A 54,634-nucleotide genomic window follows, 5' to 3' on the forward strand; every position below is an offset into this window, starting at 1 on the left:
TCGGCCACTACATCCACAACATCTACGGGCTGACCGAGACGACGTCCCCCTCGCACGGGGTGCCCTTCCACGCCGAGGCCCCGGTCGATCCGGCGTCCGGGGCGCTGTCGGTGGGCGTGCCCACCTACAACACGATGGTCCGGGTCGTCGACGAGGACGGCCGGGAGCTGCCGGCCGGCGAGATCGGCGAGCTGGTCACCGAGGGGCCCCAGGTCGTCGCCGGCTACTGGAACAAGCCGGACGAGACCGCGACCGCGCTGCCCGGGGGCGTGCTGCACACCGGCGACGTCGGGTACATGGACGCCGACGGCTGGTTCTACATCGTCGACCGCAAGAAGGACCAGATCAACGCGGGCGGCTACAAGATCTGGCCGCGCGAGGTCGAGGACGTCCTCTACGAGCACCCCGGGGTGCGGGAGGCCGCCGTCGTCGGGGTGCCCGACGAGTACCGCGGGGAGACGGTCAAGGCGTTCGTCTCGCTGCGGGGCGGCGCCACGGTCACGCCCGACGAGCTCGTCGCCTTCACCCGGGAGCGGATGGCCGCCTACAAGTACCCGCGGCAGGTGGAGATCCTCGACGAGATCCCGAAGACGGTCAGCGGGAAGGTCCTGCGCCGCGAGCTGCGGACCCGGTAGGCACCCGCGCAGCGCGCGGCGGGGCGGCGGCCGGTCCCGCTAGCATCGGGGAACGTGACGATGCAGCGGCCGGCCCCGCTCCACCCTCCGTCGTGAGCCGGTCCGTCCGGCGCCCGCGGTCCCGCACACCGCTCGCCGTCGGCGCCGCCGTCCTGCTCGGAGCGCTGGCCGTCGCGCTGGCGAACCTGGTCGTCCTCGGGCGCACCGCCGACGACGTGCTCCGCGACCCGGCGCAGCTGCGCCCGGCGCAGGTGGTGATCGTGCCCGGATCGCTGGTGGAGGACGACGGCACCCTCGGCACCATCGTGGGGGAGCGGGTCGGCGCGGCGGTCGAGCTGTACCGCAGCGGCACGGTGGACGCGCTGCTGATGTCCGGCGACAACAGCCGGATCTCCTACGACGAGCCGGGTGCGATGCGCGACGCGGCGCTCGCGCTCGGGGTGCCGCCGGAGGATGTCTTCACCGACTACGCGGGCTTCAGCACCTGGCAGACGATGCGCCGCGCGCACGAGATCTTCGGGGTCGGGACGGCCGTCGTGGTCTCCCAGGAGCTGTACGCGCCGCGGGCGGTCGATCTCGCGCACGCCGCGGGCCTCGACGCCCAGGGCCTCGTGGTGGGCGACGGCGGGCGGGCCGGGCGCGAGGTGGCGGCCCGGGTCCGGGGCCTGGTGGAGACCGTCGTGCGGCCCGGGGTGACCGGCGGGCCGCCGATCCCGATCGACGGTGACGGGCGTGCCTCGTGGGCGCCGCCGCGTTCCTGAGCCGGGCGCGGGGGACGGCGCGCCCGCTGGTGCTCCGGCCGGCGCCGGTGGTTCGATACCGGACGTGCTGCGCGCCGAGAAGACCAGTCCGTGGCGCAGCGCCTATGCGTTCACCGTGGACGGCACGCCGGTCACCACGTTCAGCTCGCACTGGTGGCGATCCGGCGGCCGGATGACGGTCGACGGGCGCGAGTACCGGATCGGGACGCGGGCCTTCCGCAGCACCTACACCCTGACCGACGAGACCGGCGGCGCGGCCGGGCCGGGCGCGGTGGTCGCCACGGCCGAGCGGGTCGCCCGCAAGCGCTGGACGGTCACCGCCGACGGCCGGTCCTACGAGTTCCGGCGGGCCTCGATCTGGCGCTCCGAGCAGCTGCTCGTCGAGGGCGAGCGGACCCTCGGCTCGGTCCGCAGGCTGAGCTGGTGGCGCGGCGGCGCCGAGGCCGAGCTGCCCGGCCTGAGCCTGCCGGTGCAGCTGTTCGTGGTCGCCGTCGTGCTGTCCCTGTGGGAGCAGCAGAGCGCGGCCGCCGGATCGGGCGGCAGCTGATGCGCACGCCCGTCCCCGACTACCTGGCCGAGGTCCTCGACGGCGTCGCGGGCGACCGCTCCGGCGCGGTCGCCGACTACATCCCGGACCTGGCGCAGGCCGATCCGGAGGTGCTCGGCGTCGCCGTCACGACGGTCGCCGGGCGCACCTACGCGGCCGGCGACGCCGACGTCGAGTTCTCCATCCAGTCGATCTCCAAGCCGTTCGCCTACGCCGCCGCGCTCGCCGACCGCGGCACCGAGGTGGTGGACGCGACGGTCGGCGTCGAACCGTCCGGCGAGGCGTTCGACGAGCTGTCGCTGGAGGGCGGGACGCACCGCCCGAAGAACCCGATGATCAACGCCGGGGCGATCGCCGTGCACCACCTGCTGGTGGGGCCGGACGCCACCGGCGCCGCCCGCGTCGAGCGGATCCTGGACTTCTTCTCCGAGCTGGCCGGGCGGCGGCTGTCCGTCGACGAGTCGGTGTACCGGTCCGAGATGGACACCGCCGACCGCAACCTCGCGATCGCGCACATGCTGCGCAACTACCGGGTGCTCGGCGAGCCGGCCGCCGAGGTCGTCGACGGCTACACCCGCCAGTGCGCGGTGAACGTGACCGTCCGCGACCTGGCGGTGATGGGCGCGACGCTGGCCAACGCCGGCGTCCATCCGGTCACCGGACGACGGGTGGTGCCCGCCGACGTGGCCCGTCGCACGCTGTCGGTGATGGCCGGTTCCGGTATGTACGACGGCGCCGGGGACTGGCTGGTCCGGGTCGGCATCCCGGCCAAGAGCGGCGTCGCCGGCGGGCTGATCGGCGCGCTGCCCGGCCAGCTCGGGCTCGCCACCGTCTCCCCGCGGCTGGACGGGCACGGCAACAGCGTGCGCGGCGTCGCGATCTGCGAGCGGCTCTCCCGCGACATGGGCATGCACCTGATGCAGGCCGAGCCGTACGGCTCGACCGTGCTGCGCGGGATCCGGCCGGACGGCGACACGACGGTCGTCGCGCTCCAGGGCGTCGTGCAGTTCTCCGGGGCGGAGGCGGTGCTGCACCGGCTCGCCGAGATGCCGGTCGACGACTCCGAGATCGTGCTCGACCTGTCCCGGGTCGACCGGTTCTCCGACGTCGGGCGGCGGATGACGCTGGAGGGCCTGCGCCGGCTCGCGCTGGACGGGCACACCGTCGCCGTCGTCGACCCGGACGGCGTCCTCCCGGATCCGGACCTCGGCGACGGGACCCGGCCGCAGGTCCGGTCCCGGCCGGCCGCCGGCGGCTGATCCCGCGATGCGGGTCGTCGATCACGAGCCGCACCACTGGTTCCTGCTCGACGACGACGGCCGGCTGCTGCTCGACGTGCACTGCAACCACGGCCCGGTCGGCTACTCGGTGCTGCTGGCGCTGGACGGGACCGAGATCGGCGGCCTGCGCGGGCAGGGGCGCGAGTACCTGCACCGGCTCGCCGACGCGGTGCAGGACAGCGCGCCGATCGCCCGCGGCAGCCGGTCGCCGTACCGGGAGCGCGACCTGTCGGCGACGCACGGACGCCGGGTGAGCGACGCGGTCGTCGCATGGCGGGCCGGCGGCTGAGCCGCGCCGTCCCTCACAGATCGGGTAAGAGGGTGTGCGATGAGCTGGGAGCTGCAGGCCGGCATCACGGTGCCGGTCCGGCTGACCGCTCACCTGCTGAGCGACCTCCCGCCGTCCGCCGCGGCCCGAGCCCGCGCCGGTGTGCCCCTCGCGGCTACGGGGCGGCGGGCCTCGGCCGCCACCCCGCAGCAGGCCGCCGAGCGGGACATCGGCGTGCTGGCGGTGGACCGGCCCAACGTGCAGAAGGCGCTGTCGGCGATCCGAGTTGGGCCGATCACGTCCTCGTCGATGCCACCAACCGCTTCACCGGCACCGCGCCGCTCGCGCTGGGCGACATCTCCGGGCGCACCCCAGCGAGATCGTCGCCGATCTCGCACCGGGTGCCAGGGTGGTCAAGGCGTTCAACTCGGCGCCGACGGCCTGGCTCGCCGATCCGCCCGCCGGGAAGGCCCGCACCGTGCTGTTCGTCTCCGGTGACCACGCCGGGCCGAAGGCCGTGGTCGCCGGACCGATCGAGGAGATCGGCTTCGCGGCGGTCGATCTCGGGACGTTGGCCGTCGGCGGGCGGCTCCAGCAGGTCGGCGGTCCGCTGGCCGGGATCCGGCTGCAGCTCACCGACCGGTTCACGCTGTGACGGGCCGGGCGGAACGACCGGCGCGACAGCGTCGGGCGCCGACCGTCGGTCACCGCAGCTCCGCGACGACCCCCGCCACCAGCGGGTCCAGGTCCGCGCCCCGGTCCGCCTCCTCGACCAGGTTGGCGATCATCGCCGGCGCCCAGAACTTGCGCAGGTGACCGGCGATCGTCCCGACCGCCTCGTCGTGCGGGCGGCCGGCGAACTGGCGGGCGATCTCGTGCGCCATCCGCAGTTCCGGGGTGGTGGTGCCGGACATCGTCAGTCACCCGCCACGGCGACGGCGGCGGTGTGCCCGGCGTCCTCGGTCCCGGCCTCGGCCGCCACCCGCAGCGCCACCTGCACCGCGGTGACCTTGTACTCCGGGCAGTTCGTCGCCCAGTCGGAGTTCTCCGTGGTCACCACGTTCGCCCCGGAGACCGGATGGTGGAACGTGGTGTACACGACGCCGACCGGCATCCGGTCCGACAGCCGGGCGCGCAGCCGCGTCGAACCGACCCGGGAGCTGATCTCGACGAACTCGCCGCCGATGATCCCGCGGTCCTCCGCGTCGTGCGGGTGGATCTCCAGCACGTCCTCGGCGTGCCAGGACGAGTTCGCGGTGCGCCGGGTCTGCGCGCCCACGTTGTACTGGCTGAGGATCCGGCCGGTGGTCAGGATCAGCGGGTAGCGCCGGGTGCTGCGCTCCAGCGTCGGCACGTAGGTGGTCGGCATGAGCTTGCCCTTGCCGCGGGCGAAGCCGTCGACGTGCATGATCGGCGTGCCCAGCGGGGCGGCGTCGTTGCACGGCCACTGCACCGAGCCGACCTCGTCGAGGTGGCGGTGGCTGACCCCGGCGAACGTCGGGGTGGTCGCGGCGATCTCGTCCATGATGTCCGACGAGCTCGCCCAGCCCATGTCGAAGCCCATCAGGCCTGCGATCTCGCTGACCACCTGCCACTCGTGCTTGCCGGTGCGCGGCGCCGTCGTCGGCCGCACCCGGTTGATCCGCCGCTCGGCGTTGGTGAAGGTGCCGTCCTTCTCCAGGAAGGACGTCCCGGGCAGGAAGACGTGCGCGAACCGGGCCGTCTCGTTGAGGAACAGGTCCTGCACGACCAGGCAGTCCAGCGCGGTGAGCGCCTCCTCCACGTGCCGGGTGTTCGGGTCGGACTGGGCGATGTCCTCGCCCTGCACGAACAGCCCGCGGAAGGTGCCGCGCACGGCGGCGTCGAACATGTTCGGGATCCGCAGCCCGGGGTGCGGGTCCAGGGTGGTGCCCCACAGCTGCTCGTAGATGTCGCGCACCGACTCGGTGCCGATGTGCCGGTAGCCGGGCAGCTCGTGCGGGAACGAGCCCATGTCGCAGGAGCCCTGCACGTTGTTCTGGCCGCGCAGCGGGTTCACCCCGACGCCCTCGCGGCCGATGTTGCCGGTCAGCATCGCCAGGTTGGCCATACCCATCACCATCGTCGAGCCCTGCGAGTGCTCGGTGACGCCGAGGCCGTAGTAGATCGCGCCGTTGCCGCCGGTGGCGAACAGCCGGGCCGCCGCCCGGACCTCCTCGGCGGGGACGCCGATCACCTCCTCCAGGATCTCCGGCGAGTTCTCCGGCGAGGAGATGAACTCCAGGTACTCGTCGAGGCCCTCGCAGCGGGCGTCGAGGAACTCCCGGTCCGTCAGGTCCTCGGTCACCACCACGTGCGCCATCGCGTTGACCAGCGCCACGTTGGTGCCCGGCTGCAGCTGCAGGTGGTGCGCGGCCTCGATGTGCGGCGAGCGGACCAGGTCGATCCGGCGCGGATCGGCGACGATCAGCTGCGCGCCGGCCCGCAGCCTGCGCTTCATCCGGGACGCGAACACCGGGTGCGCGTCGGTCGGGTTGGCGCCGATCACCAGCAGCACGTCGCTGTGCTCGACCGAGGCGAACGTCTGGGTGCCGGCCGAGGTGCCGAAGGTCTGGTTCAGGCCGTAGCCGGTGGGGGAGTGGCAGACCCGGGCGCAGGTGTCGACGTTGTTGTTGCCGAACGCCCCGCGGACCATCTTCTGGACCGCGTAGACCTCCTCGTTCGTCGTCCGGGACGAGGTGATGCCGCCGATCGCGCCCTGGCCGACCTCGTCGCGGATCGCGGAGAACCGGCGGGCGACCTCGCCGAGCGCGGTGTCCCAGTCGACCACCCGCCACTCGTCGTCGATCGAGTCGCGGATCATCGGCGACAGCTGCCGGTCCGGATGGTCGGCGTAGCCGAACGCGAACCGCCCCTTGACGCAGCTGTGCCCCTCGTTGGCGCCGCCGTCCTTGTACGGCACCATCCGGACCAGCTGGTCGCCGCGCAGCTCGGCCTTGAACGAGCAGCCGACGCCGCAGTAGGCGCAGGTGGTGAGCACCGTCCGGTTCGGCATGCCGAGATCGACGACCGACTTCTCCTGCAGCGTCGACGTCGGGCAGGCCTGCACGCAGGCACCGCAGGAGACGCACTCCGAGGACAGGAAGTCCGGTGCGCCGCCGGGCACGATCCGGCTGTCGAAGCCGCGGCCCTCCATGGTGAGCGCCAGGGTCCCCTGCACCTCGTCGCAGGCGCGGACGCAGCGCGAGCAGGCGATGCACTTGCTGGGGTCGTAGTCGAAGTACGGGTTCGACGTGTCCTTGCCCTCGTCGAGGTGGTTCGCGCCCTCGTAGCCGTAGCGGACGTCGCGCAGCCCGACGACACCCGCCATGTCCTGCAGCTCGCAGTCGCCGTTGGCCGGGCAGGTCAGGCAGTCCAGCGGATGGTCGGAGATGTAGAGCTCCATCACGCCGCGGCGCAGCTCGGCCAGCTCCGGGGTCTGGGTGGACACCGTCATGCCGTCCGCGCACGGGGTGGTGCAGCTGGCCGGGGTGCCCTTGCCGCCCTCGATGTCGACCAGGCACAGCCGGCAGGAGCCGAACGGTTCGAGCGAGTCGGTCGCGCACAGCTTCGGGATGGTGATGCCGGCCTCGGCGGCCGCGCGCATCACCGAGGTGCCCGCCGGGACCTCGACGGTGTGGCCGTCGATCTCGACGGTGACCGTGGTGTCCGAGGTGCGGGCCGGGGTGCCGTGGTCGGTCTCCTTGAGCAGGGCCATCGCTACTCCTCCGTGCCCATCAGTGCCGCGTTGCGGGCGGCGGTGTCGGCGGCGAACTTGTCGGGAACCGGCAGTCCGGTGTGCACCGGCGGCCGGTCGAAGTCCTCGGCGAAGTCGGTGACGGCGCTGCGCACCGGCATCGGGGTGAGGCCGCCCATCGCACACAGCGAGCCCTTGGTCATGGTGTCGCAGAGGCTGTCCAGCAGGAGCAGGTTCCGCTCCCGGTCGACCCCGCCGATGATCTTGTCGATGGTCTCGACGCCGCGCACCGCGCCGACCCGGCACGGCGTGCACTTGCCGCAGGACTCGATCGCGCAGAACTCCATCGCGAACCGGGCCTGGCGGGCCATGTCGACGGTGTCGTCGAACACCACCACGCCGCCGTGCCCGATCATCGCGTTCGCCGCGGCGAACCCCTCGTAGTCCATCGGCAGGTCGAACCGGGTGGTCGGCAGGTAGGCGCCCAGCGGGCCGCCGACCTGCACGGCGCGCACCGGCCGGCCGGACGCGCTGCCGCCGCCGTAGCCCTCGACCAGCTCGCCGAGCGTGATGCCGAACGCGGTCTCCACGATCCCGCCCCGGCGGATGTTGCCGGCCAGCTGGAACACCTGGGTGCCGCGGGACCGGTCGACGCCCAGCTCCTGGTAGGCGGCCGGGCCGTCGGCCATGATCATCGGGACGGAGCCCAGGGTCAGCACGTTGTTGACGACCGTCGGCCTGCCGAACAGCCCCTCCAGCGCGGGGATCGGCGGCTTCGCCCGGACCGTGCCGCGCCTGCCCTCGAGGCTCTCCAGCATCGAGGTCTCCTCGCCGCAGATGTAGGCACCGGCGCCGACCCGGACGAACAGGTCGAACGACAGGTCGCTGCCGGCGATCCGCTCGCCCAGCCGGCCGCGGGAGTAGGCGATCTCGATGGCCTGGCGCATCACGCGGACCGCGTCCGGGTACTCCGAGCGCAGGTAGATGTAGCCCTCGGTGGCGCCCACCGCGTACGCGGCGATGGTCATGCCCTCGATCAGGGTGAACGGGTCACCCTCCATCAGCATCCGGTCGGCGAACGTGCCGGAGTCGCCCTCGTCGGCGTTCGCGCAGACGAACTTCAGCCCGGCCGGGGCGTCGTGCACGGTCTTCCACTTGATCCCGGCCGGGAAGCCCGCGCCGCCGCGGCCGCGCAGGCCGGACTCGGTGACGGTCTCGACGACCTCGGCCGGCGACATCTGCAGGGCCCGGTCGAGTCCGGCGAACCCGCCGTGCCGGAGGTAGTCCTCGATGTTCAGCGGATCGATCACGCCGACCCGGCGGAAGGTGACCCGCTGCTGGGAGGACAGCCAGTCGATGTCGTCGGTGCGGCCGTGGCAGAGCCGGGTGGCCGCGCCGTCGAGCATCCCGTCGTCGACCAGCCCGGCGACGTCGGCGGCGGTCACCGGCCCGTAGGCGATCCGGCCGTCGTCGGTGTCGATCTCGACCAGCGGCTCCAGCCAGAGCATGCCGCGGGAGCCGTTGCGGACGATCCGGATCTCCCGCCCGGTGCCGGCGGCGGCCGCGGTGAGCGCGTCGGCGACCTCGTCGGCGCCGACCGAGCGGGCCGCGGAGTCGGCCGGGACGTACACCGTGACCGGGGCGCTCATCGGGCCCGCTCCTGCAGGAGCGCGTCGAACCGGCCGGGGGTGACCCGGCCGTGCAGCCGGCCGTCGACGGTGACGGCCGGGCCGAGCGCGCAGTTGCCGAGGCAGAAGATCTGCTCCAGCTCGTAGGTGCCGTCGTCGGTGCGGGCGTCCATCCCGATGCCGAGCGTGCCGGTGGCGTGCTCGACGAGCTCGTTCGCGCCGACCGCCTGGCAGGCCTCGGCGCGGCAGATCTGCACGACGCACTCCGCGGCGGGGGTGCGCCGGAAGTCCTTGTAGAACGTGGCGACGCCGTGCACCTCGGCCTCGGAGAGGTTGAGCACCTCGGCGATCACCGCCGTGTCGGCGTGCGTGATGTGGCCGATCTCCTCGACCACCCGGTGCAGGATCGGCATCAGGGCGCCGCGCTCGCCGGACAGGCCCGCGGCGATCTCCCGGACGGCGGCTGCCCGTCCGGTGTCCAGTGCCACGTCAGACATGTGCCTCCCCATCGCCAGTGATGCTCCTCACACGTTGTCAAGAGGGAGACGCATCGACAAGAGTCCTGTGAGTCGACCTGTCGATCCGTTGATAAGTAGCGTCGATCACAGCTGGTTAGACTCGTGTGATGCCGCCCGACATCCTGATCCGCCAGCTGGAGTATGTGGTGGCGCTGGCCCGCGAGCAGCACTTCGGCCGGGCCGCGGCGGCCAGCCACGCCAGCCAGCCCGCGCTGTCCGCGGCGATCCGGAAGCTGGAACGCGAGCTGGGCGTGACGATCGTGCAGCGCGGCCGCCGGTTCGCCGGGTTCACCGACGAGGGCCGCCGGGTCGTCGCGTGGGCGCACCGGATCCTCGCCGAACGCGACGGGCTCCGGAACGACCTGGACCGGATGCGCGACGAGCTGACCAGCACCCTGCGGATCGGCGCGATCCCGACCGCGGTGCCGCCGAGCCCGCTGGTGACCACGCCGTTCCGGGAGCGCCATCCGCAGGCCGGCGTGCGGATCGAGGCGCTGTCGTCGACCGAGATCCTCCGCAAGCTGGAGGAGTTCGAGATCGACGTCGGACTGACCTACCTCGACCCGCACACCCCGGAGGCCACCGCGGCCCTCCCGCTCTACCGCGAGCACTACCTGCTGCTCACCCCGGCCGACGGGCCGGCTGCCGGGCGGCCGACGGTGCGCTGGAGCGACATCGCGGCGCTGCCGCTGTGCATGCTCGACACCAGCATGCAGAACCGCCGGATCCTGGAGCACGCGGCCGCCGCGGCGGGCACCCGGCTGACCCCGGCCGTCGAGACCAACACCGTCGACGGCCTCTACGCGCACGCCGCGGGCGGCGCGTGCTCCAGCATCATCGCGCACACCTGGCTGCACGCGTTCGGCATCCCGGAGGGGATGACGACGATCCCGCTGGCCGAGCCGAGCCCGCAGCCCGCGGTGGGCATCGTGATCCCGGGCCGGCAGCCGAACTCGATCGCGGCGAACGCGCTGCTGGAGGTGGTCGGTGGGCTCGACGTCGCCGGCGAGCTGGACCGCTCGGTCGCGGCGGTGTCCGGCTCGGTCGGGCCGTGGGACACCGTCCCGCCGGCGGCGGACCTCCGGTAATCCCACCCCAGCCGCACCGTCCCCGCCCGCGCCGCGCCCCGCCGGCCGGGTCCGCACGGGACCGGTGTGTCCGCACGGGATCCGATGCCGTGCGAACGGCGGGAACCCGTGCGGACCGATCAGGTGGTGGCGGGGGCCGGTGCGGGGGGACCGTAGGTCAGGCGCCGGAGCAGCGCCTCGGCCGGGCCGGGAGCGCCGCGCCGTTCCAGGGCGACCGCACAGAGCACCGTGAGCAGCCAGACCGCGATCGCGAACGCGGCCGTCGCCGCGCTGCCGAGGCTCCCGCCGAGGCCCAGGCCCCAGGCCGCGAGCAGCGGGGCGCACAGCACCGACTGGGCCAGGTAGCAGCTCAGCGACCGCTTCCCGACCGCGGTCAGCGCGCCGCCGACCGGCCCGAGCGGCCGGTCCGCCAACCGGCCGCCGACCAGCCCGAACACCGCGACGTAACCGAGGCCGCAGACCAGACCGGTGAGCATCTGCGGCATCGCGAACGACGACATCGCCGGCGACAGCGCGTCGAGCACCCCGATGTGGGCCAGCGCGAGCGGTAGCCCGCCGAGCCAGCCGATCGCGATCCCGCCGACCGCGGTGATCCACAGCAGCCGCCGGTGCTCCTGCGGGCGCTCCAGCACGCCGCGGCGGGCGGCCCAGAACCCGAGCAGGATCGACACCGGGACGACCATCCCGACGAGCCCCTGGATCACCAGCACCTGCAGCGGCCACATCGTCATCCGCGCCAGCGCGGCGCCGAGGACGTCCGGGTCGGACACGCTCGCCCGCGCCAGCACGGTGACCACGGAACCGAGGTCGTTCGGCGGCTGCTCCCCGGCCAGCACGGCGAGCCCCTCCAGCGCCGACAGTGCCGCGAGCAGCACGAGCAGCCCGGTTCCGATGCCGGCCCAGACCAGCAGCGTCCGGTCCGACCGGCGCAGGAACAACCACACCAGCACCAGCCCGCACAGGCCGTAGGCACCCAGCACGTCGCCGCCCCACAGCAGTAGGGCGTGCACCGCGCCGAACGTGACCAGCAGCAGGTTGCGGCGACGCAGCAGCCGTCGTGCCTCGTCGTCGGAGAGCCCGGCGCGGCGCTGCCGTCGCACGATCATCACCAGGCCGTAGCCGAACAGGAACGCGAACATCGGATAGACCCGCAGGTCCACCGTGGTGATCAGGACGGCCTGGACGACCCGGTCGGCGACCGATCCGTCCACCGGGTGCGCGCCCATCCCGCTGGACGGTCGCCCGTACAGGTAGTACGGGGTGTTCGCCAGGACGATCAGCAACAGCATGATCCCCCGGGCGAGGTCCGGCCCCGGTATCCGGCCGGTGGACCCGGCCGCGCCGGGCGGTGCGGGCGACCGTGCGTGGTCGGTGGTCATGGTTCCCCCCTGTGCTGGTGCGGTGTGGCGCTGACGGCGTGCTCGAACAGGTCGGCCAGCTCCATGGCGTGGCCGTCGACGTCGTGACCGGGATAGCTGTCGGCGTAGGCGACCATCGAGTCGATGGCGGCCTGGACGGTCACGGCCATCACGCGGGTGTCGAACCGCCGCAGCTCGCCGGACTCCTGGCCGCCCCGGAACATCTCCTCCAGGCCGCGGTAGAGCGGCTCGTTGAACTCGTCGCCGTAGCGCAGGCGCCCGTCGGCATCCCGGAGGTTGTCGAGGATCTCGCTCAGGGCGACCATCTCGGCCCGGTGATCGCGGACGTACGCGCCGACGGCGACGATGCGGGCACGCAGCCGGCCCACCGCCGTCGACTCGCGCTCGATGTGCGGCACCACGAACTCGGTGATCTCCCGGTACAGGTGCTCGACGAGCTGGTCGATCAGGTTGTCCCGGCCGGCGAAGTGATAGGCGATCACGCCCTTGCTGATGCCGGCGTGCTCGGCGATCCGGGCCAGCGAGGCGTTCGCGTAGCCGAGCTCGGCGATGGTCGCGACGGCGCTGTCGATGATCTGCGCGCGCCGGACGTCCTCGATGACCGAACGCCGCTTCTGACCGGTCGGGCTATTTTCTGACCGCATGGATTAGAATTAGCACGCTCGGTCAGGCCTGTGCAACGATCGGGGTCGGGAGCGGTCGTCGTACCGAGGGGGTGACCGATGGGAGAGGGTCCGCCGACGATCGAGCGGGTGCGCGATCCTGATCTGCTCGTCGCGAACGCGTCCCTGTTCGACCGGCCGGTGACAGCGCACGGCGCGGTCGACTTCCTGCGCCGCGAGGGGCACCTGCTGCTGCTCGCCCGGGCCGTCGACGGCACCGGCATCGGCTTCGTGTCCGGGATCGAGATGCGCCATCCGGACGGTGATCCCGAGATGTTCGTCTACGAGCTGGGCGTCGAGGAGCCCTGGCGCCGCCGCGGGGTGGCAGCGGCGCTGCTGCGTGCGCTGGGGGAGGAGGCCGGTCGCCGGGGCTGCACGGGCATGTGGACCGGGACCGGGCGGGACAACGTCGCGGCGCTCGCCACCTACCGGTCGCTCGGGGCGGAGGTCGACGACCGCTCGGTCTTCGTGACCTGGGAGACCGGCCCCGGTCCGGACGACGCGCGGACGCGCTGACCCACGCGACCGGCCCGGGGCAGCGGGGCGCCGGCCGCGGTTCGCACGGGTTCGCTGCGTTCGCACGGGATCCGATCCCGTGCGGATGGGCCGATCCCGTGCGGACGTGACGGCGTGCTGGATCGCGCCGGGTGAGCCGGGTGAGCCCGTGAACCGGGTGGGCCGGGTGGGCCGGGTGCGTCTGTCGGTGCGGTGCCGGTCAGGCGGGCAGTGCCAGCAGGTCCGCGTGGCCGACGGTCACCCGCAGCGTCCCCGCCGCCCGCTCGCGGTCCCGGCGGTCCCGGTAGGCCCCGGCCGGCCCGTTCAGCTCCGGGCGCTGCTCGCAGGCCGCGTCCAGCCAGCCGGCCAGCCACTCGCGCAGCAGGCCGGGGCGGTCCGGTCCGAGCTGCCACGGTGTCTCCGCGGTCCGGACCCGGGCGCCGCGGCGGGTGAACGCGTCGGTGGCGGCGGCGGCCGCGTCCGGGCCGAGCAGGCGCCGCCCGCCGGTCACACGTCGCTGGTGGTCGTCGAACGCGGCGGCGAGCTCGCGGTCCAGCGGATCGGCCGGATCGAACCGGACCCGGCCGGTGACCGACAGCGTCAGCAGGGCCGGGACCCCGGCGCCGGTGCACGCATCGGCCAGCGCCTCGATCTCGTCGGCGGTCAGCATGTCGAGCAGCGCCGACGCGGTGACCAGGGAGGTGCCGGCCAGCGCGGTGGCGTCCAGCGCGGTCAGGTCGCCGGGTGCGGCCTCGCCGGTGACCCCGGCGGGCAGATCGGCGACCGCGTGGCGGAGCAGCTCGGCGTCGCGGTCGTGCAGCATCCAGTGCTGGTCCGGCTGCGCGGGCTGGTCCGGCAGCGCGGGCAGGTCCGGCGGCGCGGGCCGGGTGGACCGGTGCGGGTGCGCGGGGTGGTCCGGCGGAGCCGGCCGGTCCGCCTGCGCGGGACGGTCGTCGCGGCGCCGGTGCAGCAGCGGCGCGAGCCAGCGGGACATCGAGCCGGTGCCGCAGCCGAGATCGCGCACCAGCAGCGGCCCGGGTGGCAGCGCGTCCCGCAGGGCGGCGGCGAGCGTCGCGGAGCGGGCGTCGGCGTCGGCGGGTTCGCGCAGCGCCAGCCAGTCCGGCGGGCAGCTCTGCGATCCGGCCGCACCCTGCAGCGGGGCGGTCACGCCAGGCCGCGCTCTCGGCCGACACCGGGGGCCCCGGCACTGGGGGCCGTGGCGATGCCGGCGCCGGTGCGGGTCCCGCTGGTACGAGTTCCGGCGGTGCGGGCCCCGGTGCGTCCCCCGCCGCTACGGGTCCCGGTGCTGCTGGTCCGGGTGCTGCTGGTCCGGGTGCTGCTGGTCCGGGTGCTGCTGGTCCGGGTGCTGCCGATCACTGTGTCTCCTCCGGGTCGTCGCGCCGTCGTGGGGGCCGCTACCGGTGTGAACGTGCGGGAGGCGCCGCACGTTCACCCTCCGGCCGGGGTCGGCTGCCCGTAGGCGTCGAGGAACCGGTCGCGGAAGACGTCCATCGGCCAGACCGGCGCGGCGGGCGGCGGGCGCAGTCCGGCCGACCAGTCCCAGTCCTCGATCCGGTCGAGCACCTCCGGGTCCCTGGTGATGATCGAGACCGGGACGTCCCGGCTCGCCGCGGCGCCGGTCACCACCGAGGCGGGCTGGTGGTCCCCGAGCATGACGACGACGAGATCGTCGTCGCCGAACCGCTCGATCCAGCCGAGGGTGGCCTCCAGCGCGTACTCAGTGGAGCGGAGGTAGTCCTCGCGGATCGAGTCCGGGTCCCCGGCGAAGATCGACTCGAAGGTGCGCTGGTCATCGGCGTACGGGGCGTAGACCGAGCCGTCGCCGACCTCGTCCCACTCGAGCATCGGCGGCACCGGCGTCCACGGCGCGTGGCTGGAGGTGAGCGCGATCTCGGCCATCAGCGGCCCGCGGTCGGTGCGGTCGTGCTCGAGTCGGGAAAACGCCGACAGGGCGTACTGGTCCGGCATCGGGGACCAGCTGAAGGGCGGCCCCCGGTAGTCCAGCCCGTCGAAGGCGTGCACCCGCTGGTGGCCGTAGAAGTCGGCCTCCGGCCAGGCTCGCGTCGTGCCGGGCATGATGGCGGTGGTCTCCCAGCCGGCGTCGCGGAACGCCCGGACCAGGGTCAGCCGGTCCGAGGTGACGAGCGCGTCGTGCCGGCGCTGGTCGTCGATCCGGAGCCCGGCGAACAGCGTCGCGTGCGCCAGCCAGCTGCCGCCGCCGCTGATCGGGGCGGTCAGGAAGCCGCTGCGGGAGTCGAACCCGGCGGTGTCGAGGCGGCGATCGGAATCGTCGAGCAGTGCGGTGGTGCGCGGGGCCATCTCCGGATCCTCCAGCGCGGTCCGCCCGTAGCTCTCGACGACGGCGAACACGACGTCCTTGCCGCGCAGCGCGCCGAGCAGCTGGTCGCCGGGGACGTCGGCGTAGGCGTCGTCGGCGAGCTCGGAGGCGAAGGCCCGCTGGTCGGCGACTGCGGCCGGGATGCCGACGGCCCGGTCGCGCAGCTGGGTGACACCGTCGGCCGCGGCGACCGGGACGCCGGGCACCAGCTGTGCCCCGACGACCGCCCACACGATCAGCCAGATCGTGCCGAGCGCGGCCGCGCCGGGCAGCGCGACCCAGCGGTGCCGGGCGGCCAGACCGGCGAGCCGGACGACCGCCAGCGCCGTCGCCACCAGCAGCCCGACGGCCAGCACCCCGGCCAGGAGGGCGACCAGCACCGCGCCGGCCGGGCCGAGGGTCCCGCGCAGGAACTCCTGCGCGTTGCCGATCAGCACCCAGTCCGCGACCGGGTCGAACGGGCGGTCCAGGAAGATCACGAAGCCGAGGTCGAACAGCTTCAGCAGCCCGACGACGGCGAGCAGCAGCCCGGCCACCGCACCGGTGATCCGGCGGGCCCGGCCGGGCAGCAGCGCCAGGACGGCGACGCCGAGCACGATCTCGATCGGCAGCCGCAGGAACGCCGCCGGAACGATGTTCACCGGGTCGCCGGGCAGCACCAGGATGAGCGCGACCAGCGCCGCACAGACCGTGGTGAGCAGTGCGGCACCGGCCGCCCGCCAGCGGACCGGGTGCTCGTCGGCGGCCCGCCAGAGCCAGACCACCGACGTCCCGAACGACCAGAGCAGCGCCGCCAGCGCGACCGCGAGCACGGCGTGCCCGATCGTGCCGGGCAGCAGCCCGGCGGCGGCGGCGATCAGCACGACGCCCTGCAGCGCCGCGACCACCTTCGCCGAGCGGCGCACCGGCAGCGACCCCTGCAGCCACGGCAGCACCCGGGCCGCGCCGACGAAGGCGTAGCGCAGCAGGCCCAGCGCCGGCGCCCACCACAGGTGCGAGGCGATCGCGACGTGCACCGACAGCACCAGCAGCAGCAGCGCGTCGGTCTCCATGTCGAACCGGGCGCCCAGCTCGCTCGCGGTGCCGGTGCGGCGGGCGACGATCCCGTCCACCGCGTCGAGCCCGAACGCGACGAGTGCCAGCGCCACCAGCGCGACCTGCCCGGGGCCGTCCAGCCCGATCAGCGTCGCGACCGCGACCACCAGCACGCCACGGGCCAGCGTGACGACGCCCGCGGGACCGAGCGTCACCGCGCCGCCGGACACCGGTGCCGCGGCGGGGCCGGGCCCGGGTGCGGCTGCGGCTGCGGCTGCGGGGTCCGCATCCGTGGCGCCGGCGGGGTCAGCGCCGGAGTCAGTGCCGGTGGACTCCGTGCCGGCGGGATCCGGGGTCCGCCGGGCGGCCCGGGCGAGCACCGCCGCGGCCGCGGCACCGAGGGCCGCGCCGAGCAGCGCGCGCACCAGTCCCACGTCGGTGAAGGCCGCGAGCAGCGCCAGCACGACGGCCAGCAGCGCGGCGCCGGCGATGAGCTGCCGGGCGACCGGCGCGGTCGCGAGGGCCCGGGCGAGACGGGGAATCACGACCGTCAAGGATGCCCGAGCCCGGACGATCACGCCGGGGCGGCCCGGGCGTAGACGTCGCCGGAGCGGCCGAGCGGCCGCCGGCGGTCCAGCAGCGCGACGAGCTCGCGGGCGTCCAGCCAGTGCCCGCCGGCGCTGTCGTCCCACTGCATCGTCTCGACCGGGGAGTAGCGGTAGACGTAGCGCCCGAGGGCCTCGACCCGGGCCAGCGCGGCCAGCGCGGCGTCGTGCGCGGCGGGCAGGTACTCGAACGACAGGGCGGGCAGCGGCCGGGACAGCCCGGCGAGGACGTCCGCCTCGAAGCCCTCGACGTCGATCTTGCAGAAGGCGGGCGTCCCGTGCGTGGCGACGAGCTCGTCGAGGGTGGTGACCGGCACCGCGACCTGGTCCTCCCAGCGCACCCGGGCGAAGCCGGAGTCGTCGGCGACGGTGCTGCGCCAGTCCTCCGACATCGACGACACGGTCGGCGTGGCCCGGGAGATCCCGAGCCGGGCGGTGCCCGGGCGGGCGCCGAGCGCGGTGGGCAGCACGGTCACGCCGTCGTCGCGGCCGAAGAACAGCCGCAGCAACCGGACGAAGTCGGGCTGGGGCTCGACGGCGACCACCCGCGCGCCGAGCGCCCGCCAGGCGCGGACCCGGTTGCCGGCGTGCGCGCCGACGTCGAACGCGAGATCGCCCGGTCCGAGGAACGGCGCGTAGAACTCGCGCATCCGGCGCTGCCGCCCGGGGATCCCGTGGTACATCGCGAGGGAGCGGGCGATTCCGAAGGCACGGGTCAGCACGCGGGCCGAGGGTAGTCGGGGCGGCCCGGCGGGCGCGGGGCCGGGCGGTCACGTTCGGCGGATTGTCGGGCATCGACGGGGTCGTTATGGTGCTGTAACTCACAAAACAAGTATCTGAAACACCGATTCTGGATGCTCTCCTCGCTGCTCGTGGAGCGGGGACCGGTCACCGGTCCGTGGGCGCATCCCGTCCCTGTCGTGCTCGTCCCGGAGAGGTCTTGATGATCAACTTCACGATGTCCGACCAGCAGAAGAAGCTGCAGTACGACGTCCGAGCATTCGCCGAGAACGTGCTGAAGCCGGTGGTCGCGGCCGCGGACGCGGAACCGGACCCGCTGAAGGGCTTCCAGCTGACCAAGCCCGCCTACGTCGAGGCGTACCGCGCCGGGATCGCCATGTGCATGCTCCCCGCGGAGTACGGCGGGGGTGGGGTCTCCTGCGTCGATCTGGTCGTCGCGGCCGAGGAAATCTGCGTCGTGGATCCCGGTTTCGCCTGCACCGTCCTGTGCAACGGGCTCGGCCTGATGCCGGTGGCCTGGTACGGCTCCGAGGAGCAGAAGGAGCGGTTCCTCCGCGCGGCGACGTCCGACCCGAGCGGCGAGTACCTGGGCGGCTGGACCGCCAGCGAGCCCCCCGGCAACCCGTCCGGCACGGCGAACTTCGACATCCCGCTGCCGCGCCCGGCCGGCGTCGGGCTGACCGCGGTGCGCGACGGCGACCACTTCGTCGTCAACGGGCGGAAGTACTGGCCGTCGTCGGCCGGGTGGGACGAGCGCGGCGTGAACGCGGGCACCCTGATCGTCCGCACCGACCCGGAGAAGGGCGGCACCGAGGGCCTGTCCGCGCTCGTCCTGGAGCGGGACACCCCCGGCGTCACCTACCGGCATCTCGACAAGATCGGGCACCGGCTGGCGTCCAACGCCGAGATCGTCTTCACCGACGCCCGGATCCCGGTGGCGAACCTGCTGCCCGGCGCCGAGGGCAACGGCGACCTGGTCATCAACCGGAACTTCGCCTGGTCCGGGCCGGTCGCAGCGATCGCGGCGGTCGGGATGGCCCGGGCCGCCTACGAGATGGCGCTGGACTTCGCCAAGGGCAACACCGCGGGCGCGCTGCGGCCGATCATCGGCTTCCAGAACGTCGGCTACGTGCTCGGCGACGTCGCGTCGAAGATCGAGATGGCCCGCGCCTTCTCCTGGCGGGCCGCGGACTACCTGGACAAGCACGACCAGCACGCGGAGCTGGTCGGCGCGATGAACAAGATCCAGGTCACCGAGCTGATGTTCGACTGCGTCTACAAGTGCATGCAGATCGTCGGCGTGAACAGCCTGGAGCTGCAGAACGGCTTCGGGAAGATCCTGCGGGAGGCGGCCGTCCTGCCGATCTACGACGGCGGCAACATGGGGATGCAGCGCCGTCGCGTGCACGGCATCCTCGCCGATCCGCTGTTCAACCCGCGGGCGATCATGGAGGACGAGTACGTGCGCTTCGGCAAGGAGCACGAGGGCATCGGGACGCTCGTCCCCTGATCCGCGCCCGGTCCGCGCCGGCACCGGTCCCGCAGGGCCGGTGGCGGTGTCGGCCGGGCTCCGCGGCGGGCAACAGGTACCGTTCGAGGCGCCAGTGCAGCGACGGGAGCGGCGCCACGATGAGGCACACCAGCCATGCGGACTACGCGCTCCGCGTCCTGCTCTACCTGCGGGTGGCGCCGGGACGGCGCGGCTCGGTCGGCGAGATCTCGGCCGCGCACCGGGTGTCGCGCAACCACCTGGACAAGGTCGTCCAGCGGCTCGCCGGCGCCGGGCTGGTGGAGACCAGCCGCGGCCGCGGCGGCGGGGTGCGCCTGGTGCGCGATCCGGCCACCATCACCGTCGGCGAGGTGATGCGCACGATGGAGAACGACTTCGCGGTCGTCGAGTGCCTGGGGCCGGCCCGCTACTGTCGGATCGCCGGTGTCTGCGGCGCGCGCAGCGTGTTCGCCCAGGCGCTGGACGCCTACTTCGAGGTGCTCGACGCCTCGACCATCGAGGACGTCGCCGTCAACGACCAGGGACTGCGCGGTGCCCTCGGCATGATCCAGGGCGCCACCGGCAGCTGAGCGCCACCCGCCGGCGTCCGGCCCGGCCCTGTTCGGCTCTGTTCGGCTCGGCAGGAGGGCACACGGATGGCTGTCGACTTCGAGCTGACGCCCGAGCAGCGGACGCTCAAGTACGCGGCGCGCGAGTTCGCCCGCGAGGTGCTGCGCCCGGCGGCCGAGCAGGCCGACGCCCACCCGGACCCGCAGGAGGCGTTCCGCCTCATCAAACCGGTCTATGAGCAGGCCGTCGCGTCCGGGCTGAGCACGATGTTCCTGCCCCGCGAGTACGGCGGCGGGGGCGCGTCCACGGTGGACTTCCTGCTCGTCGTCGAGGAGCTGTGCGCGGTCGATCCCGGCTTCCCGACCGTGCTGCTGGTCAACGGCCTCGCGCTGATGCCGATCCTGTGGTCGGGGACCGAGACCCAGCGCGACCGCTGGCTGCGCCGGGCGACCGACCGCGACAACGTCGACTTCCTCGCCGGGTTCGCGGTGAGCGAGCGTGGCGGGACGGCCAACTTCGACCATCCCAGCCCGCGCGGCGGCATCCAGGTGGTCGCCGACCACGACCGGGCCAACGGTGAGTACGTGCTGTACGGCGAGAAGCACTGGCCGTGCAACGCCGGCGGCTGGGACCTGCGCGGCGCCGACGTCACCCTGTGCGTCGTCCGGACCGACCGCGACGCGGGCGGCACCGGGGCGCTCAGCGCGATCCTGGTCGAGCGCGGCACCGACGGCGTCGAGCACGAGGTGATCGACACGATGGCGCACCGCACCTGCCAGAACGTCACGATGACCTTCCGCGGCGCCCGGGTCCCGGAGGAGAACGTGCTCGCCGTCGGCGAGGGAGATCTGCTCGTCAACCGGAACTTCACCTGGTCCGGCCCGATCGCGGCGATCGCCGCCGTCGGCGTGGCCCGCGGGGCGTACGAGTTCGCCCTGGACTGGGCCCGGACCTACACCGGCGGCGGCACCGTCCCGATCATCCGGCACCAGGCCGTCGGTCACCTGCTGGCCGACATCGCCGCCAGGATCGAGGCCGCCCGCTACTTCGCCTGGAAGGCCGCGCACTACCTGGACCGGCACCCCGGGCAGGGCCAGGCGCTCGGCGGGATGAACAAGACCTACTGCACCGAGTCCATGCAGGGCGTCGTCACCGACTGCATGCGGCTGGTCGGGGTGAACGCGCTCGACCGGAGGTTCCCGCTGGCCCGGTACTACCGGGAGGCAGCCGTGTTCTCCCTCTACGACGCCGGGAACCTGGGCATGCAGCGCCGGCGGGCGTGGGGGGTGATGACCGACCGGGGGTTCGGGCCGGACACCTTCGTCGACGACGAGGACCTCGCCTTCAGCCGGTCGATGCAGGGATGGGGGACGGGAGATGGGGCGGGGTGAGCGGTTCCGTCAGTCCCGGTCGCCCGCCGGCTCCTCCCGCAGCAGCGTCCCGAGCCGCCCCATGACGTCGAGCTGGGCCGGGTTGTAGAGGTCGCGCATCGCGGCCCCCATGGTCCGCTGGGCGAAGCCCTTCCCGCGCGGCGAGTCCTCGCGCATCGTCGCCAGCGACGGGTGCGCCGCGTGCATCTCGCGGACGTAGGGCAGCATCCGCTCGGCGAGCTCCTGGCGGGTCCGGTCGTCGGCGTCCTCTGGCAGGTTCTCGAAGGCGCCCGCGTTCGGGTCCGGCGGCAGGTCGCGCAGCAGCTCCGCGTACGCCTGCAGGCTCTGCGGGCCCAGCACCCGGGTCATCACGACGATCAGCGACCGGTCGGTGTCGGACAGCTCCGCCTGCGCGGTCGCCGGGGCGAAGTCGGACGGCAGGTCGGTCGGGGTGCCGTCGCGCATGATCACGCCGAGCTCGGCCCGGATCCGCTGCAGCCGCTCGATCGTCTCGGACAGCTCCGCGTCGAGGGTGCGCAGCGCCTCCTCGGGATGGTCGTCGGCGTCGCCCATCGCGGCGATCTGGGCGAGTGAGAAGCCGAGATCGGTGAGCCGCTTGATCCGCAGCACCCGCACCAGGTGGGCGACCCCGTACTGCTTGTAGCCGTTGGAGCGGCGCTCGGGCTCCGCCAGCAGGCCCACCTCGTGGTAGTGCCGCACCGCCCGCAGGCTGGTGCCGGCGAGCTCGGCGATCTCACGCGTGCTCCAGGCCATGACCCCCACCTCTCCCGGGCTTCCGCGCCCTGCGGTTCCGCCCCGGGATGGTGCCGTTGCGGTACGGACCGGACAACCCCGGCCCGTCACCAGGTGTGAAGCCGTGCTGACCGGGGCTGATTCCGTTGTGTGGTGCAGGTCGCGCCGGCCCGGCGTTGACCGTGCCGCGACGGCCGGGTGTGCGCTGGCCGGAGGTCGGGCGCACCTGCCCGGCCACGACGAGGGGGGAGCGCATGCGCGCGTTGCTGTTCGACCGCTCCGCCGGGACCGGTCTGCGGGTCGGTGCCGCCGACCACCTCGTCGCCGGCGGCCTGCTGCTGCTCGTGCACGGCGGGGCCTGCGGCGCGGGCCGTACGCTGGAGCGGCTCGCCGGGAACGGGCCGACCGCCCGGGTCGTCGAGCGGGTCCGGATCCCGCTCGGCCCGGTGATGCGGGTCCGGCCGCGCTGCACGAGGCGCGCGGGCCGGCCGAGCCGGGCGCCGTCGACGAGGAGCTGGTCGTGATCGAGGCGAGCCGTGCCTGCTGAGCCCACCCGGATGACCCTGACCGACGACGGCCCTGTCCTGGTGCACGGCCCGGTCGAGATCGAGACCGCCGACGGGCGCCGGATCCGGTCCGACCGCCCGGTGACGGCGGTCTGCACCTGCCGCCGCACCCGGCGACCCCCGTTCTGCGACACCAGCCACCGCACCCGGACCCGGGTGGGGGAGCGGACATGACGGTCCGGCATCCGGCCCCGCGCACCGGTCTCGCGCCGCTGCCGGCCGCCCGCGGCCCGCTGTCCGCGACGGTGCTGGAGCTGCTGCGCGGCGGGGCCCCGGCGCCCGGCGGGGACCCGGCGACCGCCGACCCGTACGGCGACGACCTGCAGCTCGCCCTGCACTGCTGCTACGAGCTGCACTATCGCGGCTTCGCCGGCGTCGACGACGACCGGGAGTGGGACCCGCGGCTGCTGACCCTGCGGGTCGCGCTGGAGGACCGGTTCCTGGCCGCGCTGCGCGCCGACGTCCCGCCCGGCGACGACGTCGCCGGCACCGTCGAGGCGCTGCTCGTCGAGCCGGTCGGCCCGGCCGCGGAGACCGGGGTCTCGCACCACCTGCACCGCACCGGGGAGCTGTGGCAGCTGCGCGAGTACGTCGCGCACCGCTCGGTGTACCACCTCAAGGAGGCCGATCCGCAGGCCTGGGTGATCCCGCGGCTGCCGGACGCCGCCAAGGCCGGGCTGGTCACCGTCGAGCACGACGAGTACGGCGCGGGCGATCCGGCCCGCATGCACGCGGTCCTGTTCGCCGACATGATGCGCGAGCTCGGTCTGTCCGCCGAGTACGGCCACTACGTCGACGCGGTACCCGCGGAGACCCTCGCCGAGGTCAACTTCATGACGCTGTGCGGCCTGCGGCGCAGCCTGCGCGGCGCGCTCGTCGGCCAGTTCGCGCTGGTGGAGCTGACCTCGTCGCCCGGGTCCGAACGGCTGGTCCGCGGGATGCGCCGGCTCGGCTGCGGCGCGGCGGCGATCCGGTTCTACGACGAGCACGTGGAGGCCGACGCGGTGCACGAGCAGGTCGTCCGACGCGGCGTCCTCGCCCCGCTGCTGGCCGCCGAGCCCGCGCTCGCCGCGGACGTGGTGTTCGGGATCCGGGCGGCCGGGTTCCTCGGCGACCGGCTCGGCGAGCTGCTGCTGCGGCACTGGTCGGCGGGCCGGACCAGCCTGCGCGCGGCGCTGCCGGACGGGGCGGCCCGGTGAGCGTCGTCGAGCTGGAGTCCGGCCCCGCGTTCTGGGACGACGTCGCCGGGCTGCGGGCCTGCCTCACCGAGCCGGTCCCGCGGATCCCGCCCTGCCGCGCAGCGGCCGACCCACTACCTGCCCGTCGACGTCAGCCGGGAGATGCTCGAGCACAGCGCCGGACGGCTGCGCGACGTGCCCGGCCTGACGGTGACCGGCCTGTGGGGCCGCTACGAGGCGGGCCTCGACCGGCTCCGCGACGACCCGGACGGCCCGCTGGCGGTGCTGTTCCTCGGCGCCAACATCGGCAACACCACCCCGGACGAGCGGTCGGCGCTGCTCGCCCGGATCGCCGCCGCGCTGCGCCCCGGCGATGCGTTCGCCGTCTCGGCCGACCTGCTCAAGCCCGGCCCGGTGTTCGCGACCTGCTACAACGACCCGCCCGGGCACACCGCGTTCGCCGAGTTCCGGCTCAACCATCTCGCGCATCTCGCCCGGCGCTTCGGCGGCCGGGTCGACCTGGCCGACTTCCACGCGCTCGCCCACTACGACCCGCACGACGAGGTCGTCGAGGGCCGGCTGTGGGCGCGCCGGGACCGGCGCGTCGCGCTGCCCGACCTGGGCCTGTCGCTGGACCTGCGCCGCGGCGAGGGGATCAACGTCGGGTTGTCCGCCACGTTCGACCGCGACCGCTTCCGCCGGGACGTCGAGCGGCACGGCCTGCGCGCCGAGGCCGAGTGGACCGACGACGAGCAGGGCTACGGCATCTTCCTGTTCCGGCGCTGATCCCGGCCCCGCCGGTCAGACCGGCCGCTCGTCGTCCGGCTCGGTGCGCACCAGCCGCAGCCCGCGCCGCGGCGGCGCGTCGCGGCGGCCTGCCGCGGCCGGCTCGTCACCGGCGCCGGGACCGGCGTCGGGGTCGGGACCGGTGACGGTGCCGGTGTCGTCACCGGGGTCGGTGCCGGGGTCCGGGAAGCGGGCGGTGAGCGCCTCCAGGGTGTCCCGGATCGAGTTGCCGATCCGGGCGTGCGACCCGGCCTCGTCGACCAGGACGGCGGCGAACTCCGGCACCGTCATCCCGTCCTGCCCGGCGGCGCGGCGCAGCCACCGGGCGGCATCGTCCGCGTCGAGCGTGTAGCGCTCCATCACGATCCCGGTGGCCCGCTCGACGCCCGCGGCGCCGGGCGGCCGGCCGCCCCCGGCGCGCGGCCCGGGAGCCGGTCCGGGCTCGTGCAGCAGCATCGCCGCCCGGAGCCCGAACAGCCCGGCGGCCAGCCGGGCCCCGGCCCCGAACACCCCGGGCGCCGGCGAGCAGAGGGCGAGCACCCCGCGCCGCCCGCGGTCCAGCGAGAGCCGGACCGACATCATCGAGCGGTACCCCGACCGCACCGCGGCCGGTGCGAAGCGCGGCCACCGGCGGGCGTCCCGGCCGCCGAGGTCGTCGGCGAGGACGATCCCGGTGGGCGGCGGATCGTCGGCGACGGTGAGCGAGGGCCCCTCCGCCAGGTCGGCCTGCAGCCGGTCGAGGCGGCGCACGTCGTCGCTGGTGGCGTGCGTGGTGCGCAGCACGCCGTCCGGTTCGATCCGGGCGATCCCGCCCGCGGTGGCCCCGGCGATCGCGCCGACCGCCGAGTCGAGGAGGCAGGCGAGCGAGGCGCGGCCGGTGCGGGTCCCGTCGGCGCCGGCGACGAAGCGGCTCGCGGTCCGCAGGGCCGCCACGATCTGGTCGTGGTCCGGCTGACGCATCCGACTCACCTCGGGCTGCGGACGGCGGTGCGTCCGGGGCGCGGACTCGAGGTATCACCGACCTTGTCGTTCACCGTACAACCCGTGCGCTGCCTGTCCATCCGGAGCGCGATCGGCCCGGTTCGGTGTGTGGCGAAATCCATCGTTGACGCGTGCCCGTCGCGCCCCCATCCTACGGTTGCGTAATACATAGCGAGTTCCGCGATGCGCAACGTGGAGGTAACAATGATCTTCGTGGGCGAGCTGTCCGACATCCCGGTCGGGGAGTCCGTTCGGATCCACGGCGAGGTCCCGATCGCCGTGTTCAACGTCGACGGGGAGCTGTTCGCGATCGACGACACCTGCACCCACCAGGACGCGTCGCTCTCCGACGGCTGGCTGGAGGGGTGCGCGGTCGAGTGCCCGCTGCACGCCGCCTGCTTCGACCTGCGGACCGGCCGGCCCAGCGGTCCGCCGGCCAAGACCCCGGTGCGCACGCACACGGTGCTGGTCGACGACGGCCGGGTCTACGTCCGCGAGTCCGCGCCGGTCGTGACCGCCCAGTCCGTCCGGCCCGCCGAGGCCGGCCACTACGCCGAGGCCGGCCACTACATCGACGAGGTCGCGAGCTGATGCCGGGCCCGGTCGGGCCGATCCGCTCGGTCACCGTGGTCGGCGCCTCGCTCGCCGGCCTGGCCGCGGTGCGGGCCCTGCGCGCGCAGGGCTTCGCGGGCCCGGTCACCGTCGTCGGGGCGGAGCGGCACGCCCCCTACGACCGCCCGCCGCTGTCCAAGGGCTACCTCGCGGGCACCGTGCCCGACGAGGACCTGGAGCTCACCGGCCCGGACGACGCCGCGCTCGGCGTGCAGTGGCGGCTCGGCTGCACCGCGGTCGGGTTCGACGGCCCGGGCCGGGTCGTCGCCCTCGACGACGGCACCGAGCTGGCCGCCGACGCGGTGGTGCTGGCCACCGGCGCCCGGGCCCGCCCGCTGCCCGGGCCGGTCCCGGGCGGTGTGCACACGCTGCGCACGCTCGACGACGCCCGCGCGCTGCGGGCCGATCTGGCGACCGCCCGGCGGCTGGTGGTGATCGGCGCCGGGTTCGTCGGCGCCGAGGTCGCCTCGACCGCGGCCGGGCTCGGGATCGGGGTCGACGTCGTCGAGCTGGCCGCGGTGCCGTTGCAGCGCGCGCTCGGCGCCGAGATGGGCGAGGTCTGCGGGCGCCTGCACGAGGCGAACGGGGTGCGCCTGCACCGGGGGGTGGGCGTCGAGCGGCTGCTCGGCTCGCCCCGGGTGACCGGCGTCCGGCTGGCCGACGGCCGCGAGCTGCCCGCGGACGTCGTGCTCGCCGGGATCGGCGCGGTGCCGAACACCGAGTGGCTGGCCGGTTCCGGGCTCACCCTCGACGACGGCGTCGTCACCGACGCGCGGGGGATGACCGGCCTACCGGGGGTGGTCGCGGTCGGCGACTGCGCCAACTCGCACCGGGACTACACCGGCGGCCTGCTCCGGCTCGAGCACTGGACCAACGCGCTGCAGCAGCCCGCGGTCGCGGTGGCCGCGCTGCTCGGCACCGAGCACGCGCTGCCCGCGCACCACGTCGTGCCGTACTTCTGGTCCGACCAGTACGGCAGCCGGATCCAGTTCGCCGGGCACCGCGCGCCGGACGGCCGGGTCCGGCTGGTCGAGGGCGAGCCGGACGGCCCCGGCGGGTTCGTCGCCGTGTTCGACGACGCCGCGGGGGAGCCGGTCGGGGTGCTCGGGATCGACCGGCCGCGCCCGTTCGGCGGCTGGCGCAGGCGGCTGGCCGCGCGCGGGTAGCCCGTTGACCCCGGAACCCACGCCTGCCACGCTGCCGACAATTGATATATCAGTCTGCAAGATCAGATATCTGAGGTGACCGCATGAGCAGTCCCGAGCCGGTGGGGCTCCCCGAGCACCCCGACGTCCTCTGGCGCAACCCGGAACCGAAGCGGCACTACGACGTCGTGATCGTCGGCGGCGGCGGGCACGGCCTGGCCACCGCCCACTACCTGGTGCGCAACCACGGCATCACCAGCGTCGCCGTCCTGGAGCGGGGCTGGCTGGCGGGCGGGAACATGGCCCGCAACACCACGCTCATCCGGTCCAACTACCTCTGGGACGCCTCCGCCGCGATCTACGAGCACGCGCTGCAGCTCTGGGAGGGGCTGGAGGACGATCTCGGCTACCCGATCCTGTTCTCCCAGCGCGGCGTGCTGAACCTCGCGCACACCGAGCAGGACGTGCGCGACTCGGTGCGCCGGGTGGAGGCCAACCGGCTCAACGGGATCGACGCCGAGTGGCTCGAACCGGACGACGTCGCCAAGCTCTGCCCGATCCTCAACGTCTCCGGCGACATCCGGTACCCGGTGCTCGGCGCGACCCACCAGCCGCGCGCCGGCATCGCCAAGCACGACTACGTCGCGTGGGGGTTCGCCCGGCGGATCGACGAGGCGGGCGTCGACCTGATCCAGGACTGCGAGGTCACCGGCTTCGACACCGACGGCGACACCGTCACCGGGATCCGCACCACCCGCGGCGACATCGGCTGCGGCCGGGTCGCGCTGTGCGCCGCCGGGCACACCTCGACGCTGCTCGACCGGCTCGGGATCCGCGCCCCGCTGCAGTCGCACCCGCTGCAGGCGCTGGTCTCGGAGCTGCTGGAGCCGGTGCACCCGACGGTCGTCATGTCCAACGCGGTGCACGTCTACGTGTCCCAGGCGCACAAGGGCGAGCTGGTGATGGGCGCCGGGATCGACTCCTACACCGGGTACGGGCAGCGCGGCGCGTTCCACGTCATCGAACGCCAGATGGCCGCCGCGGTCGAGCTGTTCCCGGTGTTCGCGCGGGCGCACCTGCTGCGCACCTGGGCCGGGATCGTCGACACCACGCCGGACGCGTCGCCGATCGTCGGCCGCACCCCGTTCACGAACCTCTACCTCAACTGCGGCTGGGGGACCGGCGGGTTCAAGGCGACCCCCGGCCTGGGCTGGTGCCTGGCGCACCTGATCGCGCACGACGAGCCGCACCCCTACATCGCCCCGTTCGGCCTGGACCGGTTCGTGACCGGCGCGCTGGTCGACGAGCACGGCGCCGCCGCCGTGGCGCACTGAGCACCGCACCGGAGACAAGGAGCCCGATCGTGCAACTCATCGACTGCCCCTGGTGCGGCCCCCGCGAGGAGGTCGAGTTCCAGCACGGCGGCCCGGCGCACGTCACCTACCCGGCCGACCCGGCCGCGCTCACCGACGAGCAGTGGGCGCACTTCGTGTTCTTCCGGGACAACCCGAAGGGCCCGGTCGCCGAGCGCTGGAACCACACCGCGGGCTGCCGCCGCTGGTTCAACGCGGTCCGCGACACCGTCACCTACCGCTTCCTCGCCGTGTACCCGGCGGGCGCACCGCGCCCCGAGCTGCCCGGGGCCCGGACATGACCCGGGTGCCCGGCCACGGCCGGATCGACCGCAGCCGCACGCTCAGCTTCACCGTCGACGGCGTCACCCGCACCGGGCACCCCGGCGACACCCTCGCCTCGGCGCTGCTCGCCCACGGCGTCCGGGTGCTCGGTTCCAGCGTGAACCTGGGCCGGCCGCGCGGCATCGTCACCGCCTGGACCGACGACCCGGCCGGGCTCGTCCAGATCGAGGAGCCGTTCCCGGAGCCGATGCTGCAGGCCGCCGCCGTCGAGCTCTACGACGGGCTGGTCGCCCGCAGCCTGCGCGGCCGCGGCCGGCTCGCCGCCGTCCCTGACACCCACCGCTACGACCACCGGCACGCGCACTGCGACACGCTCGTCGTCGGCGCCGGCCCGGCCGGGCTGCTCGCCGCGCGGACCGCCGCCCGCCGCGGCGACCGGGTGGTGCTGGTCGACGACCGCCCCGCCGCGGGCGGCTCGCTGACCCCGGCCGACCGGATCGACGGGCGGCCCGCGCCGGAGTTCGTCGACGCGGTGCTCGCCGAGCTCGCCGCGAACCCCGAGGTGCTGCACCTGCAGCGGACCACCGCCTTCGGCCACTACGACGACGGCTTCGTGCTGGCCTGCGAGCGCCGGACCGACCATCTCGGCCCGGACGCCCCGCGGCACCGGTCACGGCAGCGGGTGCACCGCATCCGGGCCGGCCGGGTGGTGATCGCGACCGGTGCGCACGAGCGCCCCGTGGTGTTCGCGAACAACGACCGGCCGGGCGTCATGCTGGCCGCCGCCGCCCGGGAGTACCTGCACCGCTACGGCGTGCTCGCCGGCCGGGAGGTCGTCGTGTTCACCACCGACGACGCCGCCTACGCCGCGGCCGCCGATCTCGCCGCGGCCGGGGCCCGGGTCACCCTGCTCGACGCCCGGCCGGAGGGCCCGCCGCAACGGAACGCGGACTGCCGGGCCGCCGGGGTGACGGTGCGCACCGGGACGGTCGTCGTCGACACCGCGGCCGGCCCGGACGGCTCGGTCGCCGCCGCCCGGGTGCGGCCGGCCGGGGAGGCGGACGGCCCTGGCAGCTCCGGCTCCGGGACCGAGGACCTGCCGTGCGACCTGCTGCTGGTCTCCGGCGGCTGGACACCGGCGACCCAGCTGGTCGGCCAGGTGCGCACCCCGCCCGCCTTCGATCCGGCGCTCGGCGCGTTCCGGCCCGCGCAGCCGCCCGCCGGGACCGAGGTGATCGGCGCCGCGAACGGCGTCCCGGACCTGGCCGGCTGCCTGGCCGACGGCGCCGCGGCGGCCGGGGGAGACCCGGCGACCGGGGGAGACCCGGCGGCCGCGCCCCGCGCCGATCCCGGACCGCCCCGCACCCCGCCACTGCTGCTCTGGCGGACCCCGGGCGACCCGGCCCGGCAGTTCGCCGATCTCGCCCGGGACGCGACGGTCGCCGACATCGCACGCGCGGTCGGTGCCGGGCTGCGCTCGATCGAGCACGTCAAGCGGTACACGACCATCGGCACCGGGCACGACCAGGGCCGCACCTCCGGCACGGTCGCCGCCGGGATCACCGCGGAGCTGCTCGGCCGTCCGGTCGCGGAGCTCGGCGTCACCGGCTCCCGGCCGCCGTACACACCGGTCGCGTTCGCCGCGCTCGCCGGCCGGGAACGCGGCGAGCTCTACGACCCGGTCCGCACCACCCCGGTGCACCCCTGGCACGTCGCGCACGGCGCGGTGTTCGAGGACGTCGGGCAGTGGCGGCGGCCCCGCCACTATCCGCGGCCCGGCGAGGACATGGAGGCGGCCGTGCTGCGCGAGTGCGCCGCCGTCCGCTCCGGCGTCGGCATCATGGACGGCTCCACGCTGGGCACGATCGACGTGCAGGGCCCGGACGCCGGGGTGCTGCTGGACCGCGTCTACACGAACATGATGTCCACGCTGCGGATGGGCCGGGTGCGCTACGGCGTGATGTGCGGCGACGACGGCATGGTGGTCGACGACGGCACGGTCGCCCGGCTCGACGAGCACCGGTTCCTGCTCACCACCACCACCGGCAACGCCGCGCCGGTGCTGGCCGACCTGGAGGACCGGCTGCAGACCGACTGGCCGGAGCTGCGGGTGTGGCTGACCTCGGTCACCGACCACTGGGCGGTGTTCCCGGTCGCCGGGCCGCGCTCGGCGGACCTGATGGCGGACGTGTTCCCCTGCTGCGACGTCGCGCCGGCCGCGTTCGGGTTCATGACCTGGCGGGACACCGCGCTCGACGGGGTGCCGGTCCGGCTGGCCCGGATCTCGTTCTCCGGCGAGCTGGCCTACGAGGTGAACGTCGACGCCCGGCACGCGCTCGCGGTGTGGGAGCGCCTGGTCGCCGCCGGCGCCCGGTACGGGATCACCCCGTACGGCACCGAGACGATGCACGTGCTGCGCGCCGAGAAGGGCTACCCGATCATCGGCCAGGACACCGACGGCACCGTCTCGCCGCACGATCTCGGGCTCGGCTGGGCGGTGTCGGCGACGAAGGCCGACTTCGTCGGGAAGCGCTCCTTCAGCCGGGCCGCCAACCTCGATCCGCTGCGCAGGCAGCTGGTCGGGCTGCTGCCGACCGACGCGGCGACCCGGCTGCCGGAGGGCTCGCAGATCGTCGAGTTCCGGGCCGACGGTGTGCCGCCCCCGCCGCCGGTGCCGATGCTCGGGCACGTCACCTCCAGCTACCGCAGCGCCGAGCTGGGCCGGCCGTTCGCGCTGGCGCTGCTCGCCGGCGGGCGGGACCGGATCGGCGACGTCGTGCACGTGCCGTGCGGCGGCTCGCTCGTCCCGGCCCGGATCACCGCTCCCGTCCTCGTCGATCCCGAAGGAGCCCGCCGTGACGGCTGACCCGGCAACCGGCCACCCGGTTCTGACCGCGGGAGGAGACGGTGCGCTCACCGTCACCGCCGCACCCCCCGGGCGCCTCACGAACCTGCGCCTGGACCCGCTCGGCCCGGCCGCGGACGCCGTCGCCGCGCTGCTCGGCGCCGCCCCACCGGCCCGGCCGAACACCTGGACCGCGACCGCCGACGGCCGGATCGTCTGGCTCGGCCCGGACGAGTGGCTGATCAGCGGCGGCCCCGCGGAGGCAGCGCTGCGCGCGGCGCTCGGCCCGCACGGCGCCGCGACCGACGTGTCCGGGCAGTGGACCGCGCTGCGGGTGCGCGGCCCGCTCACCCGCGAGCTGCTGGCGCTGGGCTGCGCACTGGACACCCATCCCTCGGTGTTCGGCGCCGGGCGGTGCGCGCAGACCACGATCGCGCACGCCCCGGTGCTGCTCGTCGTGCTCCGGCCCGGCCACGACCTGCTCGTGCACGTCCGCCCGTCGTTCGCCGGGCACCTCACCGCCTGGCTGCTCGACGCGGCCCAGGAGTTCCGGACCGACCAGGAGAGCACCCCATGAACCCTCGTGTCGTCATCATCGGAGCCGGGATCGTCGGAGCGAACCTGGCCGACGAGCTGACCCTGCGCGGCTGGACCGACGTCACCGTCGTCGACCGCGGCCCGCTGCCGCTGACCGGCGGCTCCACCTCGCACGCGCCCGGGCTGGTCTTCCAGACCAACGCCTCGCGCACCATGACCGCGTTCGCCACCTACACCGTCGAGAAGCTCGCCGGGCTGGACGTACCGGAGGGCCGGTGCTTCAACCAGGTCGGCGGCCTGGAGGTCGCCACCACCCCGCAGCGGCTCGCCGACCTGCACCGCAGGCACGGCTGGGCGACCGCGCGCGGTGTGCCCGCCGCCGTCGTCGATCCGGCGGAGTGCGCCCGGCTGCACCCGCTGCTCGATCCCGGGCAACTGCTCGGCGGCCTGCACACCCCCACCGACGGGCTGGCGAGCGCCACCCGCGCCGTCGTCGCGCTGACCGCCCGGGCCCGGGCCCGCGGCGCGGTGTTCCACGGCTCCACCCGGGTCACCGGGATCGCGCAGGCCGGCGGCCGGGTCACCGGCGTGCGGACCGACCGGGGCGACATCCCGGCCGACGTCGTCGTCTGCTGCGCCGGGTTCTGGGGCCGCGAGCTCGGGCGGCTCGCCGGGATGCGGGTGCCGCTGCTGCCGCTGGCCCACCAGTACGCCCGCACCGGCCGGGTCGAGGAGCTGGTGGGGCGCAACGGCCCGGACACCGAGGCCCGGCTGCCGATCCTGCGCCACCAGGACGCCGATCTCTACTTCCGCGAGCACGACGACCGGATCGGGATCGGCTCCTACGCGCACCGCCCGATGCCGGTGTCGCTGTCCGAGCTGCCGGAGACCGGCGGCACCACCTCGGAGAGCGTGCAGCCCTCGATGCTGCCCTTCACCGAGGAGGACTTCGCCGGGCCGTGGGAGGACAGCCGCGAGCTGCTGCCCGCGCTGCGCTCGACGAAGGTCGAGTCCGGGTTCAACGGCGTCTTCTCCTTCACCCCCGACGGCGGCCCGCTGATCGGCGAGTCGGCCGACGTCGCCGGGTTCTGGATCGCCGAGGCGGTGTGGGTGACGCACTCGGCAGGCGTCGCCAGGGCGGTCGCGCAGCTGCTCGTCGACGGGCGCAGCGAGCTGGACCTGCACGGCTGCGACGTGCACCGGTTCGACGAGGTGGAGACGACCGACCCGTTCGTCGAGGAGACCGCGCAGCGCAACTTCGTCGAGATCTACGACGTGCTGCACCCGCTGGAGCCCCGGACGTCGCCGCGGGACCTGCGGACCAGCCCGTTCCACGACCGGCAGCGCGAGCTGGGCGCGTTCTTCCTGCCGGCGCGCGGCTGGGAGCGCCCGCACTGGTACGAGGCGAACGCCGCGCTGCTGCCGGAGCTGCCGCCCGACTGGCGGGCCCCGGAGCGGGACGCCTGGTCGGGCATGTTCCACTCGCCGGTCGTCGCGGTGGAGGCGTGGCGCACCCGCACCGCGGCCGGGCTGTACGACATGACGCCGCTGACCCGGATCGAGGTCGCCGGGCCGGTTGCCTGCGCGTTCCTGGATCGGCTCACCACCGGCCCGATGGACCGCTCCGTCGGCTCGGTCACCTACACCCTGATGCTCGACGACGCCGGCGGCATCCGCAGCGACCTCACCGTCGCCCGGCTCGGCGACGAACTCTTCCAGGTCGGCGCGAACGGCAATCTCGACGTCGACCGGCTGCGCCGGGCCGCGGCCGGGGAGCCCGGGGTGAGCGTCCGCGACATCACCGGCGGCACCTGCTGCATCGGGGTCTGGGGGCCGCTGGCCCGCGACCTGGTGCAGCCGCTGACCGGCGACGACCTCTCGCACGACGGCCTGAAGTTCTTCCGGGCGCGGTCCGCGCACATCGCCGGGATCCCGGTGACCGTGATGCGGCTGTCGTACGTCGGCGAGCTCGGCTGGGAGATCTACACCGGCGCCGAGTACGGGCGGAAGCTGTGGGACGTGCTGTTCGACGCCGGCCGCCCGCTCGGCGCCGTCGCCGCCGGGCGGGCCGCGTTCAACTCGCTGCGGCTGGAGAAGGGCTACCGGTCCTGGGGCACCGACATGACCAGCGAGCACGACCCGTACCAGGCCGGGCTCGGGTTCGCCGTGCGCAGCAAGGAGACCGCCTTCGTCGGCCGGGACGCGCTGGCCGGCGTCGGCGACGACACCGTCACCCGCCGGCTGACCTGCCTGACCGTCGACGACGGGTGCAGCGTCGTGCTCGGCCAGGAGCCGGTGCTCGTCGACGGCGAACCGGCCGGGTACGTCACCTCGGCGGCGTTCGCGCACACCCTCGGCTTCCCGGTCGCCTACGCCTGGCTGCCCGCCGGGCTGCCGGTCGGGAGCCCGGTCGGGATCCGCTGGTTCGACCGGACGATTCCGGCGACGGTGGCGGCGGAGCCGCTGCTCGACCCGGGGATGACCCGGATCCGGCGGTGAGGACGCTGCTCACACGGGGACTCACACCGGGGCTCACACCGGGGCTCACACCGGGGCTCACACGACGGCCCGCACCGCCTGCTCGAAGCCCACGACGTGCTCGCGCGCCAGCCGCTCCGCCTCGTCGGCGTGGCCCCCGGCGACCGCCCGCAGCAGCGCCACGTGCTCGCCGACGTGCCGGTCGAAGTGCGTCATCCGGTCCAGGAACAGGCAGAAGATCCGGGTCGCCAGGCTGTCGTACCGGATCAGGGTGTCCTCCAGGTGCGGGTTCCCCGCGGCCCGGTACACCAGCCGGTGCACGTGCAGGTCCCAGCGCATCAGCGCGTCCCGGTCCAGCGACCGGACGTCGATCCGCTCCAGCCGGTCGGCGGTCTCCCGCAGCCCGTCGAGCACCGCGGGCCCGGCGTACCCGGCGGCCCGCCGCGCGGCCAGCGGCTCGAGCTGCACCCGGATCTCGGAGATGTAGGCGAGATCGGTGATGTCGACGCCGGTCGCGAACGTCCCGCGGCGCGGGTAGGAGTGCACCAGGCGGTCGGTCTCCAGCCGCTTGAGCGCCTCCCGCACCGGGGTGCGCCCGACCTCCAGGGAGCGGGCGAGCGCGCTGTCGTCGATCGGGGCCAGCGGCGGGATGTCCAGCATGATCAGCCGGTCGCGGATCACGGCGTAGGCGCGGTCGGCCAGCGAGGCGTACTCCGGCTCGTCGACGTCGGGCAGCACGGTCACGCACCGGATCGTAGACCCCCCACCCCCATGGCACATCACTCGTACATCAGCTGTATATCCAGGCGGGAGCCCACCGTGACCAGCTCGTTCGTCCTCACCCTCAGCTGCCCGAACCGGACCGGGATCGTGCGCGCGGTCAGCGCGTTCCTCTACGAGCACGGCGGCGACATCGGCGAGTACCAGCAGTTCGACGATCCGGTCTCGGGCCGGCTGTTCCTGCGCACCCGGGTGGCCGCCCCGGCCGGCGTGGACCTGGCCGCGGTGTCGGCCGCGTTCGAGCCGGTCGCCACCGGCTTCGGGATGGACTTCGCGTTCTCCGACGCCGCTCCGGCCCGGATCCTGGTCATGGTGTCCCGGCTCGGGCACTGCCTCAACGACCTGGTGTACCGCTGGCGGGCCGGGGCGCTGGGCGCCGAGATCGTCGCCGTGGTGTCCAACCACCAGGACCTGCGGCCGATGGCCGAGTCGGCCGGGCTGCCGTTCCTGCACGTCCCGGTCACGCCGGAGACGAAGCCGGAGGCCGAGGCGCGGCTGCTGCGCGCCGTCGAGTCCTACGACGCCGAGCTGGTCGTGCTCGCCCGGTACATGCAGGTGCTCTCGGACGGGACGTGCAAGGCGCTGCACGGGCGGGCGATCAACATCCACCACTCGTTCCTGCCCGGGTTCACGGGCGCGCGGCCCTACCACCAGGCGTACCGGCGCGGGGTGAAGCTGGTCGGCGCGACCGCGCACTACGTCACGCCGGACCTCGACGAGGGCCCGATCATCGAGCAGGAGGTGATCCGGATCGACCACACGCACGATCCGGCCGCGCTGCAGACGATCGGCCGGGACGCCGAGGCGCTCGCGCTGTCCCGCGCGGTGCGCTGGCACTGCGACCGCCGGGTGCTGCTCTCCGGCGGCAGCACGGTGGTCTTCCGCTGAGCGGGCCGGGCACGGCCGGGCGGCCCGCGGGCCGCCCGGCCACCGGATCAGCCGACGTGGCCGCGGACCCAGTCGTGGAACTCGCCGATGTGGTGCTCGCCGGGCACCAGCACCCCGCCCTTCTGGTACGCCCACGAGTCCATCGCGACCTGGCAGCGCTCGCAGGCGTCGAAGTCCTGCAGGTTGACCCGGTGGAACAGCTCGACCGAGCGCTCGATGTCGGCGCCGGAGGCGACGACGCCGGGCAGGTAGAGCCAGTCGCAGACGACCAGCGTCCGGGCCGGGGCGAGCGGGAACATCCGGTGGAACACGACGTGATCGGGCACCAGGTTGAGGAACACCTGCGGCCGGATCGTGACGGCGTAGTAGCGGCGGTCCTGCTCGGGGGTGACGCCCGGGATGCGCTCCAGACCGGCCGAGCCATCCACGGTGAACCCCTCGACGCCCTCGCCGAACTCGGCGCCGTGCCCGACGAAGTACTGGGCGGCGAGTCCGTCGGCGAACTCGGGGAGCACCTCGGTCAGCTCGGGATGGATCGTCGCGCAGTGGTAGCACTCCATGAAGTTCTCGACGATCTGCTTCCAGTTCGCCGCCACGTCGTAGGAGACCCGGCGGCCCAGCCGCAGGTTCGCCACGTCGTAACCGACGATCGCGTCCGGCGAGCCGAGCCGGGCGGTGACGTCGCCGATCACCGTCTCGTCGAACGACGGCGGGGTCTCGGCCAGGCACAGCCACACGTAGCCCAGCCACTCGCGCACGTGCACCCCGTGCAGGCCCCAGTCGGACTTGTCGACGTCGGGCATCGAGGACAGGTTCGGGGCGGCGACCAGCTTCCCGTCCAGGCCGTAGGTCCAGGCGTGGTACGGGCACTGGAACGAGCGCCGCACCTCGCCGCGCTCCTCGGTGCACAGCCGGGCGCCGCGGTGCCGGCACACGTTGAGGTGGGCGGCGATCCGGCCGTCCCGGCGCCGGGTGACGAGCACGCTCTCCCGTCCGATCTGGACGGTCTCGTACTGCCCGGGCCGTTCCAGGTCGGCGGCGAGCACCGCGCAGAACCATCCGGTGTGGAAGATCCGGTCCTGCTCGGCGCGGAAGATCTGCGGATCGATGTAGTAGTGGCCGGCCAGGGTCTCCCGCAGGCTCGGCGGGAGAGCGCGCTCCTGCTCGACGGGGGTCGGCAGCTCACCGGTCGTCATGGCGGTGCTCCTCGGACGGGAGGGGGATGCCGGCTCCGGGCCTCGCCGCCCGTCCCGGGGGATGTTGCGAAGTGCGCAACTCGATGTGCACTGCGCACCAAAATGGGACCGCGGCGGGCCCGGCGCTGTCAAGAGATGCGTTGCGTGACGTCATCGCCGCCCGCCCGGCGCGCCCCCGGTCAGCCGCGCAGGATCCGGGGGAGCGCGCCGCGCAGCTCGTCGAGCGAGTCGAACACGTCCTGCGCGCCGGCCCCGCGCAGCTCGTCGTCGCCGTAGCCGCCGGTCCGCACGGCGTAGGCCGGGCAGCGGGCGCCGACCGCGGCACGCACGTCCCACACCGAGTCCCCGACGACGAACCCGGCCGATCCGGTGACCCGGCGCAGCGCGACCCGGACCAGCTCCGGATCGGGCTTGGTCCGGGTCACGTCGTCCCGGGTCAGGCACTCGCGGGCGAGCGAGCGGCCGTCGAACAGCTCCAGGTAGGCGTGCACGTGCTCGGGTGCGCCCGAGCTCGCCAGCACCACGCTCAGGCCGTACCCGCCGGACAGGTCGGCGAGCAGCTCGCGGGCCCCCGGCAGGGCCGTCACCTCGGGCAGCAGCGGCTCGAACTCCTCCTTCCAGGCGCCGCGGGCCTCGTCGCCGTGCTCGGCCTCGAAGCGGTCCCCGGCGACGGCCGGGACGAGCTGGTCGCCGCCCATCCCGACGGCGCGGTGCAGCTGCCACAGCGGCACCGTGCGGCCGAACCGGCGCAACGCCCGGGACCAGGCGATCGCGTGCTGGTAGTTGGTGTCGACGAGGGTCCCGTCGACGTCGATCACCGCGGTGTCCGGCGTGGTCATCCGCCCCGCATACCCGGTCCGGGCCGGTCCACTCCGCCGGTTCTCAGCCCGCGCCGCTCCCGATCGACTCGTCGATCACCGTCCGGGCCACCTGCCACAGCTTGTTGTTCGTCACCTGGGAGAGCTCGCGCAGCAGCGCGAACGCCTCGTCCGGGCCGCAGCCACGGGTGGCCATCAGCACGCCCTTCGCCTGCTCGATCACGACGTGCCGGTCGAACCGGTGCCGCAGCCTGCGGTTCTCCGCGGCGACCTCGCTGGCCAGCGCGGTCGCGCTGATCGGGTCCGCGGCGGGCCCGTCCGCCGGACCGTCCGCGGGCCCGGGCTCCGGGAGCGGCCCGCCGCGCCGCCGGGCCCACAGCTCGGTGACGTCCTCGACGTGCACCAGGACCCCGATCGTCCGGTCCGCCGCGTCGCGCACCGGCGAGTTCACCGCCACCCACAGCTTCCGCAGGTGCCCCGATCCGGCCCGGGGCGCCGGGATGTCGTAGCGCTGCAGGCCCATGTGGTCCCGCTCGCCGCTGCGCAGCACCCGCAGCAGCGACGCGGTCAGCCGGGCGACGCCGTCCGAGCCGGGCCGCTGCGGATCGTCGGGCAGCACGTCGAACAGCAGCCGGCCGTCGAGCTCGCCGGGCTCGCGCTGGGTCACCGCGTGGTAGGCCGGGTTCACCGCGTGCACCCGCAGCTCCCGGTCCAGGATCAGGTACGGGGACCGGGTCGCGTGGAACAGCGGGCCGTCGTGGACGGCGCGCAACGCCCGTGCCTCGGCTCCGGATCGCATCTGACCTCCGCGGGGCCGCCGGCGGCGCCACGGCGGTCCCGGCGGACGACGCGTCGTCGGGACCCGGGACCGGGCGCGTGACCGGCAGCGCCCTGGTGCGCTGTCGGACTCCCCGGCCCGGCCGTCGCGGGCGGGCCCGGGAAGCGGGCCGGTCGGTCCGGCCTCGGGGCGACGCCCCCGGGGCCGCTGGGCCCCGGGTGCTCGGGGCGAATCTAGGACAGTCGACGGCCCCCCGGCAACGCGGTGCCCCGGCCGGACCACGGCCGGGCGACTCCGCTGCGGACGGTCACCGGCCGTCCGGCCGTCCGGTCGACGTCGCCCCGCGCCGGACGAGTTCGGTGCCCCGCTCGTGGTCGCCGTCGGCGAGATGGGTGGCCACCCCGCAGACGACGCCGCCGGACCGGTACCAGGCGGTGAACCCGCCGCCGTCGTGCGACTCGAGCGCGACCTCGTCGAACCCGTCGCCCCAGGCCGTGTACTTGAGCGTGCGGTCGCCGATCACGGTCCAGAACCCGGGCGGGGAGTCCCAGCGGGCGTCGCCGCCTGCGGCGGTCGTCCCGGCGACGGTGCCCATCGCCTCGGCCTCCCCCCAGTGCTCGACGGCCAGGTGCCTGCCGGCGGCGGCGTTGTACGCCAGCGCGACGTCCCCGGCGGCGAACACGCCGGGGGCGGAGCTGCGCATCCGCTCGTCGACGACCACCCGGCCGGACCGCACCGCGATCCCGGCGTCCTCGGCGAGCCCGGCCCGCGGGGTCGCCCCGGCCGCGACCAGCACCACGTCGGCGAGCTCGGGCTCGGCGTCGCGCAGCTGCACCACCCGGCCGGACGCGGTCGTCCCGATCCCGGTGACCTCGGCGCCGCCGCGCAGCGTGACGCCCTCCTCGGCCAGCCAGCCGGCGAGCCGGTCGCCGACCGCGTCGCCGAGCCGGGCCGCCTGCGGCACCCGCTCGTCGCTGCACACGGTGACCCGCAGCCCGCGCCGGGCCAGCGAGGCGGCCGCCTCGCAGCCGATGAACCCGGAGCCGACGACGATCGCCGATCCGGCGTACCCGATCCGCTCGTCCAGGGTCCGGGCGTCGGCGAGGGTGCGCAGGTACAGCGCGGTGTCCGCGCCGGGGACCGGCAGCGCGGCGGCCGCCGATCCGGTGGCGAGCAGGCACTGCCGGAAGGCGACGGTGCCGCCGTCGTCGAGCCGGGCCAGCCGGTCCGTGACGGACAGCGACTCGACCCGCCGCCCGGTGCGGACCTCGGCCCCGGTCCGGCCGGGGAGCAGCAGGTCCGGCCCGTCGGTCCCGCCGCGCAGCAGCTCCTTGGACAGCGGGGGCCGGAAGTAGGGCGGGGTGTCGTCGTCGGAGACCAGCAGGACCGGGCCGGGGCCGCCGTGCTCGCGGTAGGCGATCGCCGCGTGGTGCGCGGCGGGGCCGCCGCCGACGATCAGCAGCCCGGCCGTCGTGACGGGCGCGTTCATGCCACCGGGCTACCCGCGGCCCGGGGTTCGACACCTGCGTGCCGGGCCAGCAGGTCGGCGAGCCCGCCGCGGGCCCGCCCGGTGGTCCGGGCGCTGGTCCGGACGTCGTCGACCGGGCCGGGGAGCACCCGGTACCCGCCGGCCCGCAACCGGGCGACGATCCCGTGGTCCTCCCCGCAGTCGATCTCGGGGAAGCCGCCCACGCCGGTGTACGCGGTCGCCCGCACCCCGAGGTTCGCCGCGTACACCGGTCGGTCCGGTGGCGGCGGCTCGCCGGGCGGCACCGGGTAACCGGGCAGGTCGAGCACCACCCCGCCGATCACCGCGTCCGCGCCGGCGTCGGCGCGCAGCAGGTGGCCGCGCACCCAGCCGGGCCGCACGGTGCAGTCGGCGTCGGTGCTGAGCAGCCAGGTCCGGCCGGGCCCGGTGCCGGACGGCCCGAGCAGCCCGAGCACCGCGTCCGCGGCCCGGCCCCGGGTCGCGCCCATCGGGGCGGCCGGCTCGCCCGGCCGGGTCTCCAGCACGGCGTGCCGCACCCGGGCGCCGGCCGGGTGCCGGGCGATCGCGTCCCGGGCCCGGTCCGCGGTGCCGTCCGAGCACCGGTCGGCGAGCACGCACAGCGCGCGCACCCGCAGCCCGGGGACGGCGTCCAGCGCGGTGAGCACGGACCGGACGCAGGTGCCGACGGTCGCCGCCTCGTCGTGCGCGGGAACCAGCACGCCGACGGCCTCGACCGGCCTCACCGGCGGCGCACCACGTGCAGCAGGAAGTCCTCGTCGAGGTGCTCGACGAGCGGCGTGAACCGGTCGTCGCCGACGATCCGCCGGTGCACGGCGGCACCGTCGGCCGGGGCCTCGGCGGGCCACTGCCGCCAGTGCGCCACCACCAGGTCGCCGTCCCGGCGCAGCGCCGCGGCGGCCCGGTCGAGCACCGCGTCGATCCGCTCCGGCGGCAGGTAGTAGAGCAGCTCGGACAGCACGACCAGGTCGGCGCCGTCCGGCAGCGCCCGCGGGTCGTCCACGTCGGACCGGGACACCCGGGCCGACGGCAGGCCGGCGACCCGCGCCGCGGCGGCCGCCACCGCCTCCTCGACGGCGTCGGTGGCGACCAGCCGGTCGCAGCGCCCGGCGAGTGCGTGGGTCAGCTCGCCCAGCCCGCAGCCGGGCTCGGCGGCCAGCCGGTAGCGTTCCCGGGGCAGCGCGGCGAGCAGCACGTCCCGCTTGCGGCGCTCGTACCAGGAGGTCCGCACCTGCCACGGGTCCGCGCCGTCGCGGTAGAGGCCGGCGAACAGCTCGATCGGCGCGCCGTCCGCGGACGGTTCCCGGAAGTAGATCTCGCGGTGGCCCAGGAAGTGCGTGAGCGTCGCCGCGGAGAGTACCGGGCGGTGCCCGCCGGGCGGGACCGTGCGCTGTGAGACGTGCGCGTCGAGCGCGCGGCGCTTCGCCGCCCGGTCGGCCTCGGAGAGCCGCAGCCGGTAGCCGCGGTCCCAGGGGACCACCGGATCGGTCGGGTCGAACCGGGTGCGCGCCCAGATCGGGAAGCCGAACCCGTGCGCGGACACCGGCGCGGCCGCGACGCAGGCCCGGCCGACGGCGGCGTGATCGGGATGCGGGTCCTCCCGCCACGGCGAGATCCACGCGTCGGCGCCGGCCAGCAGCGGGCCCAGCGCCGCGGTCAGCTCGTCGGTGCGCAGGCCGGAGTCGGGCATCCCGAGCCGGTGCACGGCGGCCGGGACCTCCAGCGCGGCGAGCGCGTCGGCCAGCTCGCGCAGCCGGGTGCGGGCCAGCGCGGCCCGGTCGGTGCCGGTGACCTCGGGCAGCGCGGCCTCGCCGTCGCTGGCCAGCACCAGCTCCACGGTGCCGCCCGCGGCCGCGACCGCGCGGAGCAGCCCGGCGGCGCCCAGGGTCTCGTCGTCGGGGTGCGCGCTGACCACGACCAGCCTGCGGAATCCGGACGGGTCCAGCTCGCGGTGCGCGAGGGTCTCGGCGGCGTCCTCCCAGACGTCCGCGGTGTGCCGCGGCTCCATCACGCGGCCCCGCCCAGCAGGAGCCTGCCCAGCTCGGCCCGGTCCCGGTCGCCATGGTGCTGGCGCAGGTAGACCTGCAGGTCGGCGAGCCGGGCGGTGAGCCCGGCGGATCCGGCGAGGGTGCTCACCCCGGCGCACTCCGGGGCGGCGTCGAGCACCGTGCGGCAGGCCCGTTCGACGGCGGCCCGCACGGTCGCGACCGCGCCGTGCTGCGGATCGTCCGGCTCGGCGTCGATCCGCGCGGCGGTGGCGTGCAGCAGCGCGTCGGCGGCGGCGACGGCGGCGTGCATCCCGCCGAGCGCGGCGAGCCGGTGCGGGTCGCCGGATCCCGGCCCGCCGGTCCCGGGCCGCAGCGCGGCGGCGATCTCGTCGACGATCCCGGCGGCGCCGCCGAGCCAGACCGCGGCCACCCCGGCGCCGCCGTGCGCGAACCCGGGCCGGTGGGTGTAGGCGTCCGGGCCGCCGAGCACGGCGCCCGGCGGGACCGGCACGTCGTGCAGCACGATGTCGTGGGTGTCGGCGGCCGCCATCCCGGGCGCCCGCCAGCTGCCGGCGCGCCGCTCGACGCGCGGGTCGTGCAGGTCGAGCTCCACCAGCCGGGTGCTCCCGTCGTCCGCGCCGGCGACGAGAAGTGCCCGGTCCAGCACGTGGGTGCCGGAGCAGAACCGGAGGGTGCCGGTCAGCCGCGGCCCGCCGGTGCCGGTGCCGGGGCCGATCCGGGCACCGCCGCCGGCCCGGGACGCCCACACCCCGAGCCGGGCGCCGGGGCGGGCGGTCCGGCCGAACCCGGCGAGGATCGCGACCGCGTCGGTGTGCCCCTCGGCGAGCCGGGCCACCGACAGGTCGCGGCGGCCGAGCCCGGCCAGCCGGGCCCAGCGCTGGGCCGTCGCGCCGGACCCGGGCAGCGGGAGGTCGAGCTCGCCGGCGTCGACCAGTGCGGCGAGCACGGTCGCCGCGGTCACCGGGAACGGCTCGGGCGCACCGTCCGGGGCGGGAACCGGATCGAGGATCCGGCCGGTTCCGGCGACACCGGCCGGGGCGGGTTCTGAGGTGGAACGCACCCTCCCCGGATGACCGGGGATCAGCGTTCCAAACCCGTCCCGGCCGCGGCGCGGGCGAGGCCGAACCGCAGCGCGTACGGGTTGAGCCCGCGCGGCAGCGGCTGCCCGGCGTCGAACGACTCCGGCGGCAGCAGCACCGCGTGATGGTCCTCCAGCAGCGTCGCGAGCACCGTCGAGGCGACGAACAGCACCAGCTCCTGGCCCGGGCAGGCGGCGTGCCCGCCGCTGAACGGGGTCAGCATCCAGTCGTCGCGGGCGCTGCCGTCGAGCCACTGCTGCACGTCGAGCCGGTCGGCGTCGTCGCGGCGGCGGTCGTCGCGGTGCAGGAACCAGGTCGGCACCAGCAGCGATGTGCCGGCCGGCAGCGTGCCGCCGGGCCAGTCGGTGTCCGCGGTGGACTCCCGGATCAGCAGCGGGGTGGTCGGCCAGAGCCGGGTCGACTCCAGCACCGCCGAGCGCAGCACGGACAGTTCCCGCGGCCGGTCGGCGGGTCCCTCGGCCGCCATCTCGGCGCGGGCCCGCCCGCGCACCTCGGGATGGGTGGCGAGCAGCGCCAGCGCGCGCAGCGTCACCGCGGCACCCGGGTCCCAGGCGAACAGCCAGTGCCCGATCTGGTCCTCGGGGGTGGTGCCGTCGTCCGGGTCGGGTGCGGTCTGCGCGATCCGGGCGGCGAGGCTGCCCTCCTCGGCCCGCCGCAGGTGGCTGCGTACCCCGGAGGCGAAGCGTTCCCGCAGCTGCTCGCTGCGCGGCGCCAGGTGCGACCAGTTGCCGCGGCGCCGCAGCCGGGTCAGCGTGTCGGTGAGCTCGTGGTCCTCGCGGGCGCCGTCGCCGAGCACGATCCGGCGCACGACCCGCCACCAGGCGACGACGAAGGCGTCCCAGTCGAACGCCCCGGTGCGGACCGCGTCGTCGCGCAGCTGCCCGGTCTCCTGGCGGACGACGGCGGCGATGTCACCGGCCTGCGCGTGCAGCGGGGACCCGGTGTCGAGCACGGCCTCGTTGAACCGGCGGCGCTCGGCGCGGGCGGCGCCCTGCGAGATGAGCACGCCGTGCGGCTGGAAGTGGCCGAGCGCGCCGCGCTTCTCCCAGGACGCCGGGGTGAACGGCTCCGGCCCGTCCTCCAGGACCCGGCGCACCCCGGCGGCGTCGAGCACCAGCGCGCTGGGCCTGCCGGGTACCGGGACCCGCACCGGGCCGTCGCCGTAGCGGCCGCGCAGCCGCTGCAGCAGCCGCACCGACCGGTCGTCGGTGCCGAGCCGGCCCGCGGCCGCGACGACCTTCGGCCGGCGGGCGATCACCCCCTGCGCGACGATCGGGCCGAGCGCGGTGCCCAGCAGCCGGGCGGTGTCGGCGCGGGAGAGCACCGGCAGGTCTGTGCCGTTCGGGCGGGACGGGCCGTTAGCGTCGTTCGGTCCGGTGGTGGTCTCGGTCCGGTTCTGCGTCGAAGCGGGCATGGTGTCCCGCTACCCGCTGTGCGCGCGCCGAATCCGGGCCCGGCGCTCCCGGTGCCCGGCCGGACCGTCGGCGCGGCTCCCGGCAGAACGGTCGGCCCGGTGCTCGGCAGGACCGTCCGCATGGTCCTCGGCATGGTCCTCGGCATGGCTCTCGGCGCGGGCCTCGGCGCCGGTCTGCCCTGCGTAGCCCTCGTCGCGCCCGGCGATCCGGCCCACGTACCCGCCGGTGACCCCGGTGCCGGTGGTGCCCGGTGCATCCCCGGCCTCGGAGCCGGTGCCGCCGGTGTCACGGGTGTTGGCCAGGTTCGGGTCGGGCTCGACGTCCTCGGCCGGGCCGCGGCCGCGGAGCCGATCGATGATCCGGGTCAGCAGGGAGGGGGTGCTCATGCCCGGCCGGCTACCCGGCCGGGCGGGATGCACACCGCCCGGCCGCGCTCGGCCGGGTGGCCGGGCGGGGCCCACCTCTACGATCGGGCCCCATGAGTGCCAGTGCTCCCCGCAGGTCAGGTGGCGCCCGGGCGAACACCGCGCGCCGCGAGCTCGTGGAGAACGAGATCTACGAGCACGCCACCCGGCTGTTCGCCGAGCGCGGGTTCGCCGGCACCAGTCTGCAGGACATCGCCGACGCGCTCGGGATCACCCGCCCGGCCCTCTACTACTACGTCCGCAGCAAGGACGAGCTGCTCGCCAAGCTGGTCTCCGAGGTCACCGAGGGTCCGCTGGCCGATCTCGCGGAGGTCGTCGAGCGGACCGACCCGGATCCGGTCCGCAAGCTGCGCGGGGTGGTGTCGGTGCTGGTGGCGCGGCAGACCCGGCAGCCGGAGCGGTTCCGGCTGCTGATCCGCTCGGAGGCCGAGCTGCCCGCCGAGCTCACCGCGGCCTACACCGCGAGCCGCCGCTCGGTGCTCGCGGTGGTGTCCGGGGTGGTCGACGAGGGGGTGCGGGCCGGCCGGTTCCGCCCGGTCGATCCGCGGCTGGCGGCGCTCGGCGTGCTGGGCATGTGCAACTGGGTGGCCTGGTGGTTCCATCCGGGCGGCCGCGACGATCCGGCGGTGGTCGCCGAGGGGCTGGCCGACATGGCGGTCGGCGCGCTGCAGCGGGCCGACGACCGGGTCCCGGACGGCGACGGCCCGGCGGCGGCGCTGAAGCTGCTCCGCCAGGACCTGGACCACCTGGAGCGACTTCTCGACGAGTAGGTCGAACTGTTGACTCGGTCGTTTAACACTCGTACCGTCGGCCGCACCGGAACGCGGCACGACGGAGGCAGGACATGACCGAGCTGGACCACCGGGTGCGGGGCGTCGACCACGTCGCGTTCCCGACCTTCGACCCGGCGGGGACCGTGCGCTTCTACCGGGACGTCCTCGGCTTCCCGGTGGTGCACTCGATCTGCGCGGCGGGCTGGGGTCCCGAGGAGCACCCGGACTTCGTCCACTTCTTCTTCGACATCGGCAACGACGACCGGATCGCGTTCTTCTACTACTTCGGCACCGATCCCTCGGTCGGCGGCGCGCCGGGCGCCCGGGGCGACGCGTACGCCCGCTTCGGCGCCGACGTCCCGGAGTTCTTCGTGCGCTCCCGGCACCTGGCGATCCACGTGGAGAGCGAGCAGGACCTGCTGGAGTACCGGCGCCGGCTCGACGACAGCGAGTGGCCGGTGCAGATGCAGATCCGGCACGAGACCATCGAGTCGATCTACACCCACGACCCCAACGGCTACTTCTTCGAGATCACCCGGGCGATGCGGCCGGTCACGCCGCAGGAGGACCTGGACGCGAACCTGACCATCGACGCGCTGCTCGACGTCGTCGGCGCCCCGGAGCCGAGCTTCGGCAAGCTGCTCGCGCGCAAGGCCGAGCTGATCGTCGAGCGGGCCGCGGACTGGGCGGCGGCGCCGCGATGACCGTCCTCTACGTGCTCGACGTCCCGGAGAACACCGCGGTGGCGACGGTCGCCGCGGGCGCCCCGGAGACCGTCGTCGACCGGATCGGGCCGTACTTCGCGATCCGGTCCGCCGACGAGGTCGTGATCGACCGCCGGGCCACCGGCTGCCGGCACGCCGTCTGGTACTCCTGCGTCGCCGGGGTGTCCCCGGGCAGCCAGATCGTCCAGCACGACAAGGACGCGCTGCGGGTGGCCCCGGACTGATCCGAGCCGGACCGGCCCTCCCGGCTCAGATCAGCTGCATCTGCTGGGCGAACACGACGGCCTGCACCCGGGTGTGCGCGTCGAGCTTGGCCATCAGCGACTGGGTGTAGGTCCGGATGGTGTTCAGGCTCAGCGCCAGCTCGGCGGCGATGTCCCGGGTCGTCATCCCGGCTGCCATCAGGCGCAGCACCTCCAGCTCGCGCGGGCGCAGCGGGGGCACCGCGCGGCCGTCCGGGGCGAGGATCCCGCCCGCGGTCTCCAGCGCCCTGGCGATCCCGGGATCGATCACCATCCGCCCGCGGGCGACGTCGTGCAGGGCGGCGGTCAGGTCCAGGTCGAGAGTGCCCTTGAGGAGTACCCCGGCGGCGCCGGACTCCAGGCAGCGGCGCAGGTTGTCGGTGTCGCCGAACGCGGTGAGCACGACGACCTTCGCGCCGGGCACCTGGTTGCCGAGGGTGCGGCAGACGTCGGCGCCGTTCATGTCCCCGAGCCGGACGTCGAGCAGCACCAGCTCGGGCCGCAGCCGCCGGGCGGCGGTCAGCGCCTCGGCGCCGGAGTGGCAGGCGGCGACGACGTCGAACTCGTCGGCGGCGAGCACCCGCTCGATCCCGTGCGCGACGAGCGGATGGTCGTCGGCGATCAGCACCGAGCGGCGCCGGGTGCCGGACGTCATCGGGGGTCCACCAGCGGCAGCGACACCCGCAGGCTGGTGCCGCCGTCGTCGTTGCGGTCCATCCGCAGCACCCCGCCGGCGCCGGCCACCCGCTGCAGCAGGCCGGGGATCCCCAGCCCGGGGGAGCGGCCCGGCAGCGGGTTCACGGCGAAGCCCTCGGGCATGCCCTTGCCGTCGTCGGAGAGCGCGAGCGTCACCTGGTGCGACTGGTAGACCAGCGAGACCAGCACGGCGGCGGCCCCGGCGTGCTTCTCGACGTTGTGCAGCCCCTCCCGCAGCACCGACACCAGCACCGCCTCCCGGGCCATGCCGGTGTGCGCGGGGGTGCCGAGGGTGACGACCTCGGTGGCGATCCCGGTGCGCGCGGCGAACGCCGCGGCGTCCCGGCGCAGCGTGACCGGGAGCGCGTCGGTGGCCGGGAGCAGGCTGTGCATGGCCTCCCGCAGGTGGCTCGACGCCTGCGCGGCGGTGCTCTCGATGGACCGCGCCGCGCCGGCCGCGCCGTCCGGGTCGCTCCAGGCGCAGAGCTGGATCTCCTTGGCCGACATCGAGATCTGGAACAGGAGCTGGCCGGCGGTGTCGTGCAGCTGCTGGGCGATCCGCTGCCGCTCCTCCTCCACGGCGAGCCGCCCCGCCCGGTCCGCGCGCAGCGCGGTGACCAGCAGCGGGGCCAGCGACGCGCCGAACTCGGTCATCAGCAGGGTGGTGCGCGGCGCGATCCGGCGCCCGCGCGCGCCGGCGAACAGCACCCCGAGCGCGGAGTCGCCGAAGGTCAGCGGCACCGCGGCGAGGCCCTGCACGCCGGCCGCGACGAGTGCCGTGACGAGCTCGTCCGGCGGCTCGCCCGCGCAGTCGGCGGTGGTCACCGGCATCGACCGGTCCAGCGCGCGCCAGCCCGGCCCGGTGCCGGCCGGTAGCCGGACGTCGGGGAGCGCCGTCCCCTCCACCGAGCGCAGCACCAGGGTGCCGGTGCCGTCGTCGAGCGCGATCGCCGCCACGTCGGCGTCGACCAGCTCGTACATCCGCCGGCAGGCCCGGGTCACCAGGGTCGGGCCGTTCGCGAGGCCGGACAGCCCCCTGGTCGCGAGGACCAGCCGGCGGACGTCCTCGATGGACTTGACCGTGTAGCACACGACGCCGGGCCTCAGCCGCTGATGACGAACAGCTTCCGGAACGGCTCGGTCACCGTCCACGTCGACTTCGTGCCCTTCGTGAACGACGCGATGTCGCCCGGCTTCAGCACCACCTGCTCGCCGCTGTCGACCAGGTCGATCACCAGCTCGCCGTCGAGCGCGTGGATGGTCTCGTCGGCGGTGAACGGGTAGGGGAAGCTCTGCGGCTCGGAACGCCACAGCCCGACGTGCAGGGTGGCGCCCTCGGCGCCCTCGGTGCGGATCCAGTGCACCTCGCCGATGGCCTCGCCGCCCACCACGAAGGGCTCCCAGTCCTGCGCGGTGGCGGTGGATCGGGCGTATTCGCCGGTGCGGATCGGAGTCATGATCCCGGTGCCTCTTTTCTGCGGTGGGCGGTGTGGAAAACTGCGTGCCGAGCGACTCCGAAGCTATCCTGGATTCCGTTCGGCGGACAGCTGCAAATGCCGGTATCGCAGCCCGACGGCCGCCTCACCGGTGCGTTTTACCTGGACGAAACGTATGTGATCCGTGCGCGTATTCACCACCATCTGCAGTTGCGGATAGTTCCCGACGACACCGGGTGCAATTTACAGGGCGTTACAGATGCGCAATGGCGCAGACACGGCGTGCTGCGTGACTGGGTGTCCCGAGGAGTCCCTGACGCGGAGGTCCCACCATGACGCTCGCCCCGGAATCCGGCACCGAACGACGCGAACTGACCATCGTCCGCGGGGCGTGCCCGCACGACTGCCCCGACACCTGCGCCATGCTCTTCCACGTCGAGGACGGGCGGCTGGTCGACGTGAAGGGCGATCCCGACCACCCGATGACCCGCGGCGGGCTGTGCGTGAAGCTCAAGAACTTCCCCGAGCACCACTACCAGTCCGACCGGCTGCTCCACCCGATGCGCCGGGTCGGGCCGAAGGGCTCCGGCGAGTTCGAGCGGATCACCTGGGACGAGGCGCTCGCCGAGATCCGGGAGCGGTGGACCGACATCATCGCCCGGTACGGCAGCCAGGCGATCATGCCGCACGCCTACCTCGGGCACCAGGGTGTCATCAACGGCCTGACCTCCGGCGACGCCTTCTTCAACCGGCTCGGTTCGAGCGTCGCGGAGAAGACCTACTGCGAGTCCGGGTCGTCGACGGCCTGGCACATGACCGTCGGCGGCACCGGCGGCCTGGACATCGAGTCGATGGCGCACTCGCGCTACATCATCGTCTGGGGCATGAACATGACCAGCACGAACCTGCACGGCTGGCCGTTCCTGCTGCAGGCCCGCAAGGAGAACGGCGCCAAGATCGTCGTCATCGACCCGGTGCGGACCCGCACCGCCCGGCAGGCCGACTGGCACATCCCGATCCGGCCGGGCACCGACGGTGCGCTGGCGATGGGGATGATCCACGAGATCATCGCGCAGGGGCTGGTCGACACCGACTACGTCGAGCGGTACACGGTCGGTTTCGACGAGCTCGCCGAACGCGCCGCGCAGTACCCGCCCGAGCGGGTGGAGGAGATCACCGGGATCCCGGCCGACGACGTCCGCACGCTGGCCCGCGAGTACGCCACCAGCCAGCCGTCGGCGATCCGGCAGGGCGTCGCGATCGAGCGCAGCCGCGGCGGCGGCCAGGCGATCCGGGCCATCACCTGCCTGCCGGCGCTGGTCGGGGCGTGGCGGCACGTCGGCGGCGGCACCATGGAGATGCCGATCTGGGAGTTCCCCACGCTGTTCGACAAGATCTGCATGCCGGAGTGGATCCCCGAGGGTACCCGGGTGATCAACGAGCTGGACCTCGGCATGGCGCTGACCGGTGAGATGGAGCTCGACCCACCGATCATGTCGTTGTTCGTCTACAACTCCAACCCGGTCTCGCAGGGTCCCGCCCAGGCCAAGACGATGGCCGGTCTCGCCCGCGAGGACCTGTTCACCGTGGTCAGCGACCACTTCGTCAACGACACCGCGAAGTTCGCCGATCTGGTGCTGCCCGCGACGATGCAGGCCGAGCAGCTCGACATCATGGTCACCTGGGGGCACCTCTACATCTCGTTGAACCAGCCGGCGATCGCGCCGCCGGGGGAGTGCGTGCCCAACTCCGAGCTGTTCCGCAGGCTCGCCGCGACGATGGGCTTCACCGACGACTACTGGGACCGCACCGACGAGCAGATGCTGCGCGACTTCCACGACTGGGACGCGCCCGCGCTGCAGGGCATCACCTACGACTCGCTGGTCGAGACCGGCTGGGCCCGGCTGAACGTCGGCCTGCCGCACGAGCGCGCCCCGCACGCGGAGGGCAACTTCCCGACCCCGTCGGGCAGGTGCGAGTTCCGGTCCTCGCTCGCCGAGGGCGGCAACTTCGTGGTGCCGGTGTGGCGGTCGATGTACGAGGCGTTCCAGCCCGGCGGGTACCTGGACCCGCTGCCCGACTACGTCCCGCCGTTCGAGTCCGCCGCCTCCGATCCGGAGCTGGCGCAGCGCTACCCGCTCTCGATCGTCTCGCCGAAGCCGCACGCGTTCCTCAACAGCCAGTACGCGAACGCCGCGGACAAGCAGGACGTGCAGGGCGAGCAGCGGGTCTGGATCCACCCGGTGGACGCCGCCGAGCGCGGCATCGCCACCGGCGACCCGGTCCGGGTGTTCAACGACCGCGGGGAGTTCCGCGGGCCGGCGGTGGTCGAGGACATCGTGCTGCCCGGCCTGGTGATGGCCAACGTCGGGCACTGGCAGGACAAGGCGTCCGGCAGCACCGTCAACACCATCACCCTGGACCGGCACAACGAGCTCGGGAACGCCGGGGTCTACTCCGACAATCTCGTCCAGGTGGAGGCGGCGGCCGACCCCGCAGCGGGATGACGCTCGCCGAACCGGTCGCGGTGCAGCCGCGGCGGGTCGCGGACGGGATGCTGCGGGAGCCGAAGGTGTGCCCGCCCGGCACCACGGTCGCCGCCGCCCGGCGGATGTTCCGCGACGAGCACGTGCACGCCCTGCTCGTCGTCGACCGCGGCGTGCTCCGCGCGGTGGTCGAACGGGCCGATCTGGCGACCGCCGATCCCCGCGCGGCCGCGGCCGGGCTCGGCGCGCTGGCCGGGCGCGTCGTCCGGCCCTGCGCGGATCTCGGTGCGGTGCACCGGGAGATGCGCCGGGCCGGGACCCGCCGGCTCGCCGTCGTCGACGACCGGGGCCGGCTCCTCGGGCTGCTGTGCCTCAAGCGGTCCGGCCGGGGCTTCTGCTCGGCCGACGACGTCCGGGCCCGGTCGGCGGCCGGCGTCGCGGGGCGCCCGCGCTGAGCCCGCACCGGCGGCGCCCGGACGACCTCACGTCCGGGCGCCGCCGTAGGCCGCGGCGATGTCCGGCGAGTCCGGCCACCAGTGGTAGGTCGGCGACTGCGGCCACCCGTCCGGCGAGTCCTGCCACACCTCCTGCCGGCCGTAGGGGAGCAGATCGACCAGCGGGAACGTGTAGGACAGCTGCTCGGTGCCGCGCCCGTCGGTGTGCCAGGTCCGGTACACGGTGTCCCGGCCGTCCGCGCCGTCGCGCAGGAAGACGTTGACGGCGAACCCGCCGTCCGGCGGCGCGCCGACGTCGGCGCCGAACGGGCTGTTCGCGGTGGAGTACCAGGTCATCGTGTTCCCGACCCGTTCGGCGTAGGCGAGCGCCTCGTCGATCGGCCCCTGGGTGACGACCACGAACCGGGCGTCGATGTTCGCGAGGAACTCCAGCCGGGTGAACTGCGAGGTGAAGCCGGTGCAGCCGCCGCACTGCCACTGCGCACCCGGGTGCCACATGTGGTGGTAGACGATCAGCTGGGAGCGGCCGTCGAAGACGTCGGCGAGCCGGACCGGGCCGTCCACGCCGTCGAGCAGGTAGTCGGGCATCTGCACCATCGGCAGCCGGCGGCGCTGCGCGGCGATCGCGTCGAGCTCGCGGGTGGCGGCCTTCTCCCGCACCCGCAGCGCGGCGAGCTCGCGCTGCCAGGTCTCGGCGTCGACGACGGGTGGCCGGGCGTTCGTGGTCATGGCGGGTCCCCTCGGTCGTGGGCTGTTCACCGGGTGGACCGCCGCCGCGGCACGGACTCATCGGTCGGCCGCGATCGCGGTGCAGCCACCCCGGGCCACCACCCCCGGCGGGCTCAGCGGTCGTGGGCGGCCCGGTGGGCGAGCACGTCGTCCATGTGCGTCTCGGCCCACGCCTTGAGGCCGCGGATCGCCCCGTGCAGGGACCGGCCCAGGTCGGTGAGCTCGTAGCTGACGGTCACCGGCACGGTCGCCGTCGCGGTGCGGGTGAGCAGGCCGTCGCGCTCCAGCGAGCGCAGGGTCTGGGTGAGCATCTTCTGGCTGACCCCGGCCAGCTGCCGGGACAGCTCGGAGAACCGCAGCGGCCCATCGCCGAGTCCGCAGAGGACCAGCGTCACCCACTTGTCGGAGATCCGGTCGAGCAGCTGCCTGCTCGGGCACACCGCCAGGAAGGCGTCGTACTCCACCCTGGCCCGTGCCCGCCGCTCCGCCGCCGTCGTCGTCGCCATCCCCACCTGCTTCCCCCCCGGGTGCCCTACGCACTTCCAGGTGCCTGCTTCCCATCGGAGAGCTGCCCGACCATGCGTGAAGCAGGGCGCCGGCCGGCGCCACCCCCGCACGACGAGAGGCAGCCCGATGAGCACGCTCTCCACCGCACTCCCCGGCGGCACCTGGGAACTGGGCGACGACCTGACCGTCACCCGGTTCGGCTACGGCGCGATGCAGCTCGCCGGCCCGTGGGTGATGGGCCCACCCGCCGACCGCGACGGCGCGCTGGCCGTGCTGCGCGCGGTCGTCGAGCTCGGCATCACCCACATCGACACCGCCGACGCCTACGGGCCGCACGTCACCAACGAGCTGATCCGCGAGGCGCTGCACCCCTACCCCGGGCAGCTGCGGATCGCGACCAAGGTCGGCGCCACCCGCGACGCGCAGGGCGGCTGGCCGCCCGCCCGCGATCCGCAGGCGCTGCGCGAGGCCGTCACCGCGAACCTGCGTGGTCTCGGCGTCGACACCCTCGACCTGGTGAACCTCCGGCTCGGCGACGCCGATGGTCCCCGGCCCGGCTCGCTCGCCGAGGCGTTCGGCACGCTCGCCGAGCTGCAGCGCGACGGCCTGATCCGCCGGCTCGGCGTCAGCAACGCCACCCCCGAGCAGGTCGCCGAGGCGCGGACCATCGCACCGGTGGCCTGCGTGCAGAACCTCTACAACCTGGCCCACCGCACCGACGACGACCTGATCGACGAGCTCGCCGCCGCCGGCATCGCCTACGTGCCGTTCTTCCCGCTGGGCGGGTTCACCCCGCTGCAGTCCTCGCTGCTCGCCGGCGTGGCGGCCCGCCGCGGCGTCGGCCCGATGGCGGTCGCGCTGGCCTGGCTGCTGCAGCGCTCGCCGAACATCCTGCTGATCCCCGGCACGTCGTCGGTGGCGCACCTGCGGGAGAACGCCGCCGGTGCCGCGACCGTGCTGACCGGGCAGGACCTGGCCGAGCTGGACCGGATCGGCACCGGGCCGT

Annotated in this window: 56 protein-coding genes (2 of these 56 only partly in view); 30 read left to right on the forward strand and 26 right to left on the reverse strand. The window is 74.6% G+C overall.

What is annotated here, in order from left to right:
• The 6 genes from ACVJO7_RS24900 to ACVJO7_RS24925 all read left to right on the forward strand — a co-directional run.
• On the forward strand, positions 1-635 hold the final stretch of the coding sequence (locus ACVJO7_RS24900) for a class I adenylate-forming enzyme family protein (protein WP_491674889.1). Its footprint begins 1,018 nt before the window's first position; 635 of the gene's 1,653 nt are visible here — the last part of the coding sequence; the start codon falls outside the window, past its left edge; its stop codon occupies positions 633-635.
• Between the two features lie 92 nt (positions 636-727).
• Positions 728-1,396 carry a SanA/YdcF family protein gene (locus ACVJO7_RS24905; protein ID WP_491674890.1) on the forward strand — a complete coding sequence of 223 codons (669 nt, stop codon included), beginning with the start codon at positions 728-730 and terminating at the stop codon, positions 1,394-1,396.
• 64 nt (positions 1,397-1,460) lie between these two features.
• Positions 1,461-1,943, forward strand: a complete 483-nt coding sequence (locus ACVJO7_RS24910) for a hypothetical protein (RefSeq protein WP_491674891.1) — start codon at positions 1,461-1,463, stop codon at positions 1,941-1,943.
• A complete protein-coding gene (locus ACVJO7_RS24915) occupies positions 1,943-3,202 on the forward strand; it encodes a glutaminase (protein ID WP_491674892.1) in 1,260 nt (419 codons plus the stop codon). The genes ACVJO7_RS24910 and ACVJO7_RS24915 overlap by 1 nt, the downstream gene beginning before the upstream one ends.
• A gap of 7 nt (positions 3,203-3,209) precedes the next feature.
• The gene (locus tag ACVJO7_RS24920; RefSeq protein ID WP_491674893.1) at positions 3,210-3,512 is read left to right on the forward strand and encodes a hypothetical protein; all 303 of its coding nucleotides are present in this window, start codon (positions 3,210-3,212) and stop codon (positions 3,510-3,512) included.
• Between the two features lie 388 nt (positions 3,513-3,900).
• Positions 3,901-4,146: a hypothetical protein gene (locus ACVJO7_RS24925; protein ID WP_491674894.1), complete on the forward strand. Its 246-nt coding sequence runs from the start codon at positions 3,901-3,903 to the stop codon at positions 4,144-4,146.
• A gap of 49 nt (positions 4,147-4,195) precedes the next feature.
• Here the strand turns inward: ACVJO7_RS24925 and ACVJO7_RS24930 are convergent, their stop codons facing one another.
• Genes ACVJO7_RS24930 through ACVJO7_RS24945 form a run of 4 tightly spaced genes read right to left on the reverse strand, consistent with a single transcriptional unit; the run spans position 4,196 to position 9,331 of the window.
• Complete coding sequence (locus ACVJO7_RS24930; RefSeq protein WP_344025881.1) at positions 4,196-4,405, reverse strand: formate dehydrogenase subunit delta; 210 nt, start codon at positions 4,403-4,405, stop codon at positions 4,196-4,198.
• A 2-nt stretch (positions 4,406-4,407) separates the two neighbouring features.
• The gene (gene fdhF / locus ACVJO7_RS24935) at positions 4,408-7,227 is read right to left on the reverse strand and encodes a formate dehydrogenase subunit alpha (RefSeq protein ID WP_491674895.1); all 2,820 of its coding nucleotides are present in this window, start codon (positions 7,225-7,227) and stop codon (positions 4,408-4,410) included.
• 2 nt (positions 7,228-7,229) lie between these two features.
• The gene (locus ACVJO7_RS24940) at positions 7,230-8,855 is read right to left on the reverse strand and encodes a formate dehydrogenase beta subunit (RefSeq protein ID WP_491674896.1); all 1,626 of its coding nucleotides are present in this window, start codon (positions 8,853-8,855) and stop codon (positions 7,230-7,232) included.
• Entirely contained in the window at positions 8,852-9,331 is a 480-nt protein-coding gene (locus ACVJO7_RS24945) for an NAD(P)H-dependent oxidoreductase subunit E (protein ID WP_491674897.1), read from the reverse strand. Before ACVJO7_RS24945 ends, ACVJO7_RS24940 begins: the two co-directional genes overlap by 4 nt.
• A 128-nt stretch (positions 9,332-9,459) precedes the next feature.
• On the opposite strand from ACVJO7_RS24945, the gene ACVJO7_RS24950 reads away from it, so the two are divergent.
• Positions 9,460-10,440, forward strand: coding sequence for a LysR family transcriptional regulator (locus ACVJO7_RS24950; RefSeq protein ID WP_491674898.1), 981 nt, complete (start codon positions 9,460-9,462; stop codon positions 10,438-10,440).
• Between the two features lie 119 nt (positions 10,441-10,559).
• Here ACVJO7_RS24950 and ACVJO7_RS24955 read toward each other — a convergent pair whose 3' ends face one another.
• Positions 10,560-11,819 (reverse strand): DUF418 domain-containing protein, encoded by a 1,260-nt coding sequence (locus ACVJO7_RS24955; RefSeq protein ID WP_491674899.1) that lies wholly within the window; start codon positions 11,817-11,819, stop codon positions 10,560-10,562.
• Positions 11,816-12,463: a TetR/AcrR family transcriptional regulator gene (locus ACVJO7_RS24960; RefSeq protein WP_491674900.1), complete on the reverse strand. Its 648-nt coding sequence runs from the start codon at positions 12,461-12,463 to the stop codon at positions 11,816-11,818. The genes ACVJO7_RS24955 and ACVJO7_RS24960 overlap by 4 nt, the downstream gene beginning before the upstream one ends.
• Before the next feature lie 108 nt (positions 12,464-12,571).
• Here ACVJO7_RS24960 and ACVJO7_RS24965 point away from each other — a divergent pair, with 108 nt between their 5' ends.
• Positions 12,572-12,997, forward strand: a complete 426-nt coding sequence (locus tag ACVJO7_RS24965) for a GNAT family N-acetyltransferase (RefSeq protein ID WP_491674901.1) — start codon at positions 12,572-12,574, stop codon at positions 12,995-12,997.
• 199 nt (positions 12,998-13,196) lie between these two features.
• Here ACVJO7_RS24965 and ACVJO7_RS24970 read toward each other — a convergent pair whose 3' ends face one another.
• Positions 13,197-14,144, reverse strand: a complete 948-nt coding sequence (locus ACVJO7_RS24970) for a serine/threonine-protein kinase (protein WP_491674902.1) — start codon at positions 14,142-14,144, stop codon at positions 13,197-13,199.
• A 48-nt stretch (positions 14,145-14,192) separates the two neighbouring features.
• Here ACVJO7_RS24970 and ACVJO7_RS24975 point away from each other — a divergent pair, with 48 nt between their 5' ends.
• Positions 14,193-14,456, forward strand: a complete 264-nt coding sequence (locus ACVJO7_RS24975; RefSeq protein WP_491674903.1) for a hypothetical protein — start codon at positions 14,193-14,195, stop codon at positions 14,454-14,456.
• Here the strand turns inward: ACVJO7_RS24975 and ACVJO7_RS24980 are convergent.
• The gene (locus ACVJO7_RS24980; RefSeq protein WP_491674904.1) at positions 14,426-16,915 is read right to left on the reverse strand and encodes a CDP-alcohol phosphatidyltransferase family protein; all 2,490 of its coding nucleotides are present in this window, start codon (positions 16,913-16,915) and stop codon (positions 14,426-14,428) included. The two genes, ACVJO7_RS24975 and ACVJO7_RS24980, sit on opposite strands and share 31 nt — an antisense overlap.
• 29 nt (positions 16,916-16,944) lie before the next feature.
• On the reverse strand, positions 16,945-17,697 hold the full coding sequence (locus ACVJO7_RS24985) for an FkbM family methyltransferase (RefSeq protein ID WP_491674905.1): 753 nt from the start codon (positions 17,695-17,697) through the stop codon (positions 16,945-16,947).
• A gap of 221 nt (positions 17,698-17,918) precedes the next feature.
• On the opposite strand from ACVJO7_RS24985, the gene ACVJO7_RS24990 reads away from it, so the two are divergent.
• The 3 genes from ACVJO7_RS24990 (at position 17,919) to ACVJO7_RS25000 (ending at position 21,166) form a co-directional block, all read left to right on the forward strand.
• Positions 17,919-19,226, forward strand: a complete 1,308-nt coding sequence (locus ACVJO7_RS24990; RefSeq protein ID WP_358487724.1) for an acyl-CoA dehydrogenase family protein — start codon at positions 17,919-17,921, stop codon at positions 19,224-19,226.
• A 119-nt stretch (positions 19,227-19,345) separates the two neighbouring features.
• The gene (locus ACVJO7_RS24995) at positions 19,346-19,795 is read left to right on the forward strand and encodes an RrF2 family transcriptional regulator (protein ID WP_344025857.1); all 450 of its coding nucleotides are present in this window, start codon (positions 19,346-19,348) and stop codon (positions 19,793-19,795) included.
• Positions 19,796-19,861: 66 nt separating this feature from the next.
• A complete protein-coding gene (locus tag ACVJO7_RS25000; protein WP_491674906.1) occupies positions 19,862-21,166 on the forward strand; it encodes an acyl-CoA dehydrogenase family protein in 1,305 nt (434 codons plus the stop codon).
• Positions 21,167-21,175: 9 nt separating this feature from the next.
• Here ACVJO7_RS25000 and ACVJO7_RS25005 read toward each other — a convergent pair whose 3' ends face one another.
• Positions 21,176-21,919: a helix-turn-helix domain-containing protein gene (locus ACVJO7_RS25005; RefSeq protein WP_491674907.1), complete on the reverse strand. Its 744-nt coding sequence runs from the start codon at positions 21,917-21,919 to the stop codon at positions 21,176-21,178.
• Positions 21,920-22,152: 233 nt separating this feature from the next.
• Here ACVJO7_RS25005 and ACVJO7_RS25010 point away from each other — a divergent pair, with 233 nt between their 5' ends.
• From ACVJO7_RS25010 to ACVJO7_RS25025, 4 genes are all read left to right on the forward strand, one after another.
• On the forward strand, positions 22,153-22,422 hold the full coding sequence (locus tag ACVJO7_RS25010; RefSeq protein ID WP_491674908.1) for a hypothetical protein: 270 nt from the start codon (positions 22,153-22,155) through the stop codon (positions 22,420-22,422).
• A 33-nt stretch (positions 22,423-22,455) separates the two neighbouring features.
• Positions 22,456-22,638, forward strand: coding sequence for a CDGSH iron-sulfur domain-containing protein (locus ACVJO7_RS25015; RefSeq protein ID WP_491674909.1), 183 nt, complete (start codon positions 22,456-22,458; stop codon positions 22,636-22,638).
• Entirely contained in the window at positions 22,635-23,663 is a 1,029-nt protein-coding gene (locus ACVJO7_RS25020) for an iron-containing redox enzyme family protein (protein WP_491674910.1), read from the forward strand. The genes ACVJO7_RS25015 and ACVJO7_RS25020 overlap by 4 nt, the downstream gene beginning before the upstream one ends.
• Positions 23,664-23,804: 141 nt before the next feature.
• Positions 23,805-24,428: an L-histidine N(alpha)-methyltransferase gene (locus ACVJO7_RS25025; protein WP_491674911.1), complete on the forward strand. Its 624-nt coding sequence runs from the start codon at positions 23,805-23,807 to the stop codon at positions 24,426-24,428.
• Between the two features lie 15 nt (positions 24,429-24,443).
• On the opposite strand, the gene ACVJO7_RS25030 is transcribed toward ACVJO7_RS25025, so the two are convergent.
• Positions 24,444-25,388 (reverse strand): ANTAR domain-containing protein, encoded by a 945-nt coding sequence (locus ACVJO7_RS25030; RefSeq protein ID WP_491674912.1) that lies wholly within the window; start codon positions 25,386-25,388, stop codon positions 24,444-24,446.
• A gap of 225 nt (positions 25,389-25,613) precedes the next feature.
• Here ACVJO7_RS25030 and ACVJO7_RS25035 point away from each other — a divergent pair, with 225 nt between their 5' ends.
• The 7 genes from ACVJO7_RS25035 (at position 25,614) to ACVJO7_RS25065 (ending at position 34,684) form a co-directional block, all read left to right on the forward strand.
• The gene (locus ACVJO7_RS25035; protein WP_344025935.1) at positions 25,614-26,000 is read left to right on the forward strand and encodes a bifunctional 3-phenylpropionate/cinnamic acid dioxygenase ferredoxin subunit; all 387 of its coding nucleotides are present in this window, start codon (positions 25,614-25,616) and stop codon (positions 25,998-26,000) included.
• Between the two features lie 20 nt (positions 26,001-26,020).
• The gene (locus ACVJO7_RS25040; RefSeq protein WP_425563651.1) at positions 26,021-27,187 is read left to right on the forward strand and encodes an NAD(P)/FAD-dependent oxidoreductase; all 1,167 of its coding nucleotides are present in this window, start codon (positions 26,021-26,023) and stop codon (positions 27,185-27,187) included.
• A gap of 83 nt (positions 27,188-27,270) precedes the next feature.
• Positions 27,271-28,500 (forward strand): sarcosine oxidase subunit beta family protein, encoded by a 1,230-nt coding sequence (locus tag ACVJO7_RS25045; protein ID WP_344025802.1) that lies wholly within the window; start codon positions 27,271-27,273, stop codon positions 28,498-28,500.
• A gap of 29 nt (positions 28,501-28,529) precedes the next feature.
• The gene (locus tag ACVJO7_RS25050; RefSeq protein WP_491674913.1) at positions 28,530-28,820 is read left to right on the forward strand and encodes a sarcosine oxidase subunit delta; all 291 of its coding nucleotides are present in this window, start codon (positions 28,530-28,532) and stop codon (positions 28,818-28,820) included.
• Entirely contained in the window at positions 28,817-31,669 is a 2,853-nt protein-coding gene (locus tag ACVJO7_RS25055; RefSeq protein WP_491674914.1) for a 2Fe-2S iron-sulfur cluster-binding protein, read from the forward strand. Before ACVJO7_RS25050 ends, ACVJO7_RS25055 begins: the two co-directional genes overlap by 4 nt.
• On the forward strand, positions 31,659-32,225 hold the full coding sequence (locus ACVJO7_RS25060) for a sarcosine oxidase subunit gamma (protein ID WP_491674915.1): 567 nt from the start codon (positions 31,659-31,661) through the stop codon (positions 32,223-32,225). Before ACVJO7_RS25055 ends, ACVJO7_RS25060 begins: the two co-directional genes overlap by 11 nt.
• Positions 32,222-34,684 (forward strand): GcvT family protein, encoded by a 2,463-nt coding sequence (locus ACVJO7_RS25065; RefSeq protein ID WP_491674916.1) that lies wholly within the window; start codon positions 32,222-32,224, stop codon positions 34,682-34,684. Before ACVJO7_RS25060 ends, ACVJO7_RS25065 begins: the two co-directional genes overlap by 4 nt.
• Positions 34,685-34,741: 57 nt before the next feature.
• Here the strand turns inward: ACVJO7_RS25065 and ACVJO7_RS25070 are convergent, their stop codons facing one another.
• Complete coding sequence (locus ACVJO7_RS25070; protein ID WP_491674917.1) at positions 34,742-35,443, reverse strand: GntR family transcriptional regulator; 702 nt, start codon at positions 35,441-35,443, stop codon at positions 34,742-34,744.
• Positions 35,444-35,482: 39 nt separating this feature from the next.
• Between ACVJO7_RS25070 and purU the strand changes: the two genes are divergently transcribed.
• On the forward strand, positions 35,483-36,331 hold the full coding sequence (gene purU / locus ACVJO7_RS25075; RefSeq protein WP_491674918.1) for a formyltetrahydrofolate deformylase: 849 nt from the start codon (positions 35,483-35,485) through the stop codon (positions 36,329-36,331).
• A gap of 47 nt (positions 36,332-36,378) precedes the next feature.
• Here the strand turns inward: purU and ACVJO7_RS25080 are convergent, their stop codons facing one another.
• The 9 genes from ACVJO7_RS25080 to ACVJO7_RS25120 form a co-directional block, all read right to left on the reverse strand.
• Entirely contained in the window at positions 36,379-37,527 is a 1,149-nt protein-coding gene (locus tag ACVJO7_RS25080; RefSeq protein ID WP_491674919.1) for an aromatic ring-hydroxylating oxygenase subunit alpha, read from the reverse strand.
• 179 nt (positions 37,528-37,706) lie between these two features.
• On the reverse strand, positions 37,707-38,366 hold the full coding sequence (locus ACVJO7_RS25085) for an HAD family hydrolase (protein ID WP_491674920.1): 660 nt from the start codon (positions 38,364-38,366) through the stop codon (positions 37,707-37,709).
• Between the two features lie 43 nt (positions 38,367-38,409).
• Positions 38,410-39,144 (reverse strand): ANTAR domain-containing protein, encoded by a 735-nt coding sequence (locus ACVJO7_RS25090; RefSeq protein ID WP_491674921.1) that lies wholly within the window; start codon positions 39,142-39,144, stop codon positions 38,410-38,412.
• 286 nt (positions 39,145-39,430) lie between these two features.
• Positions 39,431-40,612 (reverse strand): NAD(P)/FAD-dependent oxidoreductase, encoded by a 1,182-nt coding sequence (locus tag ACVJO7_RS25095; protein WP_491674922.1) that lies wholly within the window; start codon positions 40,610-40,612, stop codon positions 39,431-39,433.
• The gene (locus ACVJO7_RS25100; protein WP_491674923.1) at positions 40,609-41,355 is read right to left on the reverse strand and encodes a glycosyltransferase family 2 protein; all 747 of its coding nucleotides are present in this window, start codon (positions 41,353-41,355) and stop codon (positions 40,609-40,611) included. Before ACVJO7_RS25100 ends, ACVJO7_RS25095 begins: the two co-directional genes overlap by 4 nt.
• Positions 41,352-42,638, reverse strand: a complete 1,287-nt coding sequence (locus ACVJO7_RS25105; protein ID WP_491674924.1) for a PIG-L family deacetylase — start codon at positions 42,636-42,638, stop codon at positions 41,352-41,354. The genes ACVJO7_RS25100 and ACVJO7_RS25105 overlap by 4 nt, the downstream gene beginning before the upstream one ends.
• Positions 42,638-43,699 (reverse strand): acyl-CoA dehydrogenase family protein, encoded by a 1,062-nt coding sequence (locus ACVJO7_RS25110; RefSeq protein WP_491674925.1) that lies wholly within the window; start codon positions 43,697-43,699, stop codon positions 42,638-42,640. Before ACVJO7_RS25110 ends, ACVJO7_RS25105 begins: the two co-directional genes overlap by 1 nt.
• 20 nt (positions 43,700-43,719) lie before the next feature.
• Positions 43,720-45,153, reverse strand: coding sequence for a cytochrome P450 (locus ACVJO7_RS25115; protein WP_491674926.1), 1,434 nt, complete (start codon positions 45,151-45,153; stop codon positions 43,720-43,722).
• A gap of 9 nt (positions 45,154-45,162) precedes the next feature.
• Entirely contained in the window at positions 45,163-45,540 is a 378-nt protein-coding gene (locus tag ACVJO7_RS25120; RefSeq protein ID WP_491674927.1) for a hypothetical protein, read from the reverse strand.
• A 92-nt stretch (positions 45,541-45,632) separates the two neighbouring features.
• Here ACVJO7_RS25120 and ACVJO7_RS25125 point away from each other — a divergent pair, with 92 nt between their 5' ends.
• The 3 genes from ACVJO7_RS25125 (at position 45,633) to ACVJO7_RS25135 (ending at position 47,301) form a co-directional block, all read left to right on the forward strand.
• On the forward strand, positions 45,633-46,349 hold the full coding sequence (locus ACVJO7_RS25125; RefSeq protein ID WP_344025772.1) for a TetR/AcrR family transcriptional regulator: 717 nt from the start codon (positions 45,633-45,635) through the stop codon (positions 46,347-46,349).
• Between the two features lie 74 nt (positions 46,350-46,423).
• Entirely contained in the window at positions 46,424-47,056 is a 633-nt protein-coding gene (locus ACVJO7_RS25130) for a VOC family protein (RefSeq protein WP_344025770.1), read from the forward strand.
• On the forward strand, positions 47,053-47,301 hold the full coding sequence (locus ACVJO7_RS25135) for a hypothetical protein (RefSeq protein WP_491674928.1): 249 nt from the start codon (positions 47,053-47,055) through the stop codon (positions 47,299-47,301). Before ACVJO7_RS25130 ends, ACVJO7_RS25135 begins: the two co-directional genes overlap by 4 nt.
• A gap of 25 nt (positions 47,302-47,326) precedes the next feature.
• Here the strand turns inward: ACVJO7_RS25135 and ACVJO7_RS25140 are convergent, their stop codons facing one another.
• Genes ACVJO7_RS25140 through ACVJO7_RS25150 form a run of 3 tightly spaced genes read right to left on the reverse strand, consistent with a single transcriptional unit; the run spans position 47,327 to position 49,472 of the window.
• Entirely contained in the window at positions 47,327-47,974 is a 648-nt protein-coding gene (locus ACVJO7_RS25140; RefSeq protein WP_491674929.1) for a response regulator, read from the reverse strand.
• Positions 47,971-49,107: a GAF domain-containing sensor histidine kinase gene (locus tag ACVJO7_RS25145; protein WP_491674930.1), complete on the reverse strand. Its 1,137-nt coding sequence runs from the start codon at positions 49,105-49,107 to the stop codon at positions 47,971-47,973. Before ACVJO7_RS25145 ends, ACVJO7_RS25140 begins: the two co-directional genes overlap by 4 nt.
• A gap of 11 nt (positions 49,108-49,118) precedes the next feature.
• Positions 49,119-49,472 (reverse strand): cupin domain-containing protein, encoded by a 354-nt coding sequence (locus ACVJO7_RS25150; RefSeq protein ID WP_358487681.1) that lies wholly within the window; start codon positions 49,470-49,472, stop codon positions 49,119-49,121.
• Between the two features lie 311 nt (positions 49,473-49,783).
• On the opposite strand from ACVJO7_RS25150, the gene ACVJO7_RS25155 reads away from it, so the two are divergent.
• Positions 49,784-51,958 (forward strand): molybdopterin-containing oxidoreductase family protein, encoded by a 2,175-nt coding sequence (locus ACVJO7_RS25155; protein ID WP_491674931.1) that lies wholly within the window; start codon positions 49,784-49,786, stop codon positions 51,956-51,958.
• The gene (locus ACVJO7_RS25160; protein ID WP_491674932.1) at positions 51,955-52,392 is read left to right on the forward strand and encodes a CBS domain-containing protein; all 438 of its coding nucleotides are present in this window, start codon (positions 51,955-51,957) and stop codon (positions 52,390-52,392) included. Before ACVJO7_RS25155 ends, ACVJO7_RS25160 begins: the two co-directional genes overlap by 4 nt.
• A 27-nt stretch (positions 52,393-52,419) precedes the next feature.
• On the opposite strand, the gene ACVJO7_RS25165 is transcribed toward ACVJO7_RS25160, so the two are convergent.
• Together ACVJO7_RS25165 and ACVJO7_RS25170 are read right to left on the reverse strand one after the other, a co-directional pair.
• On the reverse strand, positions 52,420-53,121 hold the full coding sequence (locus ACVJO7_RS25165) for a DUF899 domain-containing protein (protein WP_491674933.1): 702 nt from the start codon (positions 53,119-53,121) through the stop codon (positions 52,420-52,422).
• A 113-nt stretch (positions 53,122-53,234) separates the two neighbouring features.
• Complete coding sequence (locus ACVJO7_RS25170) at positions 53,235-53,627, reverse strand: winged helix-turn-helix transcriptional regulator (protein ID WP_491674934.1); 393 nt, start codon at positions 53,625-53,627, stop codon at positions 53,235-53,237.
• Positions 53,628-53,754: 127 nt separating this feature from the next.
• Between ACVJO7_RS25170 and ACVJO7_RS25175 the strand changes: the two genes are divergently transcribed.
• Positions 53,755-54,634, forward strand: partial view of an oxidoreductase gene (locus ACVJO7_RS25175; protein WP_491674935.1) — the 5' portion only. The gene runs 2 nt beyond the window's last position; 880 of the gene's 882 nt are visible here — the first part of the coding sequence; its start codon is at positions 53,755-53,757; the stop codon is cut by the window's right edge — 1 of its three bases falls inside, at position 54,634.

The organism is Pseudonocardia sp. DxW (assembly GCF_058448985.1).

Excerpts from the sequence above, each read along its gene's own strand:
- ACVJO7_RS24915 (WP_491674892.1), top strand. The coding sequence starts at position 1,943 with ATGCGCACGCCCGTCCCCGACTACCTGGCCGAGGTCCTCGACGGCGTC.
- ACVJO7_RS24920 (WP_491674893.1), top strand. The coding sequence starts at position 3,210 with ATGCGGGTCGTCGATCACGAGCCGCACCACTGGTTCCTGCTCGACGAC.
- ACVJO7_RS24930 (WP_344025881.1), bottom strand. The coding sequence starts at position 4,405 with ATGTCCGGCACCACCACCCCGGAACTGCGGATGGCGCACGAGATCGCC.
- fdhF (WP_491674895.1), bottom strand. The coding sequence starts at position 7,227 with ATGGCCCTGCTCAAGGAGACCGACCACGGCACCCCGGCCCGCACCTCG.
- ACVJO7_RS24940 (WP_491674896.1), bottom strand. The coding sequence starts at position 8,855 with ATGAGCGCCCCGGTCACGGTGTACGTCCCGGCCGACTCCGCGGCCCGC.
- ACVJO7_RS24945 (WP_491674897.1), bottom strand. The coding sequence starts at position 9,331 with ATGTCTGACGTGGCACTGGACACCGGACGGGCAGCCGCCGTCCGGGAG.
- ACVJO7_RS24950 (WP_491674898.1), top strand. The coding sequence starts at position 9,460 with ATGCCGCCCGACATCCTGATCCGCCAGCTGGAGTATGTGGTGGCGCTG.
- ACVJO7_RS24955 (WP_491674899.1), bottom strand. The coding sequence starts at position 11,819 with ATGACCACCGACCACGCACGGTCGCCCGCACCGCCCGGCGCGGCCGGG.
- ACVJO7_RS24960 (WP_491674900.1), bottom strand. The coding sequence starts at position 12,463 with ATGCGGTCAGAAAATAGCCCGACCGGTCAGAAGCGGCGTTCGGTCATC.
- ACVJO7_RS24990 (WP_358487724.1), top strand. The coding sequence starts at position 17,919 with ATGATCAACTTCACGATGTCCGACCAGCAGAAGAAGCTGCAGTACGAC.
- ACVJO7_RS24995 (WP_344025857.1), top strand. The coding sequence starts at position 19,346 with ATGAGGCACACCAGCCATGCGGACTACGCGCTCCGCGTCCTGCTCTAC.
- ACVJO7_RS25000 (WP_491674906.1), top strand. The coding sequence starts at position 19,862 with ATGGCTGTCGACTTCGAGCTGACGCCCGAGCAGCGGACGCTCAAGTAC.
- ACVJO7_RS25005 (WP_491674907.1), bottom strand. The coding sequence starts at position 21,919 with ATGGCCTGGAGCACGCGTGAGATCGCCGAGCTCGCCGGCACCAGCCTG.
- ACVJO7_RS25010 (WP_491674908.1), top strand. The coding sequence starts at position 22,153 with ATGCGCGCGTTGCTGTTCGACCGCTCCGCCGGGACCGGTCTGCGGGTC.
- ACVJO7_RS25015 (WP_491674909.1), top strand. The coding sequence starts at position 22,456 with ATGACCCTGACCGACGACGGCCCTGTCCTGGTGCACGGCCCGGTCGAG.
- ACVJO7_RS25020 (WP_491674910.1), top strand. The coding sequence starts at position 22,635 with ATGACGGTCCGGCATCCGGCCCCGCGCACCGGTCTCGCGCCGCTGCCG.
- ACVJO7_RS25025 (WP_491674911.1), top strand. The coding sequence starts at position 23,805 with ATGCTCGAGCACAGCGCCGGACGGCTGCGCGACGTGCCCGGCCTGACG.
- ACVJO7_RS25030 (WP_491674912.1), bottom strand. The coding sequence starts at position 25,388 with ATGCGTCAGCCGGACCACGACCAGATCGTGGCGGCCCTGCGGACCGCG.
- ACVJO7_RS25035 (WP_344025935.1), top strand. The coding sequence starts at position 25,614 with ATGATCTTCGTGGGCGAGCTGTCCGACATCCCGGTCGGGGAGTCCGTT.
- ACVJO7_RS25045 (WP_344025802.1), top strand. The coding sequence starts at position 27,271 with ATGAGCAGTCCCGAGCCGGTGGGGCTCCCCGAGCACCCCGACGTCCTC.
- ACVJO7_RS25055 (WP_491674914.1), top strand. The coding sequence starts at position 28,817 with ATGACCCGGGTGCCCGGCCACGGCCGGATCGACCGCAGCCGCACGCTC.
- ACVJO7_RS25065 (WP_491674916.1), top strand. The coding sequence starts at position 32,222 with ATGAACCCTCGTGTCGTCATCATCGGAGCCGGGATCGTCGGAGCGAAC.
- ACVJO7_RS25070 (WP_491674917.1), bottom strand. The coding sequence starts at position 35,443 with ATGTGCCATGGGGGTGGGGGGTCTACGATCCGGTGCGTGACCGTGCTG.
- ACVJO7_RS25080 (WP_491674919.1), bottom strand. The coding sequence starts at position 37,527 with ATGACGACCGGTGAGCTGCCGACCCCCGTCGAGCAGGAGCGCGCTCTC.
- ACVJO7_RS25085 (WP_491674920.1), bottom strand. The coding sequence starts at position 38,366 with ATGACCACGCCGGACACCGCGGTGATCGACGTCGACGGGACCCTCGTC.
- ACVJO7_RS25090 (WP_491674921.1), bottom strand. The coding sequence starts at position 39,144 with ATGCGATCCGGAGCCGAGGCACGGGCGTTGCGCGCCGTCCACGACGGC.
- ACVJO7_RS25095 (WP_491674922.1), bottom strand. The coding sequence starts at position 40,612 with ATGAACGCGCCCGTCACGACGGCCGGGCTGCTGATCGTCGGCGGCGGC.
- ACVJO7_RS25105 (WP_491674924.1), bottom strand. The coding sequence starts at position 42,638 with ATGGAGCCGCGGCACACCGCGGACGTCTGGGAGGACGCCGCCGAGACC.
- ACVJO7_RS25115 (WP_491674926.1), bottom strand. The coding sequence starts at position 45,153 with ATGCCCGCTTCGACGCAGAACCGGACCGAGACCACCACCGGACCGAAC.
- ACVJO7_RS25120 (WP_491674927.1), bottom strand. The coding sequence starts at position 45,540 with ATGAGCACCCCCTCCCTGCTGACCCGGATCATCGATCGGCTCCGCGGC.
- ACVJO7_RS25125 (WP_344025772.1), top strand. The coding sequence starts at position 45,633 with ATGAGTGCCAGTGCTCCCCGCAGGTCAGGTGGCGCCCGGGCGAACACC.
- ACVJO7_RS25130 (WP_344025770.1), top strand. The coding sequence starts at position 46,424 with ATGACCGAGCTGGACCACCGGGTGCGGGGCGTCGACCACGTCGCGTTC.
- ACVJO7_RS25135 (WP_491674928.1), top strand. The coding sequence starts at position 47,053 with ATGACCGTCCTCTACGTGCTCGACGTCCCGGAGAACACCGCGGTGGCG.
- ACVJO7_RS25140 (WP_491674929.1), bottom strand. The coding sequence starts at position 47,974 with ATGACGTCCGGCACCCGGCGCCGCTCGGTGCTGATCGCCGACGACCAT.
- ACVJO7_RS25150 (WP_358487681.1), bottom strand. The coding sequence starts at position 49,472 with ATGACTCCGATCCGCACCGGCGAATACGCCCGATCCACCGCCACCGCG.
- ACVJO7_RS25155 (WP_491674931.1), top strand. The coding sequence starts at position 49,784 with ATGACGCTCGCCCCGGAATCCGGCACCGAACGACGCGAACTGACCATC.
- ACVJO7_RS25160 (WP_491674932.1), top strand. The coding sequence starts at position 51,955 with ATGACGCTCGCCGAACCGGTCGCGGTGCAGCCGCGGCGGGTCGCGGAC.
- ACVJO7_RS25165 (WP_491674933.1), bottom strand. The coding sequence starts at position 53,121 with ATGACCACGAACGCCCGGCCACCCGTCGTCGACGCCGAGACCTGGCAG.
- ACVJO7_RS25170 (WP_491674934.1), bottom strand. The coding sequence starts at position 53,627 with ATGGCGACGACGACGGCGGCGGAGCGGCGGGCACGGGCCAGGGTGGAG.